General features: G+C 53.4%; 48 protein-coding genes, 2 tRNA genes, 1 other RNA gene and 2 pseudogenes (1 of these 53 running past the window's edge). 45 read left to right on the plus strand and 8 right to left on the minus strand.

Annotated elements, in window-relative coordinates:
• Window positions 1–181 precede the first annotated feature (181 nt).
• From ACTQ1N_RS05240 to ACTQ1N_RS05265, 6 genes are all read left to right on the plus strand, one after another.
• Window positions 182–538: an Asp23/Gls24 family envelope stress response protein gene (locus ACTQ1N_RS05240; RefSeq protein ID WP_154525827.1), complete on the plus strand. Its 357-nt coding sequence runs from the start codon at window positions 182–184 to the stop codon at window positions 536–538.
• Window positions 510–2,279 (plus strand): DAK2 domain-containing protein, encoded by a 1,770-nt coding sequence (locus tag ACTQ1N_RS05245; RefSeq protein ID WP_441955323.1) that lies wholly within the window; start codon window positions 510–512, stop codon window positions 2,277–2,279. Before ACTQ1N_RS05240 ends, ACTQ1N_RS05245 begins: the two co-directional genes overlap by 29 nt.
• Window positions 2,280–2,389: 110 nt before the next feature.
• Window positions 2,390–4,483, plus strand: a complete 2,094-nt coding sequence (gene recG / locus ACTQ1N_RS05250; RefSeq protein ID WP_441955325.1) for an ATP-dependent DNA helicase RecG — start codon at window positions 2,390–2,392, stop codon at window positions 4,481–4,483.
• Between the two features lie 162 nt (window positions 4,484–4,645).
• Window positions 4,646–5,188 carry a DUF6465 family protein gene (locus ACTQ1N_RS05255; protein ID WP_441955327.1) on the plus strand — a complete coding sequence of 181 codons (543 nt, stop codon included), beginning with the start codon at window positions 4,646–4,648 and terminating at the stop codon, window positions 5,186–5,188.
• Window positions 5,189–5,305: 117 nt separating this feature from the next.
• Window positions 5,306–6,292, plus strand: a complete 987-nt coding sequence (locus tag ACTQ1N_RS05260) for a DMT family transporter (protein WP_441955329.1) — start codon at window positions 5,306–5,308, stop codon at window positions 6,290–6,292.
• 15 nt (window positions 6,293–6,307) lie between these two features.
• Complete coding sequence (locus ACTQ1N_RS05265) at window positions 6,308–6,817, plus strand: GNAT family N-acetyltransferase (RefSeq protein WP_441955331.1); 510 nt, start codon at window positions 6,308–6,310, stop codon at window positions 6,815–6,817.
• Between the two features lie 108 nt (window positions 6,818–6,925).
• Here the strand turns inward: ACTQ1N_RS05265 and ACTQ1N_RS05270 are convergent.
• Window positions 6,926–6,999 (minus strand) — tRNA-Arg (locus ACTQ1N_RS05270).
• 60 nt (window positions 7,000–7,059) lie between these two features.
• The gene (locus ACTQ1N_RS05275; protein WP_441955333.1) at window positions 7,060–7,305 is read right to left on the minus strand and encodes an HPr family phosphocarrier protein; all 246 of its coding nucleotides are present in this window, start codon (window positions 7,303–7,305) and stop codon (window positions 7,060–7,062) included.
• Window positions 7,306–7,681: 376 nt separating this feature from the next.
• Between ACTQ1N_RS05275 and ACTQ1N_RS05280 the strand changes: the two genes are divergently transcribed.
• The 4 genes from ACTQ1N_RS05280 (at window position 7,682) to hemZ (ending at window position 13,156) form a co-directional block, all read left to right on the plus strand.
• Window positions 7,682–8,209 (plus strand): adenine phosphoribosyltransferase, encoded by a 528-nt coding sequence (locus tag ACTQ1N_RS05280; protein ID WP_277067223.1) that lies wholly within the window; start codon window positions 7,682–7,684, stop codon window positions 8,207–8,209.
• Window positions 8,210–8,435: 226 nt separating this feature from the next.
• The gene (locus ACTQ1N_RS05285) at window positions 8,436–10,700 is read left to right on the plus strand and encodes a RelA/SpoT family protein (RefSeq protein ID WP_441955533.1); all 2,265 of its coding nucleotides are present in this window, start codon (window positions 8,436–8,438) and stop codon (window positions 10,698–10,700) included.
• Between the two features lie 102 nt (window positions 10,701–10,802).
• Window positions 10,803–11,435, plus strand: a complete 633-nt coding sequence (locus ACTQ1N_RS05290; RefSeq protein ID WP_441955336.1) for an MBL fold metallo-hydrolase — start codon at window positions 10,803–10,805, stop codon at window positions 11,433–11,435.
• Window positions 11,436–11,557: 122 nt separating this feature from the next.
• A complete protein-coding gene (gene hemZ, locus ACTQ1N_RS05295) occupies window positions 11,558–13,156 on the plus strand; it encodes a coproporphyrinogen dehydrogenase HemZ (protein ID WP_441955338.1) in 1,599 nt (532 codons plus the stop codon).
• Between the two features lie 72 nt (window positions 13,157–13,228).
• Here hemZ and ACTQ1N_RS05300 read toward each other — a convergent pair whose 3' ends face one another.
• Window positions 13,229–14,218, minus strand: a complete 990-nt coding sequence (locus ACTQ1N_RS05300; RefSeq protein ID WP_441955340.1) for a hypothetical protein — start codon at window positions 14,216–14,218, stop codon at window positions 13,229–13,231.
• 290 nt (window positions 14,219–14,508) lie between these two features.
• Between ACTQ1N_RS05300 and ACTQ1N_RS05305 the strand changes: the two genes are divergently transcribed.
• The 6 genes and pseudogenes from ACTQ1N_RS05305 to tsf all read left to right on the plus strand — a co-directional run bounded on the left by ACTQ1N_RS05305 (window position 14,509) and on the right by tsf (window position 22,362).
• Entirely contained in the window at window positions 14,509–16,047 is a 1,539-nt protein-coding gene (locus ACTQ1N_RS05305) for an efflux RND transporter periplasmic adaptor subunit (RefSeq protein WP_441955342.1), read from the plus strand.
• Between the two features lie 14 nt (window positions 16,048–16,061).
• Window positions 16,062–16,733: pseudogene (locus ACTQ1N_RS05310) on the plus strand (ABC transporter ATP-binding protein); the annotation flags it as partial.
• A 125-nt stretch (window positions 16,734–16,858) separates the two neighbouring features.
• Window positions 16,859–19,072 carry a hypothetical protein gene (locus tag ACTQ1N_RS05315; protein WP_441955344.1) on the plus strand — a complete coding sequence of 738 codons (2,214 nt, stop codon included), beginning with the start codon at window positions 16,859–16,861 and terminating at the stop codon, window positions 19,070–19,072.
• A 15-nt stretch (window positions 19,073–19,087) separates the two neighbouring features.
• Window positions 19,088–20,350, plus strand: a complete 1,263-nt coding sequence (locus ACTQ1N_RS05320) for an ABC transporter permease (protein ID WP_441955346.1) — start codon at window positions 19,088–19,090, stop codon at window positions 20,348–20,350.
• 233 nt (window positions 20,351–20,583) lie between these two features.
• On the plus strand, window positions 20,584–21,339 hold the full coding sequence (rpsB, locus tag ACTQ1N_RS05325; RefSeq protein ID WP_441955348.1) for a 30S ribosomal protein S2: 756 nt from the start codon (window positions 20,584–20,586) through the stop codon (window positions 21,337–21,339).
• 84 nt (window positions 21,340–21,423) lie between these two features.
• Window positions 21,424–22,362, plus strand: coding sequence for a translation elongation factor Ts (gene tsf, locus ACTQ1N_RS05330; protein ID WP_441955350.1), 939 nt, complete (start codon window positions 21,424–21,426; stop codon window positions 22,360–22,362).
• Between the two features lie 81 nt (window positions 22,363–22,443).
• Here the strand turns inward: tsf and ACTQ1N_RS05335 are convergent, their stop codons facing one another.
• Window positions 22,444–22,719: a DUF1294 domain-containing protein gene (locus ACTQ1N_RS05335; RefSeq protein WP_441955352.1), complete on the minus strand. Its 276-nt coding sequence runs from the start codon at window positions 22,717–22,719 to the stop codon at window positions 22,444–22,446.
• Window positions 22,720–22,893: 174 nt separating this feature from the next.
• Between ACTQ1N_RS05335 and ACTQ1N_RS05340 the strand changes: the two genes are divergently transcribed.
• The 12 genes from ACTQ1N_RS05340 (at window position 22,894) to ACTQ1N_RS05395 (ending at window position 36,291) form a co-directional block, all read left to right on the plus strand.
• Window positions 22,894–23,262 (plus strand): RidA family protein, encoded by a 369-nt coding sequence (locus tag ACTQ1N_RS05340; protein ID WP_441955535.1) that lies wholly within the window; start codon window positions 22,894–22,896, stop codon window positions 23,260–23,262.
• Between the two features lie 168 nt (window positions 23,263–23,430).
• Entirely contained in the window at window positions 23,431–24,876 is a 1,446-nt protein-coding gene (glgA, locus tag ACTQ1N_RS05345) for a glycogen synthase GlgA (RefSeq protein ID WP_154523886.1), read from the plus strand.
• Between the two features lie 151 nt (window positions 24,877–25,027).
• Window positions 25,028–25,513 (plus strand): RrF2 family transcriptional regulator, encoded by a 486-nt coding sequence (locus ACTQ1N_RS05350; protein ID WP_441955355.1) that lies wholly within the window; start codon window positions 25,028–25,030, stop codon window positions 25,511–25,513.
• Window positions 25,510–26,709 (plus strand): cysteine desulfurase family protein, encoded by a 1,200-nt coding sequence (locus ACTQ1N_RS05355; protein WP_441955357.1) that lies wholly within the window; start codon window positions 25,510–25,512, stop codon window positions 26,707–26,709. Before ACTQ1N_RS05350 ends, ACTQ1N_RS05355 begins: the two co-directional genes overlap by 4 nt.
• A gap of 117 nt (window positions 26,710–26,826) precedes the next feature.
• A complete protein-coding gene (gene gap / locus ACTQ1N_RS05360; RefSeq protein WP_441955359.1) occupies window positions 26,827–27,834 on the plus strand; it encodes a type I glyceraldehyde-3-phosphate dehydrogenase in 1,008 nt (335 codons plus the stop codon).
• Window positions 27,835–28,022: 188 nt separating this feature from the next.
• Entirely contained in the window at window positions 28,023–29,234 is a 1,212-nt protein-coding gene (locus ACTQ1N_RS05365) for a phosphoglycerate kinase (protein WP_441955361.1), read from the plus strand.
• Window positions 29,235–29,294: 60 nt separating this feature from the next.
• A complete protein-coding gene (gene tpiA, locus ACTQ1N_RS05370) occupies window positions 29,295–30,047 on the plus strand; it encodes a triose-phosphate isomerase (protein WP_320808974.1) in 753 nt (250 codons plus the stop codon).
• Between the two features lie 307 nt (window positions 30,048–30,354).
• Complete coding sequence (locus ACTQ1N_RS05375) at window positions 30,355–31,668, plus strand: homoserine dehydrogenase (RefSeq protein WP_441955364.1); 1,314 nt, start codon at window positions 30,355–30,357, stop codon at window positions 31,666–31,668.
• Complete coding sequence (gpmI, locus tag ACTQ1N_RS05380) at window positions 31,665–33,209, plus strand: 2,3-bisphosphoglycerate-independent phosphoglycerate mutase (protein ID WP_441955366.1); 1,545 nt, start codon at window positions 31,665–31,667, stop codon at window positions 33,207–33,209. The genes ACTQ1N_RS05375 and gpmI overlap by 4 nt, the downstream gene beginning before the upstream one ends.
• Window positions 33,210–33,361: 152 nt before the next feature.
• On the plus strand, window positions 33,362–34,963 hold the full coding sequence (locus ACTQ1N_RS05385; protein WP_441955368.1) for a S1C family serine protease: 1,602 nt from the start codon (window positions 33,362–33,364) through the stop codon (window positions 34,961–34,963).
• Between the two features lie 251 nt (window positions 34,964–35,214).
• The gene (smpB, locus tag ACTQ1N_RS05390; RefSeq protein WP_441955370.1) at window positions 35,215–35,679 is read left to right on the plus strand and encodes an SsrA-binding protein SmpB; all 465 of its coding nucleotides are present in this window, start codon (window positions 35,215–35,217) and stop codon (window positions 35,677–35,679) included.
• 75 nt (window positions 35,680–35,754) lie between these two features.
• Complete coding sequence (locus tag ACTQ1N_RS05395) at window positions 35,755–36,291, plus strand: 3'-5' exonuclease (RefSeq protein ID WP_441955372.1); 537 nt, start codon at window positions 35,755–35,757, stop codon at window positions 36,289–36,291.
• A 73-nt stretch (window positions 36,292–36,364) separates the two neighbouring features.
• Here the strand turns inward: ACTQ1N_RS05395 and ssrA are convergent.
• Window positions 36,365–36,709: a transfer-messenger RNA gene (ssrA, locus tag ACTQ1N_RS05400) on the minus strand.
• 151 nt (window positions 36,710–36,860) lie between these two features.
• On the opposite strand from ssrA, the gene ACTQ1N_RS05405 reads away from it, so the two are divergent.
• The 10 genes and pseudogenes from ACTQ1N_RS05405 to ACTQ1N_RS05450 all read left to right on the plus strand — a co-directional run bounded on the left by ACTQ1N_RS05405 (window position 36,861) and on the right by ACTQ1N_RS05450 (window position 47,818).
• The gene (locus ACTQ1N_RS05405; RefSeq protein ID WP_441955374.1) at window positions 36,861–37,559 is read left to right on the plus strand and encodes a GTP pyrophosphokinase; all 699 of its coding nucleotides are present in this window, start codon (window positions 36,861–36,863) and stop codon (window positions 37,557–37,559) included.
• 3 nt (window positions 37,560–37,562) lie between these two features.
• On the plus strand, window positions 37,563–38,264 hold the full coding sequence (locus tag ACTQ1N_RS05410; protein ID WP_321048440.1) for a response regulator transcription factor: 702 nt from the start codon (window positions 37,563–37,565) through the stop codon (window positions 38,262–38,264).
• Complete coding sequence (locus ACTQ1N_RS05415; protein ID WP_441955377.1) at window positions 38,239–40,179, plus strand: ATP-binding protein; 1,941 nt, start codon at window positions 38,239–38,241, stop codon at window positions 40,177–40,179. Before ACTQ1N_RS05410 ends, ACTQ1N_RS05415 begins: the two co-directional genes overlap by 26 nt.
• A complete protein-coding gene (locus ACTQ1N_RS05420; protein WP_441955379.1) occupies window positions 40,127–41,599 on the plus strand; it encodes an NAD(P)/FAD-dependent oxidoreductase in 1,473 nt (490 codons plus the stop codon). The genes ACTQ1N_RS05415 and ACTQ1N_RS05420 overlap by 53 nt, the downstream gene beginning before the upstream one ends.
• Window positions 41,600–41,637: 38 nt before the next feature.
• Window positions 41,638–42,279 (plus strand): annotated as a pseudogene (gene cmk, locus ACTQ1N_RS05425) ((d)CMP kinase); the annotation flags it as partial.
• 132 nt (window positions 42,280–42,411) lie between these two features.
• On the plus strand, window positions 42,412–43,308 hold the full coding sequence (gene ispH, locus ACTQ1N_RS05430) for a 4-hydroxy-3-methylbut-2-enyl diphosphate reductase (RefSeq protein ID WP_441955537.1): 897 nt from the start codon (window positions 42,412–42,414) through the stop codon (window positions 43,306–43,308).
• Entirely contained in the window at window positions 43,275–44,363 is a 1,089-nt protein-coding gene (gene rpsA, locus ACTQ1N_RS05435) for a 30S ribosomal protein S1 (protein ID WP_154523838.1), read from the plus strand. Before ispH ends, rpsA begins: the two co-directional genes overlap by 34 nt.
• An 89-nt stretch (window positions 44,364–44,452) precedes the next feature.
• Window positions 44,453–45,886, plus strand: a complete 1,434-nt coding sequence (locus tag ACTQ1N_RS05440) for a ribonuclease H-like domain-containing protein (RefSeq protein ID WP_441955381.1) — start codon at window positions 44,453–44,455, stop codon at window positions 45,884–45,886.
• Window positions 45,887–46,028: 142 nt separating this feature from the next.
• Window positions 46,029–46,772 (plus strand): iron-sulfur cluster assembly scaffold protein, encoded by a 744-nt coding sequence (locus tag ACTQ1N_RS05445; protein WP_441955383.1) that lies wholly within the window; start codon window positions 46,029–46,031, stop codon window positions 46,770–46,772.
• Window positions 46,773–46,807: 35 nt separating this feature from the next.
• Entirely contained in the window at window positions 46,808–47,818 is a 1,011-nt protein-coding gene (locus ACTQ1N_RS05450; RefSeq protein ID WP_441955385.1) for a GGGtGRT protein, read from the plus strand.
• Window positions 47,819–48,042: 224 nt separating this feature from the next.
• Here the strand turns inward: ACTQ1N_RS05450 and ACTQ1N_RS05455 are convergent, their stop codons facing one another.
• The gene (locus ACTQ1N_RS05455) at window positions 48,043–49,641 is read right to left on the minus strand and encodes an NAD(P)H-hydrate dehydratase (protein ID WP_441955387.1); all 1,599 of its coding nucleotides are present in this window, start codon (window positions 49,639–49,641) and stop codon (window positions 48,043–48,045) included.
• Window positions 49,642–49,833: 192 nt separating this feature from the next.
• Between ACTQ1N_RS05455 and ACTQ1N_RS05460 the strand changes: the two genes are divergently transcribed.
• The 3 genes from ACTQ1N_RS05460 to ACTQ1N_RS05470 all read left to right on the plus strand — a co-directional run bounded on the left by ACTQ1N_RS05460 (window position 49,834) and on the right by ACTQ1N_RS05470 (window position 51,737).
• Complete coding sequence (locus tag ACTQ1N_RS05460) at window positions 49,834–51,126, plus strand: diaminopimelate decarboxylase (protein WP_441955389.1); 1,293 nt, start codon at window positions 49,834–49,836, stop codon at window positions 51,124–51,126.
• A gap of 16 nt (window positions 51,127–51,142) precedes the next feature.
• On the plus strand, window positions 51,143–51,457 hold the full coding sequence (locus tag ACTQ1N_RS05465; protein WP_441955391.1) for a type II toxin-antitoxin system HicB family antitoxin: 315 nt from the start codon (window positions 51,143–51,145) through the stop codon (window positions 51,455–51,457).
• Window positions 51,458–51,654: 197 nt separating this feature from the next.
• Window positions 51,655–51,737 (plus strand) — tRNA-Leu (locus ACTQ1N_RS05470).
• A gap of 70 nt (window positions 51,738–51,807) precedes the next feature.
• Here ACTQ1N_RS05470 and ACTQ1N_RS05475 read toward each other — a convergent pair.
• Window positions 51,808–52,215, minus strand: a complete 408-nt coding sequence (locus ACTQ1N_RS05475) for a type II toxin-antitoxin system HicB family antitoxin (RefSeq protein WP_441955393.1) — start codon at window positions 52,213–52,215, stop codon at window positions 51,808–51,810.
• Window positions 52,216–52,332: 117 nt separating this feature from the next.
• On the opposite strand from ACTQ1N_RS05475, the gene ACTQ1N_RS05480 reads away from it, so the two are divergent.
• Entirely contained in the window at window positions 52,333–53,001 is a 669-nt protein-coding gene (locus ACTQ1N_RS05480; protein WP_441955395.1) for a trimeric intracellular cation channel family protein, read from the plus strand.
• Between the two features lie 78 nt (window positions 53,002–53,079).
• On the opposite strand, the gene ACTQ1N_RS05485 is transcribed toward ACTQ1N_RS05480, so the two are convergent.
• Window positions 53,080–54,495 (minus strand): tRNA(Met) cytidine acetate ligase, encoded by a 1,416-nt coding sequence (locus ACTQ1N_RS05485; protein WP_441955397.1) that lies wholly within the window; start codon window positions 54,493–54,495, stop codon window positions 53,080–53,082.
• Window positions 54,496–54,803: 308 nt separating this feature from the next.
• Between ACTQ1N_RS05485 and ACTQ1N_RS05490 the strand changes: the two genes are divergently transcribed.
• The 3 genes from ACTQ1N_RS05490 to ACTQ1N_RS05500 form a co-directional block, all read left to right on the plus strand.
• On the plus strand, window positions 54,804–56,321 hold the full coding sequence (locus ACTQ1N_RS05490) for a 4Fe-4S dicluster domain-containing protein (RefSeq protein ID WP_441955399.1): 1,518 nt from the start codon (window positions 54,804–54,806) through the stop codon (window positions 56,319–56,321).
• Window positions 56,322–56,503: 182 nt separating this feature from the next.
• On the plus strand, window positions 56,504–57,508 hold the full coding sequence (gene pta, locus ACTQ1N_RS05495; RefSeq protein WP_441955401.1) for a phosphate acetyltransferase: 1,005 nt from the start codon (window positions 56,504–56,506) through the stop codon (window positions 57,506–57,508).
• Between the two features lie 15 nt (window positions 57,509–57,523).
• Window positions 57,524–57,671 carry the beginning of an acetate/propionate family kinase gene (locus tag ACTQ1N_RS05500; RefSeq protein ID WP_441955403.1) on the plus strand. The gene runs 1,052 nt beyond the window's last position, so only the first 148 of its 1,200 coding nucleotides appear in the window; its start codon is at window positions 57,524–57,526; its stop codon lies off the right edge, out of view.

The following is a 57,671-nucleotide window of genomic DNA, read 5'->3' on the forward strand; positions in this document are numbered from 1 at the left end:
CTAATTATATGCATCTCAGAACGGAATTGCATCTGAAATATTAAAAAAAGAAAGCTTTTTAAGTTGCAGTAGAATTTACTTCTGCACTGGAATTTACTTTTTCAATTCACGGAAATTAGATGTTTTCATTTATTGCTGATTCTGGTAGAATGACTGTGATTATAGAGTCTGGAGGTATCCTATGAGCGTTCGAATGGAAAACAAACTAGGATCGATCGTCATCGATACAAACGTCATCGCGACATATGCCGGCTCCGTTGCTGTGGAGTGCTTCGGAATCGTCGGTATGGCGAGCGTGAATATGAAGGATGGCCTGGTCAAGCTCCTCAACCGTGACAGCCTCGGGCATGGGATCAGCGTTCACGTGAACGAGAAAAAGATCACGCTCGATTTTCATGTGATCATTTCCTATGGGGTAGGAATCCACGCGGTTGCGGATAACCTTATCAGCAATGTCAAGTACAAGCTGGAGTCGTTCACAGGCATGGAGGTTGAGCGGATCAACATCTATGTGGAAGGAGTCAGAGTCATCGACTGATAAGGAGCAGGGCATTCTGCCCTTCGGAGGGTATTTCACATTGAGTACGAATTCAATAGATGCGCAGCTGATGGCGAAGATGTTTCTTGCCGGAGCCAGAAATCTTGAATCAAAAAAAGAATGGATCAATGAACTGAACGTGTTTCCTGTCCCGGATGGAGATACCGGAACGAATATGTCCCTGACCATCAAGTCGGCGGCGGATGAAGTGAGAGGCCTGGAGAGCGTCACGCTGGAGACAGTCTCCAAGGCCATTTCCTCGGGTTCCCTGAGGGGGGCGAGAGGCAACTCGGGTGTCATTCTGTCCCAGCTGTTCCGCGGATGCAGCAAGGTATGGCGGAACGAGGAGGCGATCACGCCGAGAAACACGGCGGCTGCGTTCCAGAAGGCGGTTGAGACGGCGTACAAGGCTGTCATGAAACCGAAGGAGGGGACCATCCTCACGGTTGCGCGGGGCGGTGCGACCAGGGCCTGCGAGCTGGTTGAGGAGAATCCGGACATCGAGATCGGCGATCTTCTCAGTCAGACCATTTGTTATATGGATGAAGTTCTGAATCAGACGCCGGAGATGCTGCCGGTTCTGAAGGAAGCGGGGGTTGTGGACTCCGGCGGACAGGGACTTGTCCAGATTCTGAAGGGCTGCCTGAACGGCTTCCTCGGAATCGAGGAGGAAGAGGAGAAGGAAGAGGTCCGCAGGTTCAATTACAGGGTAGAGTATATCCTGAACTGCTCGAAGCATATCTCAAAGGAAGAACGGCTGAAGTTTGTCGGTTTCCTGGAATCCATCGGTGCAGATGTTGCCGCGGAGCGCTGTGATCAGGGACTGAAGGTCTATCTGAATACAGATGATCCCGGGGCCGCGCTGACGAAGGCAACAGAGTACGGCACGATGTCGCGGATCCATGTCATCAACAATATTGACCGGCCGGTTTATCCGCTCCATCTGTTTGATGAAAAGGAGCTGGAGGAGGCACTGAAGAATCCGGAGGAGGATTCAGAGCCGGAGACAGCATCGCAGCCAGACGAAAAAGGAAGTTCTCCTGAGAAAGCCGCTGCGGGTGAGGCGGCGCCTGCTCCACATAAGGATGTCGGTTTTGTTGCCGTCTCCATCGGAGAAGGGCTTGGCGGCATTTTCCGTGATCTCGGAGTGGACTGCCTGATCGAAGGCGGGCAGACGATGAATCCGTCCACGGAGGATGTGATGAATGCTGTGGCAAAGGTAAACGCTGACACGGTTTTTATCCTGCCGAACAACAAGAACATCATTCTGGCGGCACAGCAGGCTCAGAATCTGATCCATGACAAGAAGATCATCGTGATTCCGACAAAGACCATCCCGCAGGGAATCACGGCGATGATTGATTACATGCCGGACAAGACACCTGCGGAAAACGAGACCGCGATGAGAGAAGAGATTCTTGCGGTCAAGACGGTTGAACTGACCTATGCAGTCCGGGATACCCGGATTGGCGACAATGTCATCCACAGCGGAGATATTATGGGCGTGGGGGATCATGGCATCATCGCAGTCGGGAAGGAAGTCGATGATACGGCGGTCGAGTCCCTGAAGAAGATGGTCGACAGCGACTCTGAGCTTATTTCCGTTTACTATGGAAAAGAGATGTCGGAGGAGAAGGCGCAGGCGCTGGGGGAGAAGCTCAGTGAGGCGTTTCCGGACTGTGACGTCGAGGTCAATGCAGGCGGTCAGCCGATCTACTACTACATTATTTCTGTGGAGTAAAGACTTAGAGAGCGTGCCCGGAGGCACCAGAAGATCGTTTTTCCAGGGAAGACACAGGCGAAAGGCCTGTGTCTTCTTTTTGAAGGGGACGAAGACAGGAGCGTGAGCATATGCAGGAGACATCGCCCATCACAAGGATCAAAGGAATCGGACCGAAGAGTGCCGCTGTTTATGAGAAGGCAGGCATCCGTACGGTCGGCGATCTCATCCGGTACTATCCCAGGGCATATGATGAAATGAAGAACCCGGTGGAGCTTTCCGCTCTCTCTGCCGGAGACGACGGGACAGTTGTAGCTGTAGAAGGACACGTGGAGGCGGCCTTGTCCGTCCGCTATCTCCGGAACTTCAGGATTGTGACAGGAAAAATCCGTTCGCACGGAGATACGCTGGACGTCACCTGGTTCAACATGCCGTTCATGAGAAGCCAGGTGCATCCCGGGACAACCTATATCTTCCGGGGACAGATCAAAGCGAAAGGGCGCAGCTTTTATCTTCTTCAGCCGAAGGTCTATGATTTGTGCGATTATGCGCTGCTGCAGAAGAGTCTGCAGCCGGTCTATCCGCTGACGGCCGGTCTGTCGGAACATTCACTTCGCAAGGCACTTCGACAGGTGCTTCTTGGAGAAGATCCGCTTGATTTTTCAATGGATCCGCTTCCGGAGTGGATCAGGGAAAGGTACAGTCTGCCTCCTGTTCGGGAAACCATCCGGGCCATTCATTTTCCGCAGAGTAAGGATCAGCTTCAGGACGCCAGACATCGTCTGGTTTTTGAGGAATTCTTCAATTTCATTCTGCTGCTGAAACAGCTGCGGGAGCGAAGGACGGCGCAGACACACAGTTATATGCTTCCGAAAACTCAGAAGACGGATACGGTGATCCGGTCGCTTCCCTATCAGCTCACAGCATCCCAGAAGAAGGTCTGGGAGGTCATTTCGGAGGAGCTTTCTCAAAAGAAGGTGATGGCCAGACTTGTCCAGGGGGATGTGGGCTGCGGAAAGACCATCATCGCATTCCTGGCGCTGGTCCAGACAGCGGCTGCGGGGATGCAGGGGGCCATGATGGCTCCGACAGAGGTTCTTGCGCGGCAGCATTATGACGGCTTTGTGAAGCTGGTGCAGCAGGCCGGGCTGCCGATCAGGGCGGTTCTGCTGACTGGCTCCCTGAAGGCGAGGGAAAAACGGGAAGCCTGCGGGCTGATTGAGAGCGGAGAAGCGCAGGTTGTTGTCGGAACGCATGCCCTGATCCAGGAGAACGTCCAGTTCCGGAATCTGGCGCTTGTTGTGACGGACGAGCAGCATCGGTTTGGTGTCGGTCAGAGGGAGGCATTGTCCGGAAAAGCGGAAGAGATGCCGCATGCCATCGTCATGAGCGCAACTCCGATCCCGCGGACGCTCGCGGTGATTCTGTATGGGGACCTCGATATTTCGGTCATCAGCGAGCGTCCTTCCGAGCGGCTTCCGGTGAAAAATGCGGTTGTCGACCCGTCTTACCGGCCGAAGGCATATGCCTTCATTGCGTCACAGGTGAAGGAGGGCCACCAGGCGTATGTGATCTGCCCGATGGTGGAGGAATCCGGGAGTGGAGAGATAGAGGCGGAGAATGTCATTGATTATACAGACACGCTCCGGGCGGCACTTTCACGATACCTGCCTGATATCCGGGTAGAGTATCTGCATGGAAGAATGAAGAATGAGGAGAAAAATGCTGTCATGCAGCGGTTCCTCGACGGAGAGATCCAGGTCCTTGTCTCAACCACCGTTGTGGAGGTCGGCGTGAATGTACCGAATGCGACCGTCATGATGATCGAAAACTGTGAACGGTTCGGGCTGGCGCAGCTGCATCAGCTCCGGGGACGGGTCGGCAGAGGAAAAGATCAGTCTTACTGTATCCTGATGCATCACAGTGAAAGCGATGCTGTGAGGAAGAGGCTGCAGATTCTCAAGGATTCCAATGATGGATTTGAAATTGCCAGGAAGGACCTGGAACTCAGGGGACCCGGGGAACTATTCGGCCTGAAACAGAGCGGGGAGCTTTCGTTTCTTCTTGCAGATGTGTATCAGGATGCCGGGATCATGCAGGAGGCCTCTGAGGCAGCGGGAGAAATTCTGACGCAGGATCCGGCGCTGGAGCGCGAGGAAAACCGCCTGATCCGCAGAGAGCTGCAGAAGCAGGCGGAAGCGGGAAAGGCCCACATGACGCTCTGAGGGGACTCGTTTATACCAGAAATTGCTGTAAAATGGGCGATTCCAGGCTTATTTTGTAGGAAGCAGGCTTGAACTTGCTTCAGTTTCGTTGTATGATGCCGATTGTGAACGCATGACAATGAACAGCTTCATTGTATTTTATGTTTCAGGAGGAGTACAGTTATGAGAAATGTTCAGAAAAAGTCATCCGCTTCCAAGGCTGTAAAAGCAGCAGAGAGCAGGACTGCTGCAGAGAAGACAGCCAGGGCATCAGAGGTACAGACAGCAGAGGTGAAGGAAGCGGCGGGCGATAAGACTGCAGCGAAGGTTGTTGAAAAGCCGGCACTTGCAAAGGCTGAGAAGGCAGCAGAGAATGTGAAAAAGGCAGCTGAGGAGACGAAGACAGCTGTTGCTTCTGCTGTGAAGAAGGCAGCTGAGGAGACAAAGGCTGCAGCAGAGACTGCGGTTAAGAAGGCAGAGAAGAAGACAGCTGCAGTGAAAAAGGCGGCAGAGAAGGCGGCAGCTCCGGAGGAGTCCGTTTCCGTACAGTATGCCGGAAAGGACATCCTGGTCAGTGACCTGATGGATCAGGCAAAGAAGGACTGGACGGAGAAGTTCGGGAGAAAGGCAGCCGAGCTGAAGAAGGTCAGCCTGTACGTCAACACAGATGACAATACAGCCTACTATGTGTTGAACGATGATGTGAAGGGACAGATTGCACTTTAATCTGCAGCCGATGGATGTCGCAGAGAAGGGCCGCGGGAAATCCCGCGGCTTTTTTTGTGAAGGCGGCCGCTCATCATCGAGTACGGAACACAAGATGACCGCGGAGACTGGATATTTATGGAACGGGCAAGATTGCAAAAGGCAGAATACAAGGCAGCAGGGGATCAGAGAAAGAGAGCAGAGAAAGGGCTTGCGGGCGCGGTTCTTGCCACAGGCGGCGGAATCTGCTGGGGACTGAGCGGTTCGATGGGGCAGTATCTCTTTCGCTATCAGGGAATGGACAGCCGCTGGCTGGTTCCATACAGACTGGGGCTTGCCGGCATCATTCTGTTTGTGTACTGCCTGATCCGGCACCGGGACAAGCTGTTTGAGGTCTTTGCGGCTGCTCAGGATGTGTGGCAGATCCTGACTTACGCGGCAGGGGTCTGTATCTGCCAGTATCTGTATTTCCAGACGATTCAGTGGTCAAGTGCCGCGGCAGCCACGATTCTTCAGGATCTTTCGCCGATCTTCATCCTTGCCTGGGCCTGCCTCACAGCCAGACGAAAACCGAAACCGCGGGAAACGGTGGCCATTGTCCTGGCACTGGCCGGCGTCCTTCTCATCACGACACATGGCCGGCTGGACTCAGTACCGGTATCGCCGAGGGCTGTCATGACCGGCGTCGGCTGTGCACTGATGGTCACCCTTTATAATGAAGTGCCGAAGTCCTTTATGGACAGGTATCCGATTGCGGTACTCCAGACGTGGGCATTTCTGATTGGAGGAGCATCCTTTTTTGTCCTTTTCCGCCCATGGACCTTCCATTATACACCTGCTCCGGCAGGCGTTTTTGGAATTGCATTTGTCGTTTTGGTCGGCAATGTTCTCGCATTTACCTTTTACATGACGGGAGTGTCCATGATCGGGCCGGACAAAGCGATCCTGTACGGCTTCTCGGAACCGGTTACGGCGGCTGTCATTACCTATACCATCTTCGGAGGCCGGTTTACCATATACGATGCAGTCGGATTCGCGGCAGTATTTGCGATGCTGATTCTCATATCGACAGGCGGCAGAAAGAAATCTGACTTCAGAAACGAAACAGCTGCGGAGAGTGCGTAACGAAAGGCAGACTTTATGACTCACATTACAATCAGGACAGCGATGGAGGAGGACGCTGCCTCCATTGTGGACATTATGGAGACGGTCGCGGAGAATCTCGAGGACCCGGAAACCTATGTGACAGATGACGAGGAGTTTGTCCGCCGGCATATCAAAGATCAGGGCTTTACGGAGCTTGCAGACTGTGACGGCGGAACGGTTGGCTTTCTGATTGTACATATCCCGGGGGATGGACCGGAGAACCTTGGAAGAGATGCAGGTCTTCCGGACAGAGAACTTCCGTTCACGGCACATATGGAATCAGCTGCCGTCCTGCCAGCGTACAGAGGACATGGCATCCAGCGGATGCTGATGATGGAAGCGGAGAAGGAACTGAGGAGAAGAGGATTCCACTATGCGGTCGGAACGGTCTCCCCGAAAAATCCGTACAGCATGGAGAACTGCCTGAAGCTCGGATATCTTACGGCAGCCGTGAGAAACAAATACGGCTCTCTGCTGAGAAACATTGTGGTAAAGAGACTGTAGGCAGAAAAGATTCCCCGGAGCAGGCTGTCAATGGGTGCTGCTCCGGGGAATAAAAAAACATACAACAAAAAAAGAGACATCTGTGTGATAACAGACGTCTCTTTACAACGTGCGCGACAGGATTCGAACCCGCGACCTTCTGGTCCGTAGCCAGACGCTCTATCCAGCTGAGCTACGCACACATTTCGTGACAACAGAATGTATACTACTGCTGGAAGCGCTGATTGTCAAGCACTTTTTTGTCAGCTGATCAGTTCGACAATTGCATGTACAGCTTCCGCCTCATCTTCACCATCGGCCGTGACCTGAAGCTGCGGTGCATTCTGGCTCGCGAGAGCCATAACACCCATAATACTCTTTGCATTCACATGCTTGTCATTCACTTCGAATGTGATCACGCTCTTAAACGCACATGCCGTCTGAACAATCTGCGGAATGATTTCCCCGATCCCGTCTTCACGAGTTTTGCTGATTTTCTGACTAACCATGTAACACACCCCTTTGCCTGTTCTTGCCTCTGCCGGATACCCGGCAATGTTTTTGATGAAGCCTTTCAAAATACTAACATAAGAAATTAGGAGCGTCAATTATAGAACTGCTCAAATAAAAAGGCGCTGTTTAAACATTTATGGAAAGTTTGTATAAACAGATGTGCATTCTGAAAACGAAAGCTAATTAAAGATTAAATTAAGAATGCGTTTGAAAAGACAGGAAATCAGAGCGTTGGACCATCCTTGCAAGGAAGATATTCGAATGATATACTGAACTCCGTGTTTATCTGTCTGATGGCTGTGAGGAGAAATCGGCCTTCGGGCGGCAGACATTACTGGAAAAACTATGGCAGGCAGTGGAGGGGCTGTTCTCATGAAGAAAGTCGAAGATTACGTAAGAACCATACCGGATTTCCCGAAAAAGGGAATCATGTTTCGTGATATCACATCCGTTCTGCAGGACGCAGACGGTCTTCATCTGGCGATTGACGAGATGCAGAAGCTGTGCGGCGATCCTGATGAGTACGATGTCGTGGTCGGGCTGGAATCGAGAGGGTTTCTCTTCGGGATGCCGATTGCCTATAACCAGCACAAGCCATTTGTTCTGGTCCGCAAGAAAGGGAAGCTGCCATGCGAGACGATCGAGCAGACATACGATCTGGAGTACGGTGAGGCAACCATCGAGATCCATAAGGATGCAATCAAGCCGGGACAGCGCGTTGTGATCGTGGATGACCTGATTGCGACAGGCGGCACCGTGGCCGCTGCGATCAAGCTGATCGAGCGGCTTGGCGGAAAGGTCGACCGGTGTGTATTTTTGATGGAGCTTGCCGGCCTGAACGGCAGAAAGAATCTTGAGGGATACGATGTAGAGTCCGTGATCCGCTATGCAGGTGCCTGAGGTGCCTGACAGGTTTCAGGACGCGGAGAGCAGGGAATACAGACATCGGTGATGGCGGGTGAAGAAGCCTGAGGTGTATATGGCGGAAGAAAAGATGAAAGTTGCAGTTCCGGGAAAGATGCCGGAAGGACAGAAAGAGAAGGTCGTGGTCCCGCTGGGGCTTGGTGACCGGAAGATGACACAGCCTTCGGGCATTTCTGCGCCTTCAGAGAACGACAATGACCGGATGCTGATCCGCCAGGCGGATGCCAGACCGAAGACGATGGAGGACTTTACCAGTCCGGACGATCTGTACAGAGAACTGATCGCAAGCATCCGCAAATACCATCCCTCTGATGATATCACACTGGTGGAAAAGGCGTTCCGCGTGGCGGATGAGGCGCACAGAAACCAGAAGCGGAAGTCGGGGGAGCCGTATATCATTCATCCGCTCTGCGTGGCCATCATCCTCGCTGATCTGGAACTGGACAAGGAGACGATCGCGGCCGGACTTCTGCATGACGTTGTGGAAGACACGATCATGACGCTCGACGAGCTCCGCAAGGAGTTTGGAGAGGAAGTCGCGCTTCTGGTCGATGGCGTCACAAAGCTGGGACAGCTGTCCTACTCGGCTGACAAACTGGAGATGCAGGCTGAGAACCTTCGGAAGATGTTTCTGGCAATGGCCAAGGATATCCGGGTCATCCTGATCAAACTGGCGGACCGCCTTCACAATATGCGGACGCTTCAGTACATGAAGCCCGAGAAGCAGAAGGAAAAAGCCAGGGAAACGCTGGATATCTACTCCCCGATTGCACAGCGCCTTGGTATCAGCAAGGTAAAGGTCGAGTTGGATGACCTGTCTCTGAAGTATCTGGAGCCGGATGTCTACTACGACCTGGTGGAGAAGGTGGCGCTGAAGCGTTCTGAGCGGCAGGCCTTCGTCAACGGAATCGTGAAGGATGTCTCGGCGAAGATGAAGGAAGCCGGCATCAAGGCGGAGGTGTACGGCCGCGCGAAGCATTTCTTTTCCATCTATAAGAAGATGGTGAATCAGAATAAAACCATCGACCAGATATATGACCTGTTTGCAGTCCGCATCATTGTGGACACTGTCCCGGACTGCTATGCGGCGCTCGGAATCATCCATGAGATGTACAAGCCGGTTCCTGGCCGGTTCAAGGACTACATCGCGATGCCGAAAGAGAATATGTACCAGTCGCTGCACACGACGCTGATCGCCCCGAACGGTTCTCCGTTTGAGATTCAGATTCGGACGGTTGAAATGCATCGTGTCGCTGAATATGGTATCGCGGCACACTGGAAATACAAGGAAGCCTCCGACGGCAGGAAGACCTCTCCGCAGCAGGAAGAGGAGAAGATGAACTGGCTGCGCCAGATTCTTGAATGGCAGCAGGAGTCGGACAACAAGGAATTTTTATCGCTGCTCAAGAGTGATCTGAATCTCTTCAATGAGAATGTCTACTGCTTCACACCCGCGGGGGACGTCAAGACGCTTCCAAATGGATCTACGCCCATCGATTTTGCCTACAGCATTCACTCTGCGGTTGGAAACCGGATGGTTGGTGCGAGAGTCAATGGCAAGCTGGTGACGATCGATTATGTGATTCAGAATGGAGACCGGATCGAGATCATCACGTCTGCCAACTCGAAGGGGCCGAGCCGCGACTGGCTTTCGATTGTAAAGAGCACGCAGGCAAAGAACAAGATCAATCAGTGGTTCAAGCAGGAACGCAAGGAAGACAATATCCAGCGCGGGAAAGAGGCACTCCAGAACTATTGCAGAGCGAAGGGGCTGAACTACTCCGAACTGACCAGGCCTGATTACACGGAGGCAGCGACTTCCAAGTACGGGTTCCGCGACTGGGATTCCGTCCTGGCGGCTGTCGGTCATGGCGGACTGAAGGAAGGACAGATTGTCAACAAGCTTCAGGAATGCTATTCAAAGGATCACAGCAATCAGGTGACAGATGCCGACATTCTGAGTGGCAGCAGCCAGAGGGAAGCCGGGAAGGTGACGCGGTCCAAAAGCGGGATCATTGTTCACGGGATTGACGATGTGTCAGTCAGGCTGTCAAAGTGCTGCAGCCCGGTTCCGGGAGACGAGATTGTCGGGTTCATCACGCGCGGGCGCGGTATTACAGTTCACCGTACAGACTGCGTCAATGTTGTCAACCTGCCGCAGTCTGAGCGGTCCAGGCTGATCAATGTCGAGTGGGCGGATGATGCAAGAACTGGAGACGGAAACAAACTGTATATGGCGGAAATCCGAATCTTCGCGCACAACCGGACAGGACTTCTGGTCGACATCACAAAGATTCTGACGGAGCGGAAGATCGACGTTCAGGGGGTTACCTCCCGGACAAACAGGCAGGGGCTTGCAACGATCACCTTTGAGTTTCAGGTTCCCGGAAAGGCAGCGCTCCGTGAACTCATTGAGAAGATCAGACAGGTGGATTCGGTGATTGACATCGAGCGCTCAACCGGCTGAGACAAGAGATCGAATGATGGCAGGAAAGAAGGGAAGGGGCGCCCGCAGATGCGGACGCTCTTTTTGCTGTTTCATGAGGCTGTGACAGGAGGAAGTGAACGGATGGCAGGATTGACTGTAGATTGTCTGGAGCTGGGGCAGCTTCCGACCAATACCTATCTGGTGATGAATACAGAGACAAAGGAATGTCTGATCATTGATCCGTCAGACGGCGTGGAGAACATCATTTCATGGCTTGACGATCATCAGGCAAAACCGGTTTCAATCTGGCTGACACATGGGCATGACGACCATATAGGGTCAGTAAGCGACCTCAAGCGGAAATACGGACTGTTCTGCTATGTGTCGAAGGAGGAAGAAGAGTTCTGCGAGTCCATCTATTACAATCTTTCTTCCATGTTCGGGCATCCGCGAACCATTGAGCCTGATCTGTTCTTCCTGGACGGACAGAAGATAAAGATTCTGGGGACAGAAGCGACCGTTCTGCTGACGCCGGGACACACGGTGGGAAGCGCCTGCTATTATTTTCCGCAGGAGAAGCTGCTGTTTTCAGGGGATACGCTGTTTGAAGAGTCTGTGGGACGGTCGGATTTTCCTGGAGGAAGCACGCTCTCACTGATCGCCTCCGTCAAGAGACTGATGACACTTCCGGACGATGTGACAGTTCTGCCCGGCCATGGAGGCAGAACCAGCATCGGACATGAGCGGAAGTACAACCCATACGTGAACAGGTAGAAAATGGATTGCGGGCAGATAAAGGCGGGATAAGGTTCCGCAGTGCAGGGCGTCGGGAGTATGAAGGCGGAGAAGCCCGATGGCAGGACAATGGAACCGGGGACTGGACAGGCAGGAATCAGATGACAGAAGAAAAGAAGGTCAGGATCATCCTGAACGACAGAAGCTATGAATACGATGTCTATACGCTGGTAATCGCGTTCTTTCAGGGGATCCCTGTCAGCGTCTCCGATCCGGCATCTCAGAAGGACAGAGATTATGACGATGTGTCAGGGCTCTGCCAGGGGGAACGGGTGCCAGGTCGGACAGGAGAAACAATTACACAGGGGCAGCTGACAATCGAGGTCACAATTTCAGGCAGGAACATCACGGTTGAAGCCAGGAGGGCGGACCATCTGCTGGTCAGGCGGACAGCAGAAGCCGGAGAGAAACTGCAGACCGGGCAGCTGATGGAAGGCCTGACGCGGACACAGCTGCCGGAGGCACAGAAGAGGCTGTCTGTCAAGAATGCCCTCAAGCGCTGCCTGTACGACTGCCTGTCTTCGCTGACGGGCAGGACGCTTCCATGGGGAGATCTGACAGGAATCAGACCGGTGAAGCTGGCATCTGCCTTTCTTGAGAATGATCAGGATGAGGCATCCGCAGAAGCGGACCTTCAGGCTGAGTATCTTGTGAGTACCCGGAAGGCCAGGCTTGCGGTTTCCATCGCCTCGAGAGAACAGAGGATTTTAAGAAACATCCATCCGGAGAGGGGATATTCCCTGTATATCGGAATCCCATTCTGCCCGAGCATCTGCCTGTACTGTTCATTTTCGTCCGGAACGATCGGAGTCTGGCAGAAGGAATCGGACCATTATGTCGATGCGCTGATCCATGAGATGGCGGCCTGCGGAAGGCATGCAGAGCGGCCGTGTTTCCCAGGGAGAGAGCTGCAGACGGTTTACATCGGCGGAGGCACTCCGACAACGCTGACCGCGCAGCAGCTGGAAAGGGTCTGCAGTGCGCTGGAGGAACATTTTGACATGGATCGGGTGCTGGAGTTCACGGTGGAAGCGGGAAGACCGGACACGATCACGGAGGAAAAGCTTGCGGTGCTGAAAAAGCACCGTGTCAGCCGGATTTCCATCAATCCGCAGACGATGAACCAGAAAACCCTGGATCTGATCGGCAGGAAACACACGGTGGAGCAGACAGAGGAGGCTTTCAGGCTTGCCAGATCGATGGGGTTCGACAACATCAACATGGATCTGATTGTCGGACTTCCGGGAGAGGGGCCTGAGGAGGTTGACCGGACAATGTGCGCGCTGGAACGGCTGGATCCGGATGACATCACGGTTCATGCGCTCGCACTGAAGCGGGCAGCGCGTCTGGCGCTCCATATGGATGAGTACGAATCCATTTCCTTCCGGGCGTCAGATGAGATTATGGAGCGTGCGCATCAGACCTGCCGGAGACTGGGGATGACGCCGTACTACCTGTACAGGCAGAAGAATATGGCCGGCAATTTTGAGAATGTCGGTTATGCAAAACCCGGACATGCGGGGATCTACAATATTCTGATTATGGAGGAGGTTCAGAGCATTCTGGCACTCGGCGCTTCGGGGTCAACCAAGGTGATCTATCCCGGCGGAAGGATCGAGCGGATTGAGAATGTCAAGGATGTGAGAAGCTACCTTGACAGGATCGATGAGATGATTCGGAGAAAGGATGTCCTGCGCTGACGGTCAGAAAAGGCCAGGCAATCAGACTGTTGCAGAGCTGTTTCTTGTGCAGACGGCCGGACCGGCGTATGATCAGCTTTCATGGAAGAGATCAGCGGCTGCGGTCATATCGCCGAGGAGGGCATTCGTCAGACCGGAGGTATCCACAATCTGCCAGCCGCTCTTACGATTTTCCAGACGAATGCTGACAGGAACGGTTTTCGGGTCAGCGTTCTCCTCAAGGGCTTCTCTCAAAAGCAAGACGCTCTTACCGGAGAGAGCTGAATCATCGGCCGTGATGGAGTCCGTTGTCTTCGCATAGTCAATAAGCTTCTGGTGGTATGAGGAGAGAACGGAAGACATGTCGACAACCGTAACCTGAATGGAAGCCTGTGCGACGCTGCCTTCTGTCCGCACCTCTTCGATCGTGTATTTGAATACATCTGCAGCCTTCTGATAATAAAGATCATTCAGTTTTTCGCTGTCCTGTGAGGAGATCTGAAAGAGGTCCGGAGAGTTCAGTTCTTCTGCCCATTCCTGAGGAGACAGGGTCTTGTAGCGGTCAAGGTAAACGGAGAGAACGTCGTTCGGACTCAGAAGGTCCGGATCATTCAGCTTTTCAATCAGTCCTCCTGTCAGAAGTGTGCGGAGTGCACTGTCAGAGACGATGGTCCAGTCTCCCTTGTTTTTTGTAAGATGGATCGTTTCTCTGGTCGCTGTTTTCTGAAAGCTTCCGGAAGAGAGGACGTTTTTCATCAAGGTGTAGATTTGATCTTCCTGTCCGTCACTGGAAAGAGTGCTTTCGTCATCGGAAAGCTTTTCGTTGTATTCCTGGCGAAGCTGTGTTTTCCGGATTGAGCTGGCAAGTGCGTCCGCGTCAAAGCCGGTCGCTTCCACGTCGACCGCTGCGGTTTCACCATCGATGTGACTGTCCAGGATGCGGAAAGAAAACCCGGAGAAATAGGCGCGAAGCGCTTCCCTGCCGGTGTCAGACAGATCGGAGAAAGAGGCGCTCTGGGCACCAGAGGCAGAAGGGGCAAAAAGGTCAGCGGCGTCCTTGCTGCCTTGCTGTTCAATCAGCATGAGACTGTCCCGGACAGCCTTCTCGGGCGCGTTCAGCCGATGGGCATGCCGGGCAATCCCGACGCAGACAAGCACAGCCGCGGCGCAGGTACACAACACTGCAGGTATGAATTTGGTTTTTTTCAGTATTTTCATGAAAACATTGTACTGAATGCGTTTTGGAAAGTCAATATCGATAAAAGTAGATATAACAGTATGTTGTTCACGTTTCTGTCACAGATCAGCCGTAAGATGGAAACGGATCAGGCTCGTTTACACGAAGCCGAAGACAGGAGATTAAAGGCAGGTTCATGTCGATGAAGAAGGCAATTGTCACACTGGTTATCGTAGCTGCTGTCGCGGGAACCGGATACGGGCTCTACAGAACAGGAAAGCTTCAGACATTTACAAACGAATATCTTGGAAAGGTGATTCCGGCCCTCAGCAGGGAAGATGAGACGGAAAATGCGGGAGGCAGGGTGTCCTCCACGGATCCGAACGCCGTCTACCTTGACAGCGTGCGGACACTTGCGAATCTGGGAAGCGGGGACGGACTGATTGAGAAGTTCTCCGGGAAGGTTGAACCGCAGGAAACCAAAAAATACAGCATCGCCAGCGGACGGAAGGTAGCGGAGACTTATGTTCAGGAAGGCGATGAGGTCAAAAAGGGGGACAGGCTCTTTCGTTATGATACCGAATCAATGAAGGACAAACTTGAACAGGCGAAGATTGACCTCGAGCGGCTTCAGAATTCGGTCGACGTGTCGGAAGCGAAGGCAAAGGAGCTGGAGAAGCAGCTTGCATCTGCCAATACACCGGAAAAAAAGCTGCAGGCACTGGAGGAAGAGAACAACCTCAAGCAGCAGAAACTTGAGCTCAAGTCCAAGCAGGCCAAGATCGACAGTATCAATGAACAGATTGAGAACTCGACGGTGACCTCGGATATCGACGGGGTTGTCAAGACGATCAACGAAAGCGCAGCTTCCGGGGACTCGGATTCGCAGGTCGATTCCACGGATTCCGGAAACTCCTCCGCTTACATTACGCTTCTCAAGGTCGGAACGTACCGGATCAAGGCGTCATGCAATGAGCAGAATATTGGTTCGATCTACGTTGGAGAACAGGTCCTGGTGCATTCCAGGGTGGATGCATCCACCATCTGGAAGGGGGCAATTATGCAGATCAAGGCCGATCAGGGCAGCGACAGCAGCGCCGACAGCAATTCCGGATATTCGGACCAGGACAGCAGCGGTAACAGCTCCACCAACTATCCGTTCTATGTGGAACTGAAATCCTCCGACGGCCTGATGCTCGGACAACATGTCTATATTGAGCAGGATCTTGGGCAGGCTGACCAGAAACCGGGGATCTGGCTTGATGATTACTATTTTGCAAAGGATGCCGATGGCAATGCCTATGTCTGGGCGGCATCAGACGATAACACGCTTGAAAAGCGGAAGGTAGAGCTGGGTGAGGAAGACAAGGACCAGCAGAAAACCGAGGTGAAGAGCGGCCTTGATGCGGATGACTATATCTGTCAGCCGTCGGACAGCCTGAAGGAAGGCATGCCGGTCGCCTACAATGATGATACCGCCACGGGCGATGTGAATCTGGACGAGGAAGGCAGCCTGGAGACGGAGACGCTGCCGGAAGGCATCATGGGCGGAGCCGGAAGCCCGTTTATCGGGGACGGCGCGAATCTTGATCTTTCCGGGACAGAGTCCTGGACGGAGGGAACAGAGGTGTACGATGCCGACAGCGAGGAGACGGAGGTGCCCATGGTTCCGATTGATCAGTCGTCGGAGGCTCCGATTGCGGATGATTCGGCGGACAGCGATGGGATAAACTGAGCGGAGGCATTCAATTGATCCTGAAGTTAGAACATATCAATAAAGCCTACCATACAGGCAAGCTGGATGTCCCTGTGCTCCACGATGTATCGCTCCATGTAGAAAAAGGAGAGTACGTCGCCATCATGGGACCTTCCGGCAGCGGAAAATCAACCCTCATGAATATCATCGGCTGCCTGGATCGACCCGATTCAGGGACATATGAACTCAATGGGGAAGATGTGCTTGGAAAGGACGACAATTCGCTCGCGAAGATCAGACTCATGAACCTGGGGTTCGTTTTCCAGAATTTCCAGCTTCTTGCGAGGGAGACAGCGCTTGAGAATGTTGCTCTGCCGCTTGTCTATGCAAAGGTGCCGAAAAAGGAGCGCAGGGAAAGAGCACGCGAGGCGCTGGAGAAGGTCGGGCTGGGCGACAGGGTTTTATTTACCCCGGGACAGCTTTCAGGCGGCCAGAAGCAGAGGGTTGCAATTGCCCGGGCGATGGTGAACCGCCCGGGGGTTCTCCTGGCGGACGAGCCGACCGGTGCCCTGGATTCTCATTCCAGTCTCCAGATCATGGAGCTGTTCCAGCAGCTGAATGAGGAGGGGGTCACCGTGATTATGATCACGCATTCGCCTGACATTGCAGCCTATGCAAGAAGAGTCTGCGACATTTTTGATGGTGTGATCTCAGAGCGGAACGGACAGGTCAATGCAGCGCAGCAGGCGGAGCGGAAAGCGGAGGCAGAAGCAGAGGAGGCGCTTGCCAGAATGAGACAGCGCTCGGCGGATCGGCTCAGACACGGCTCTTTGACAAAGGAGGAGCCATCATGAAGGTAAAGGGATTGATCATTTCCATCGCGGCTGGAACGGCACTGATTGTCGGAACGGCTTATGGAATCGGGATGGGGATGAAGAAAAAGGCTCAGCCGGTCGAGGTTGTATCGGTTCCGAGTGTCAATGAGGCTTCAATGGGGGGCATGGGGGCTGCCAGTACCCTCTACGGAACCATTATCTCAAAGGATACACAGTCCGTGGAGCTTGATACATCGCATACAGTCAGGAAGGTTTATGTAAAGCAGGGAGACAAGGTCAAGAAGGGCGACAAGCTGATGACCTATGACATGGATCTTGACAAGCTCAAGCGTGAAGCACAGGACCTGACAAGGCAGGGACTTGAGCTGACGCTGACCAGCATGCAGAAGGACCTGGCAACGATGCAGAGCGGCAGACTCCCGGCAAACTACGGGAGCGGGGATGAATACCAGTTTTTCAACGGGGCCGATTCGTCGAATGCAGATTCGGATGATGACAGTGCCGATGTGGAGGACGAAGACAGTACACTGACACAGGCTGCGGACACAGTCGTTTCCGGTCAGGGGACGTCTGCAGGGGATTCTTCTGCAGAGGGCAGTCAGAACCAGGATGCTGCCGGCAGTGTACAGGCACAGAATCCGGCGTCAGAGAAGCCCGAAGCAGTGTCCGGAGACGATGGAGCGGTTGTCTCCGGGAATGGTGACGACACCGGTAACCAGGTCATCATAGACCCGGGGAACGAAGGCAGTGATGATTTGCCGGGGGATGGGCAGACCGTCATCCAGGATGACAGCGACAGCACACAGGAGGCAGATCCGGATACGCTGACAGCGGTTAATACCTTCCTGTCCGATGTGAACCGCCTGACGGGCCTGGCGAATGAAGGCTTTGACAACCTTTCATCCGACGCGGCCGCCGCAGTCTTTCAGGAGGCGTTTGAGCTGTTCCGCTCAAAGCTGGCCGACAGCGGCGAAACAACTGTGACAGACTTTTTCGGAGCATCAAGGACGGTAACAACCTATGCTGTGAAAAGCCGGGTCGCGGCGATGACGGGCAATGCAACCGCAACGGTTCTCCAGCAGGCCTATGACAGACTTTGCGTGTATCAGTTCATCAATGCGGTCCGGCAGATTTTCCCGGGGCAGATGAACCCGTCCGGTGCCTACGATTCGGCAGCCGTCAGTGCGGTTTCTGACAAAATCCATGCGGCGGCGGATGCCTATTATCAGCTGCAGAGCAGCGCGTGTACGGTTGATGAAAACGGAAACATCGTTTTTTCAACAGAATTCTCCGCGCTCAATGATCCCTCGTTTGGCGACCAGAGTTACGGAGCCTATTTCACCGGGCTGATTCAGACATTGAACCTGAATGGGCAGACTTTGTTCCCGGAGAACCCGATCCCGCAGACAGAGATGGAAATGTCAGAACCGGGCTTCCCGGGTGATGACGGCGGCGATGGCGGCGGAACGACTGCGCAGGAGCTTCAGCAGGCGATCGAGCAGCAGAAAAAGGACATTGTCGAGTGCCAGCTTCAGATCCGGGAGGCAAACCTGGCGATCAAGGAATATGACGCAGACCTCCAAAACGAGACGGTCACGGCCACGATGGATGGAATTGTGAAGCAGGCAGGAACAACGACGGAGCAGCCGTCCTCTGGCGGGTTCATTGTCATCACCGGAAAGGCTGGTATGTATGTCCAGGGAACGCTGAGTGAGCGGTCACTCGACAGCCTGAAGGTCGGGGATATGATTTCAGGAACCTCGTGGGATACCGGAAGCACGTTTTCAGCGAAAATCACGGAGATCTCCAAATACCCGTCCGACTCCGAAAGCAATATGTACTACTATGATTCGACGAATGACCAGAATTCCTCCCAGTATCCGTTCCTGGCGTATATTGACGATGCAGAAGGGCTGACAGCGGGATCGACTGTCGAGCTGAGCGTGACATCCCAGGATACAGAATCGGGCCTGATGCTTCCACCTTATCTGATCCGGACGGACTCTGCCGGTAAGAGTTTCTGCTATGTGCGCGGGAAGGATGACAGGCTTGCGAGAAAATATGTGAAGACCAAGGATACAGGATATGGGCTCACAATGATTCTGTCCGGACTCAATTCGGATGACTACATCGCTTTTCCATATGGAGACGATGTGAAGGACGGCGCGCCGACGAAGAAAGTCGAGACGCTGAGTGCAGTCAGCGGAAGCTACTACGGCGTCGGCTGAAGGGGTGTGAAATACATGCTTGAGAATATCAGACTTGCATTCCGTGGAATCGCTTCGCACAAGATGCGTTCGTTTCTGACCATGCTCGGGATTATCATCGGAATTGCGTCCATCATGTCAATTGTATCCACGATCAAGGGGACAAATGACGCGCTGCGCGACAAGCTGGTGGGCTCGGGAAACAACACGGTGAAGGTCAGTCTTTCTTCAGGGGGACAGGAGCTGAGCATCTACGACGCATCCTCTGTGCCGCAGAATATACAGCCGATTGCGGACGAGACCAGACAGAAGATCGCGGATCTGAAGACGGTGAAACAGGTCACCCTCTACAATAAACGGTTTGTGACGGACAGCTCCGTCTTCTATGGAGATAATTCTGTCAGCCAGTTCAATATGTACGGTGTGGACGATGTCTACTTTGACACCGTCGGGTACCGCCTGAAAACCGGGAGAGCATTTCTGGAGAGCGACTACACTTTGTTCAGGAAGGTGATGATCCTCGATCAGGTCGCTTCACAGAAACTGTTCCCGGATACGGATCCGCTCGGTAAAACGGTCGAGTTCATGGGACAGCCATTTACGGTGATCGGCGTCATGTATGAGCCGGACGACTACGAACCCGATATCCAGACAGTGGAGGATTACTACAACAACCAGGATAACTCGAACGGACTGTTTTTTATTCCGAAGGCGGACTGGCCGATTGTGTTCAATTACGACGAACCGGAAAATGTGATTGTAAGGGCAACCTCTACGGACGATATGACGACTGCCGGCGGGGCAGCAGCCAAGATCCTGAACCAGACGATCACCAGCACTTCCGATGACACACCAAAGTACCAGGCGGAGGATCTGCTCGGGATTGTCAAGAGTCAGCAGAAGCTTACAGCTGCAGCCAATATGCAGCTGATCTGGATCGCAGGAATATCGCTCCTGGTCGGGGCAATCGGTGTCATGAATATCATGCTCGTCTCTGTTACGGAGCGGACGGCGGAGATCGGCCTGAAGAAAGCCATCGGTGCGAGGCAGAGTGCCATCCTTGGACAGTTTCTGACGGAGGCAGCTGTCCTGACAACGATGGGCGGTCTGATCGGTGTCGGAGTCGGTGTCCTGCTTTCTTACCTGATCAATCGCTTTTCCGGTATTCCGGTCGCGATCTCTATCCCGTGGTCGGCAGGCGCTGTTCTGATATCCATGCTGATCGGTGTCATATCCGGCCTTCTGCCGGCACAGAAAGCAGCCAGGATGGATCCGATCAATGCACTGAGACGGGAATGAAAATCTTATGTGGCAATTGTGCAGGATATTTGCAGGGGACGCCGGGGACGACAGTGGAAACTGTGCGCAGAAACTGCGCAGAAACTGTGTAAGAAACAGGTTGCACAGCAAAGAAAACAATGATAAACTGAAAAAGTTGCGAAAAAGCACGCATGCGGATTCTGCGAAGGGTGCCCATCCGGGCTTTCACAGACCTGAAACGTGCGGAAGAACAAAACCAAAGGAGATATGACATGAGTGTACTTTCTATGAAGCAGCTGCTGGAAGCAGGCGTTCACTTCGGACATCAGACAAGAAGATGGAACCCCAAGATGGCTCCGTATATCTATACAGAGCGCAACGGCATCTATATCATTGACCTTCAGAAGACGGTCGGTATGATCGATGACGCTTATAATGCTGTCGGAGACATCGTTGCAAACGGGGGAAGCATCCTCTTTGTCGGAACCAAGAAGCAGGCGCAGGACTCCATCAAGGCAGAGGCTGAGAGATGCGGAGAGTTCTATGTCAATGAGAGATGGCTCGGCGGTATGCTGACCAACTTCAAGACCATTCAGAGCCGCATCAAGCGCATGAAGGACATCAAGAAGATGGAAGAGGACGGGACATTTGATGTTCTGCCGAAGAAGGAAGTCATCAAGCTGAAGAAGGAGCTTGACAAGCTGGAGAAGAACCTCGGCGGCATCGAGGAGATGAAGAAGCTTCCGGATGCGATCTTCGTTGTCGACCTGAAGAAGGAGAAAATCTGCGTGGAGGAGGCTCACGCGCTGGGAATCCCGCTGATCGGCATCTGCGATACCAACTGTGATCCGGAGGATCTTGATTATGTCATCCCGGGCAATGACGATGCAATCCGCGCCGTCAAGCTGATTGTCTCCAAGATGGCGGATGCAGTCATCGAGGCACGCCAGGGTATGGAGCAGGCTGAGGGCGAGACGGCCGAGGCTGAGGAAGAGGCAGCGCCGGTTGATGCAGTAGCAGCCGAGTAAGGGATGCCTTTGATCATTCATTTCAAAACGAACAGGCGCGGAAGACCTGCGTACTTCCGCATCTCATACTGAAGGAGGATATATATGGCTATCACAGCTGCTCTGGTTAGAGAACTGAGAGAAGAGACCGGTTCCGGTATGATGGACTGCAAGAAGGCGCTTGTCGCAACAAACGGCGACAAGGAAGCCGCAGTCGAGTGGCTCCGGAAGAAGGGACTTGCAACGGCAGAAAAGAAGTCCGGAAGAATTGCTTCCGAAGGCCTTTCCATGATCGTTGTCTCCGATGACGCCAAGAAGGGTGTTGCGGTTGAGGTTAACTCCGAGACCGACTTCGTTGCTCAGAACGAGAAATTCAGAAACTATGTCAAGACCATTGCAGATCAGGCACTTGGCACAAAGGCCGCAGATATCGACGCATTCCTTGCTGAGACCAGCAAGGCTGATCCGACAAAGACGGTTGCAGAGTACAATGCAAGCATGATCGCCGTCATCGGTGAGAACCTGAAGATCCGCCGCTTCCAGCAGCTGGAAGAGCAGAACGGTTTTGTTACCGGCTACACGCACATGAATGGTAAGATTGTCGTTCTGGTCGATGTTGAGTCTGATGTGGACAACGAGGCTGTCCGGGAGATGGGCAAGAACATTGCGATGCAGATCGCAGCTCTGAATCCGAAATATACCAGCGATGCAGAGGTTCCGCAGGATTACAAGGATCATGAGATTGCTATCCTGACGGAGCAGACAAAGAATGACCCGAAGATGGCAGGAAAGCCGGAGAAGGTCATCAGCGGTGCGGTGATGGGCCGTCTGAAGAAAGAGCTCAAGGAGATCTGCCTGCTTGATCAGGAGTATGTCAAGGCTGAGGACGGAAAGCAGTCTGTTGCTCAGTATGTCGCTTCTGTAGCGAAGGCTCAGAACGCAAAGATCAACATCAAGGGCTTTGTCCGTTTTGAGACCGGCGAAGGGCTGGAGAAGAAGAACGAGGACTTTGCGGCAGAGGTTGCTGCTCAGCTTCAGAAGTAAGAACTGTATGATCAGGGCTTGAAGCCAGAGAAGGGGATGCTGCATGGTACATGGATACCATGCAGCATCCCTTTTTTCAGTTCATTCCATGATACGGGCCTGCAGCAGACGGAACAGGATGACCTGAATCACCAGGATCGATGGGACACCGATGGAGAACTTCAGTTTCCTCGTTTTATGATGAAAGAGGTACATGCCTGCCAGCGCCCCGATGCTGCCGCCGGCGGCTGCCAGGATGAGCAGTGTTTTCTCCGGAATCCGCCACTGATTGTGAACGGCCCTGTACTTGTCGGTGCCGTAGGCAATCAACGTGATGATATTCAGCACAACCAGATACAGAACTGCAGCAGAATCCATATAGAAAACCCTCCCGTTTTGAAAGATGCAGCCCGCCGATATGATGATTCCTGGCCGCCATTCAGACATGATGATACAGCGTCTGTCTGTCAGTGAAAAGAGGGAGCTTGATTTTCTGCTGTGGAGGCGGGTATAATTGCTGCAGGGTTCTATAAAGAAAAAGGAGGCAGAATGATGAAGGTTGTATCGACAGAGAAGGCACCGGCGGCAATCGGCCCTTATTCCCAGGGGATCGTGACCGGAGGACTCGTATTTGTGTCCGGACAGACACCGATTGATCCGCAGACAGGAAAGTTCGCGGAGGATATCGCAGCGCAGGCTGAGCAGAGCTGCAGGAATGTCGGGGAGATTCTGAAGGCAGCCGGAAGCGGTTTTGAGAGGGTTGTCAAGACAACCTGCTTCCTTGCAGATATTAAAGATTTCAAGGCATTCAACGAAGTCTATGCGAAGTATTTTGTTTCGAAGCCTGCACGCAGCTGCGTGGCGGTGAAGGATCTTCCGCTTGGCGTAGGGTGCGAGATCGAGGCTATTGCAGAAGTTTGATACCGTGATCAGGAAGAAGGACAGAGGTGTCCCCGGAGAAGAGATTTTCCGGGGACTTTTTTCGGATTTCTTCTGGAAGTAAGATCAAGTGTGGATATATTTGTTCAGATGAGTTATGATATGGGAAATAGAACATGAAAATCCCGGAAAGGATTGGAGGATATCAGCATGAAAAAGATACTGTTTGTGGCATCGGAGGGCGTGCCGTTTATCAAGACCGGGGGCCTTGCCGATGTGGTTGGATCGCTGCCGAAGTGCTTCGACAAGGAGAAGTATGACTGCCGCGTGATCCTTCCGAAGTATATGTGTATGAGACAGGAGTGGAAGGATAAGATGCAGTATCTGACCCACTTCTATATGGATCTGTCCTGGAGAAGTCAGTATGTCGGTATCCTGGAGATGGAATACCAGGGTGTACATTTCTATTTCATTGACAACGAGTACTATTTTGCAGGCCCGAAGCCCTATGGAAATATCTATCAGGATGTGGAGAAGTTTGCGTTTTTCTCGAGGGCGGCGCTCTCTGCGCTTCCGGTCATCGGATTTCAGCCGGATATTGTCCACTGCCACGACTGGCAGACTGGACTTGTGCCGGTATACTTGAAGGACAGCTTCCATCAGGGAGATTTCTACCGGAACATGAAGTCAATCATGACCATTCACAACCTGAAGTTCCAGGGCGTCTGGGATGTGAAGACCATTCAGGACATTACAGGACTGGACAAGTCTTATTTTACACCGGATAAGCTGGAGGCATACGGGGATGCCAATTACCTGAAGGGCGGTATTGTCTACGCAGACTGGATCACGACGGTGTCCAGAACTTACGCGGAGGAGATTAAGACGCCGTTCTATGGGGAACGTCTGGATGGCCTGATGCGTGCGCGCTCCAACTGCCTGAGCGGAATTGTGAACGGAATTGACTATGATGAGTACAATCCGGAGACCGATCAGTTTATCGAGCAGCCTTACAATGCAAGAAATTTCCGTAAGGAGAAGATCAAGAACAAGAGGGCGCTGCAGCGGGAACTTGGGCTTGAGCAGGACGACCGGAAGTTCATGATCGGCATTGTTTCGAGGCTGACAGATCAGAAGGGCTTTGACCTGATTGCGTACATGATGGACGAGATTTGCCAGCAGGATCTGCAGATTGTCGTGCTTGGAACAGGTGAGGAACGATATGAGAATATGTTCCGCCATTTCGCGTGGAAGTATCAGGGAAAGGTCTCGGCGAACATATATTATTCTGAAGCGATGAGCCACAAGATCTATGCATCCTGTGATGCATTCCTGATGCCGTCCCTGTTTGAACCGTGCGGGCTGAGCCAGCTGATGAGCCTCCGCTACGGGACCATCCCGATTGTCAGGGAGACGGGCGGACTGAAAGATACGGTGGAGCCTTACAATGAATATGAGTCGACCGGAACCGGATTCTCATTTGCAAACTATAACGCTCATGAGATGCTTGGCACGATCAAGTACGCGATGGACGTCTTCTATAACCGCAGAAGAGAGTGGAACAAGATGATCGACCGCGCAATGGCGAAGGATTTCTCGTGGAAGACTTCCGCAAAACAGTATGAGGAGCTGTACGATCACCTGCTGGGCTGGTAAGCAGGGGTAAGAAGAAGGATTAGTAAAAAAGAGGGGCAGCGGGGGAAACCTCGATGCCCCTCTTCTTCCTTGACGCTGCGGATGTCCTGTGATATATTTTTTTAATTCCAAGTAAATTACTAGGATTAAAATATCGGAGGAAAGAACGAGCATGAAATTATCCACGAAGGGCAGATATGGCCTTCGGGCTATGATTGATCTTGCATCTCATATGGATGAGGAGACGGTCTCCCTGAGCAGCATTGCCCGCAGGGAGAGTATTTCGGAGTCCTACCTGGAACAGCTGGCATCCTCGTTGAAGAAGGCCGGCCTTGTCACATCAAGCAGAGGAGCGCAGGGAGGTTACAGACTTGGACGGGATGCTTCTGAAATCTCGGTCGGAGATGTGCTGAGAGCCTGCGAGGGCAGTACAGATGCGGTTTCCTGCCCGGGCCTGAAGTCGGAATCGGCCGGGAAGGAGACCGGCTGTGCCGGGGCAGAGATGTGCGTGTCAAAGTATGTCTGGGAGAAAATCAATACGGCGATCACGGATACAGTCGATGGCATCTATTTGTCTGAGCTTGTCAAAGAATCGAGAAAGGCACGAACCGGTCATCCGGATGAGCTGCCTGGCTGTGCTGCAGGAGGAAAGAGATGAGCGGGGATAAACCGGAATTCATCTATCTGGACAATGCAGCAACAACAAGGACACTTCCGGAAGCAGTCTCGGTTATGCTGCCGTTTTTTACAGAAACTTATGGCAATGCTTCGGCGGTGTATGAAGCCGGGCAACTCTGCCGCAGTGCGGTCATGCGGTCCAGAAAGACGATTGCAGATCTGATCGGGGCGGACAGGGACAAGATCTATTTTACCTCCGGGGGAAGCGAGGCGGACAACTGGGCCCTCAAAGGTGTGTTTGAACTGGCGCTGGACAAAGGCAGAGAAAAACCGCCTCATATCATCACCACGGCAATTGAGCATCATGCTGTTCTGCACACCTGTGAGTGGCTGCAGAAAATGGGGGCGGATGTCACGTTCATTCAGCCGGACAAGGAAGGGTTTATCAATCCGGAGGATGTAGAGCGGGCGATCCGGAAAGAGACGGTGCTGATCTCTGTGATGCTTGCAAACAATGAAATCGGCACAATTGAGCCGATTGCCAGAATCGGACAAATCGCACACGATCACGGCATCCTGTTTCACACAGACGCTGTCCAAGCATATGGACAGATTCCGGTGAGTGTGCGGGACATGTACATTGACCTGCTTTCCGCCAGCAGCCATAAGCTCTATGGCCCCAAGGGCGTGGGATTTCTGTATATCAGGAGAGGCATTCAGCTGCCGGCCCTGATTCACGGGGGCGGTCAGGAGCGCGGAAAGCGGGCAGGAACCGAGAATGTTCCGGGAATCGTCGGATTCGCGAAGGCAGCGGAGGCTGCAGGCGGGCAGATGGAAGACCGGATGAAGCAGGAGAGACGTCTCCGCAGCCAGCTGATCAGGCAGGTCATGGACAGGATTCCGGGGACGCTTCTGAACGGACCGGCTGCAGCTGAGAATGAGCGTTTCCCGGAATTAAGAAGGCTGCCCGGCAACGCGAATTTCTGCTTTGAGGGAGTGGACGGAGAGGCACTGCTGGCGCTGCTTGACATGCAGGGAATTTGTGCTTCTTCCGGGAGTGCCTGCTCCGCCGGTTCGCTGGATCCCTCTCATGTACTGCTTGCGATCGGAAGAAATCATGCACAGGCAAGAAGCAGTGTGCGGTTTAGCATCGGCGCGTTTAATACGGAAGAGGAGATCACGCAGACCGTGAGAATCCTTGAGCAGGACGTCCGGAAACTTCGGGCATATACTTGATTTTTCGGAAAAGTGAATGTAGAATATTTAACAGGTTGAGCGCCGTGGACTGCTTGCGGTTATGATGGCGGCTCGACAGAAAACTTATAGTTTTTCTTTATCCAGGAGGATTAAATTATGGCAGTAAGAGTTGCAATCAATGGCTTTGGCCGTATTGGACGCCTTGCATTCCGTCAGATGTTCCAGGCACCGGGTTATGATGTTGTCGCAATCAACGATCTGACCAGCCCGGAGATGCTTGCTTACCTTCTTAAGTATGATACAACTCATGGTCATTATGAGGGCACTGTTGAGTCTACCGATCATTCCATTATTGTCAACGGCAAGGAGATCGAGATCTACAAGGAGAAGGATGCAAAGGATCTTCCTTGGGGCGAGCTGAAGATCGATGTCGTTCTGGAGTGCACCGGCTTCTACACCAGCAAGGCAAAGGCTCAGGCTCATATCGATGCAGGCGCCCGCAAGGTTGTCATCTCTGCTCCGGCAGGCAATGACCTTCCGACCATTGTCTACAATGTCAACCACAAGACTCTGAAGGCTTCCGATACCATCATCTCCGCAGCTTCCTGCACAACGAACTGCCTTGCACCGATGGCAAAGGCTCTGAACGATCTGGCACCGGTTGAGTCCGGATTCATGACCACCGTTCATGCTTACACCGGTGATCAGATGGTTCTTGACGGACCGCAGAGAAAGGGTAACCTTCGCCGCAGCCGTGCAGCAGCTCAGAACATCGTTCCGGCTTCTTCCGGCGCAGCTAAGGCAATCGGCCTGGTTATCCCGGAGCTGAACGGAAAGCTGAACGGCGCAGCTCAGCGTGTACCGGTCGCTACAGGATCTACCACCATCCTTGACGCTGTTGTCGACGGAGTGGTTTCTGCAGATGATGTCAACGCTCAGATGAAGAAGGAGTCCACCGAGTCCTTCGAGTACAACACCGATGAGATCGTTTCCTCCGATATCATCAACAGCAGGGCTGGTTCCATCTTCGATGCAACCCAGACAAAGGTTCTTGATATGGGCAACGGCAAGACGCTTGTTCAGGTTGTTTCCTGGTATGACAACGAGAATTCTTACACCAGCCAGATGGTTCGTACCATCAAGTACTTCTCTGAGCTTCAGTAATTGAATCTCAACTGAATTACGATAAGACCTGAGGAGGTCCGGTCTGAAAGGACCGGACCTTTTCTTCGGTTTCAGGAAGAACATGACAGGACACCAGCCCTGCACCTGTTTTCATCAGGAGAATGACGCTCAGGGGAGAAGGCAGAAAGGGGCTGCTGGTCTGGTATTCAAAAAGGAGGCATACTGACATGCTGAAAAAAAAGACCGTTGATGACATCAACGTAAAAGGAAAGAGAGTTCTGGTCCGCTGCGACTTCAACGTTCCGCTGAAGGATGGCAAGATTACGGATGAGAATCGTCTGGTAGCAGCACTTCCGACGATCAAGAAGCTGATTGCAGATGGCGGAAAGGTCATTCTCTGCTCTCATCTCGGGAAACCGAAGGGAGTTGCGGATCCGAAGCTTTCCCTGGCTCCGGTTGCTGCACGCCTGAGCGAGCTGCTCGGACAGGAAGTAAAGTTTGCAGCGGACGATAATGTTGTCGGCCCGAACGCAAAGGCAGCTGTCGAAGCCATGAAGGACGGGGATGTGATTCTGCTTCAGAACACCCGTTACAGAGCCGAAGAGACGAAGAACGGCGAGGAATTCTCCAAGGAGCTTGCTTCTCTGGCAGATGTTTTTGTCAATGACGCTTTCGGTACTGCTCACAGAGCACACTGCTCCAATGTCGGTGTCACAAAGTATATCAAGGGCGACTGCGTCGTCGGCTATCTGATGCAGAAGGAGATCAAGTATCTCAGCAATGCGGTCGACGATCCGAAGCGCCCGTTTGTCGCGATTCTTGGCGGCGCAAAGGTTGCTGATAAGCTGAACGTTATCTCCAATCTGCTTGAGAAGTGCGATACGCTGATTATCGGCGGCGGAATGGCGTACACCTTCCTGAAGGCAAAGGGATACGAGGTCGGAACCTCTCTGCTTGATGAGACGAAGGTTGATTACTGCAAGGAGATGATTGAGAAGGCGCAGAAGCTTGGCAAGAAACTTCTTCTCCCGGTCGATGCGGTTGTGACCGATCATTTCCCGGAACCGATCGATGCGGAGATTGAGACAGCGGTTGTCGATGCAGACAAGATTCCGGCTGACAAGATGGGGATGGATATCGGACCGAAGACGGTAGCTCTTTACACGGATGCAGTGAAGACTGCAAAGACGGTCGTCTGGAACGGACCGATGGGTGTGTTCGAGAACCCGATTCTTGCAAAGGGAACAAAGGCAGTTGCTGCGGCACTTGCAGAGACAGATGCAGTCACCATCATCGGCGGCGGCGACTCTGCGGCAGCAGTCAACCAGCTTGGCTATGGCAGCAAGATGACGCATATCTCTACCGGCGGCGGAGCTTCTCTTGAATTCCTGGAGGGGAAGGATCTTCCGGGCGTTGTCGCTGCTGACGATGCAGAGTAATCAATAGAGATTATTCGAAGTGAAAGACATTTGATTGTAGTAAAAGGAGATTATAAAGCCATGGCTAGAAAGAAGATTATTGCCGGCAACTGGAAGATGAACATGACTCCGACCGAGGCGAAGGCTCTGGTTGAAACCCTGAAGCCGCTTGTTGCCGGGGCTGATACCGATGTTGTTTACTGCGTACCGGCAGTTGATATTGTCCCGGTCGTCGAGGCTGTGAAGGGAACAAATGTCACGGTTGGCGCTGAGAATATGTATATCGAGGAGAAGGGAGCCTTCACTGGTGAGATTTCCCCGAACATGCTTGTCGATGCAGGCTGCAAGTGGGTCATCATCGGACACTCCGAGAGACGTCAGTACTTCAATGAGACAGATGAGTTCCTGAACAAGAAGGTTCTGAAGGCGTTTGAGCATGGCCTGACACCGATCCTCTGCTGCGGCGAGACGCTTGAGCAGAGAGAAGCAGGTGTGACCCTCGACTGGATCCGCCTTCAGATCAAGTCTGATCTCCAGGGAGTGACAAAGGAGCAGGCGGCTTCCATGGTCATCGCATACGAGCCGATCTGGGCAATCGGAACCGGCAAGACGGCAACGGCTGACCAGGCTGAGGAGGTCTGCAAGGCAATCCGTGATACCATCGCAGAGATCTATGACACCGATACGGCTGAGAAAATCCGTATCCAGTATGGCGGATCGATGAAGCCGTCTAACTGCAAGGAGCTGCTTGCAAAGCCGGATATCGACGGTGGTCTGATCGGCGGCGCATCCCTCAAGGCGGACTTTGCGGCGATCGTCAACTACAATAAGTAATACAGACATCTGACCATGAAGGGCAGGCCATGCGGCCTGCCTTTTCATTTGCAGGCGGGGTGTTGATCCGTGAGCCGGCGATCCCGTATGCGGAGGAATCCGGCTGGCGGAATCGTGCGAATCACGCTCGGCTATTATGCAGAAGGACCGCGCATGCAAAATGAATGACCGGTGCATTTACAAGGAGCTTGGCGGTATGGTAAGATGACTGCGCTGGCCTGATCGCCAGAACTGATTGCAGATGAGTGACAACTGACTGGCAGAAGCCGGAACGGGTCAAACCGGCATCGGCAGGATGGAAAGAGACATGGGAAAAGACGGAATGAATGTGGCACTTCTCGGCCTTGGAACGGTCGGAAAGGGCGTCTACAAGGTAATGAAAACGCAGCGGCCTGAGATGCCTCAGAAGCTGAACACGGTCCTGAATCTGAAGAAGATTCTGGTGCGGCATCCGGAGGCGCATGTGAAGGATGTGGATGACCCTTCCATATTGACCAGCGACTATTCACAGATTGTGGATGATCCGGATATCGACATCGTCATCGAGCTGATCGGCGGCATTGAACCGGCCTGCACTTATATCCGGGACGCTCTTGAGGCGGGGAAAAGCGTTGTTACCGCGAACAAGGATCTGATCGCGGAACGGGGCGGAGAGCTGATGGAGATCGCCGAGGAAAACCATGCGGAGCTGAGGTTTGAGGCTTCCGTAGCCGGCGGTATCCCGATTATATCTCCTCTGAAGAACAGCTTGTCTGCCAACGAGATCAGCGAGGTCATGGGAATCGTCAACGGGACGACAAACTTCATCCTGTCCAAGATGACGGATGAGGGGATGGACTATGAGCAGGCGCTGAGAGAGGCGACCGCGCTGGGCTATGCGGAGGCGGATCCGACCGCTGATGTCGAGGGTTATGACGCAGCCAGAAAGATGGCCATCATGGCTTCCATCGCTTTTCATTCCAGAGTCACATTCCGGGATGTCTACACGGAGGGGATCACGAAAATCACGGCGCAGGACATCGCTTACGCGAAGACGCTTGGTTGGGTTATCAAGCTGATCGGCCTTGCGACAAACGGGAAGGAAGGGATCGAGGTTCGGGTGCATCCGATGCTGATCCCGCAGGCTCATCCGATCGCGACTGTGAACGGATCCTACAATGCCGTCTATGTACGCGGCGATGCCGTTGGGGATGTCATGTTCTATGGCAGAGGAGCCGGTGAGATGCCGACAGCCAGTGCTGTGATGGGGGATGTCTTCTCCGTCGCACGCCACACTGTTTATCACTCCCAGGGAACGACAAGAGACAATGTATACCGGAAGATTCCGATCCGCAGGATTGAGAACACGGTCTCCAGCTATTTCCTGAGAATGGAGGTGGAGGACAAGCCGGGTGTCCTGGCCACGATTGCCAGCATCTTCGGCAACAATTCCGTTTCGATTGAGCAGGTGATCCAGAAGGACAAGATCGGGACAAATGCCGAGCTTGTCATCATTACAAGCCCTGTTCGGGAACGCCATATCAGGGACGCGCTGCTGATCATCAATTCAAGCAGCGTTGTGAAACGGGTTGCAAGCATGATCAGGGTGTATATCGATCAGAGAGAAGGAGAAATATCATGAGCAAGAGACCAACAGTACTGATGATTCTGGACGGGTACGGACTGAATCCGCGGAAGGATCACAATGCAATCGCAGAGGCGAATACGCCTGTCATGGACAGACTGATGAAGGAATATCCATTTGTACAGGGACAGGCGTCCGGGGAGTATGTCGGACTTCCGGACGGGCAGATGGGCAATTCAGAGGTCGGGCACCTGAATATGGGGGCAGGCCGTATTGTATATCAGGATTTGACGAAGATTACGAAAGCGATCCGCGATGGGTCTTTCTTTGAGAATCCGGCGCTGAAGGGTGCTATGGAGAATGCAAAGAAGAATGATTCCTCCCTGCATCTGTACGGACTCGTTTCGGATGGGGGCGTTCACAGTCACATTTCCCATATCTTTGCGCTTCTGGAGATGGCAAAGAGGGAGGGACTGAAGAAGGTCTTTGTACACTGCTTCCTCGATGGACGTGACACGCCGCCGGATTCCGGAGCAGGATTTGTACAGCAGGTCCAGGATAAGATGGACGAGCTTGGCATCGGCAAAATCGGCGTTGTCTCCGGCCGCTACTATGCGATGGACCGTGACAACAGATGGGACAGAGTCGAGAAGGCATACAGAGCCCTGACGCTGGGAGAGGGCGTGCCGGCTTCAAGCGGCGTGCAGGCAGTGAAGGATTCCTATGCAAATGGGGTGACCGATGAGTTCGTCGTTCCGGCAGTTGTGATGGAGGATGGCAAGCCGGTCACCACGATCAAGGATGGTGATTCAATCATCTTCTTCAATTTCCGTCCGGACCGTGCGAGAGAGCTGACCAGATGTTTCTGCATGGATGATTTCAATCAGTTTGACAGAGGACCGCGCAAGAAGGTTTACTATACCTGCTTCACCGACTATGATGTGACGATTCCGAACAAGCATGTCGCCTTCCCGAAGACCGAGATCAAGGAGACGTTCGGAGAATTCCTCGCACAGCATCATATGACCCAGGCCAGGATTGCCGAGACGGAGAAGTATGCACATGTGACCTTCTTCTTCAATGGCGGCGTGGAGGCTCCGAATCCGGGCGAGGACCGCATCCTGGTCAAGAGTCCGAAGGTTGCGACGTATGATCTTCAGCCGGAGATGAGCGCGCCGGAGGTCTGTGACAAGTTTGTTGACGCGATCAAGTCCGGAAAATATGATGTGATTATTACCAATTTCGCAAATCCCGATATGGTCGGACACACCGGGGTGGAGCCGGCCTGCATCAAGGCCATCGAGACGGTCGACAAGTGCGTCGGACGGGTTGTCGATGCGCTGCTCGAAGTGGACGGACAGATGTTCATCACGGCGGATCACGGCAATGCGGAACAGCTTGTGGATTATGAGACGGGTGAACCGCTCACATCCCATACGACAAACCCTGTTCCGTTCATCCTGGTCAACTATGACCCGGCTTACACCCTCAGAGAGGGCGGCGCGCTGTGTGACATCATCCCGACGCTGATAGAGATGATGGGTATGAAGCAGCCGAAGGAGATGACGGGAAAGAGTCTTCTGGTGAAGAAAAACTAAGTGATACCGTTGAATAGGCGCTGAAGGGCAGACTCCTGCGGGAGCTGCCCTTTTTCAGATTGACACACAGAATCAGCTGAATTTTCACACCTTTGACACAGAAGCTTCTTAAGATAGGAGTTATCATTTGAATGCATGAAAGGAGCTCTCCAATGTACGATAAGAAGCTGAGAAACAGAAGAATCTCTGCAAGGGTGCTGGCGGCGATTCTGACCGCAGCGATGAGCGTGAGCGCAGCCCCATATACATTTGCCGGAACGATCCTCCAGACCGGGAAAGAGGCTGCCAGTCAGACGGAAACGGAGGAGCAGACAGAAGCTGACACGCAGGATGTATCTGCTGATAAGAAGGATTCGGAAAAGAGCAGCTACCCGCAGCTTGAGACGACGGGGACACAGGACGCAAAGGTCACAGCGATTGATGTTTCAGATGTCGTGGATGCATGTATGCCGTCCATTGTCACCATTTCTGAGAAGAGTGTTCAGGAAGTCGAGGATTACTTTGGCGGGAAGCATAGTGTTGAGGAAGAGGGTGCAGCATCGGGATTTATCATTGCGCAGACCGCTGACGAGCTGCTGATCGCGACGAATAATCACGTTGTGGACAATGCGACGGACGTCACAGTTGCCTTTTCAGTTGACACAGACAATGAAGAGGACAAGGTCGTTGCAGCCAAGGTGAAGGGAGCAGATCCGTCGACAGATGTGGCTGTTGTCGCAGTTCAGTTGAAGGATATCAAGGAGGATGTGCTGAAGCAGCTGAAGGTTGCTGTGCTCGGGGATTCTGACAAGCTCAAGGTCGGTCAGACTGCGATTACAATCGGAAACACACTTGGACAGGGACTGACTGTGACATCCGGCATTATCGCGGCGCTGAACTGCAAGGTTGAGACGGACGAGGGAACCTGGACAGAGTTCCAGACCGATGGCGCCGCTAATCAGGGACAGAGCGGCGGAGCTGTCCTGAATGCAAAGGGCGAAGTCATCGGAATTTTCAACGCAGGCTATCTGGAAGGAGATAATGTCGGGTATGCAGTCCCGATCAATACCGCGATTCCGGTTCTGCAGGACCTGATCAACCGCAAGACGAGGGATGCGCTGGACGATTACGGGTATCTTGGCATTACAGTGGCACCGGTGACAGATGAAGCCAGCCAGATGTATAATATCCCGAAGGGCGCATATGTTTACTCGGTTGAGAAGGGATCCGCCGCTGAGAAGGCAGGTCTTCAGAAGGGCGACGTCATCACAAAGTTTGACGGCCTGTCGATTGATTCCAGGGATACGCTTTTAAAGAAGATTCAGTATTATGCTCCGGGTGAAAAGGTGAAGATTGCCTATGAAAGGGCTTCCGGAAACAGTTATGAGGAAAAGACAGCGGAGGTTACGCTTGGCGAGGCAACCGATGAGGTGAAAGCAGCCAGGAAGGAGCAGAACGCATCTGACAGTTCTGACAAAAAGAACTCAGACGGAGACAAGGCTGACGGACAGGACAAGAACAGTGATGACAACGACGGATCCTCAGGCGACACAGACGACGGGTCCCAGACGCTTCCGCCGTCAGATGGCAGTGACGGAGACGGGAGCATCACGATTCCATGGGGCAGCTTTTTCGGCGGACAGGACGGAAGCGGCAGTGGAAATGAGTTCGGTTATCCATTCGGCGGAGGTTCCGGAAACGGCTCTGGCATTCCGTACAGCGGACAGGATGGGAATGCTTCAGGGACCAATGGAAGTGGAAGTGCAGAATTCTGAATGTGAGTTCCGGACCTGATTGCAGAAATCGCCGGGCAGCGGTAATATAAGAATCGTGCGGGGCAAGGTATCCATCGCCCCGCACTTTTTCTGATCACAGAAACAGCTGCCGGAGGCTGAAGAATAAAACCGCGAGGGAAGCGGACAGACTGGCGGTGGAGCAGGCATGCGATGCAGAGAACAGCAATCGGAAGAAATCGCAGCGGCCGGGCAGAAGAGTTGTTGGAGACCGGAAGTTCAGGAGAAGAAGAATGGGAAAGGAATCAGTCAGACTGATCGCAAACAATAAAAAGGCTTATCATGACTACTTCATCGATGAGACATACGAGGCAGGAATCGCGCTTGTAGGAACAGAAGTCAAGTCGCTTCGGATGGGGAAGTGCAGCATCAAGGAAGCTTACATCAGCATGGTCAACGGAGAAGCGCTGATCTACGGCATGAATATCAGCCCGTATGAGAAGGGAAACATTTTCAACAAGGATCCGCTCCGGCCAAGGAAGCTTCTTCTTCACAGGCAGGAGCTTAACAAACTTTGGGGAGCCATCCAGCAGAAGGGTTTTACCATTGTTCCGCTCAAGGTTTACCTGAAGGGATCGCTTGTGAAGGTCGAAATCGGAGTAGCAAGAGGAAAGAAGCAGTACGATAAGCGGGCAGATATTGCGAAGAAGGATGCAAAGCGATCAATGGAGCGGGCATTCAAGGAATACAACCGCTGAACATTGAGCGCGCCGGCAGGACAGAATGTGCGGATGCGGGAAGCATTCAGACTGGATCCGGCAGAGGAGATGGCTATGTCGCAGTTTACGGTATTCGATGTAGAGACGCCAAACAGAATGAACAACCGGATGAGTGCGATCGGCATCACGATCATTGAGAATGAACAGATCGAAAAGGAATTCTACACACTTGTCAATCCGGAGACTCATTTTGATTCGTTTAATACGATGCTGACCGGGATCAGCGAAGAATCCGTCCGGAACGCACCTTCCTTTCCGGAGGTCTGGGAGAAAATTGAGCCATACATGTCAGGCGGCCTTCTGGTGGCGCATAATGCTCAGTTTGATATGGGGGTTCTGAAGAAATGTCTGCTTGCCTATGAAATTGAATGGAAGCCTTATGCGTACTATATCTGCACGGTCCAGATGGGAAGACGTCTCCTTCCGGGAATCAGCCACAAGCTGAACGATCTGTGTGACTACTATGGAATTGCACTCGATCATCACAAGGCGGACAGCGACAGCAGAGCCTGTGCTCAGATCCTCCTTCGGTATCTTCAGAGTGGGGCGAACATCAGACCGTTCATTCGAACCTGTTCGCTGAACCGGTGAAGGGGGGAAGAGCGCACATGGAATGCGGCTGCGAAAAAAATCCGAACTCATGAGAGTTCGGATTTTGCATGATAAGTGGAGTAGACGAGAGTCGAACTCGTGTCCGAAAGCCAATCCCCTGTCCTTCTACTATCGTAGTCTGTCTATTGACATTCCCTCCGCCGCACGGGAACAGACACCCTTGCGGTTTCAGTAGCTTCATGATACGCCCATATGCTCAAAGCTTTGCATAAGTCGTTTCCTGCAAGTTCGATACCTGAGTCTGCAGTGCAGGTGCTTCAGATCAGGCAGTTGCAGCCGTCAGGCTGCAGCGAGTTCAACGTTGTTATCAGCGTTTATATTTAGGTTGGGATTTAACGCATCACCCTGCGGATAGCTTCTCCAGCTTCACAGCCCCCGTCGAAACCTTTACTACCCCGGAGGTGAATCTGTACATCCAGTATACCGTCTGCAGGACAAACCGTCAAGGAAGGATCAATTATCTAAAAACAGGCCGAAAGTTTTTCACAGTTCCAACACTGCTGCGTGGTATCATAGTAAAAATGTGTAAAATAACCAGGAGTGAAGAGATGATGAACCAGGAGATCCGGAGCCAGGCCGAGGAGCGGGGCAGGCAGAAGAATGGGGACGGCCTGTTTGAGGAGACGAAACAGTTTGAAGAACTGATGATGATGTATGACTGCGCGATCCGGCAGGTTCAGACGAAGCTGGAGATTCTGGATGAGGAGTTTTCTGTCAGATACAGGCGTAACCCGATCTCCTCGATCGAGAGCAGGGTCAAGACGCCGATGAGTATCTACAGAAAACTGAAAAAACGGGGGCAGGAAATTTCAGTCAAGAGCATCGTCCGGAATCTGAACGATGTGGCAGGAGTCCGTGTCATCTGCAATTTCATTGACGACATCTATGACATCGCGCGGATGCTCGGAAGGCAGGACGATCTGAAGGTCATATCCATCAAGGATTACATCAGAAACCCGAAGGAGAACGGGTACCGCAGCTATCACATGATTGTCGAGATCCCCGTTTACTTTTCGCGGACAACCCGGTACCTGCGCGTGGAGATCCAGATCCGGACAATTGCGATGAATTTCTGGGCGAGCCTTGAGCATCAGATCCGGTACAAAAAGACACTGCCGGGGGATGTCGATCTGAATGCAATCTCTGCGGAACTGCGTGAGTGCGCGGATACGATTGCGGAGACAGACAGGCGGATGCTTGATATCAAAAACCGCCTGGCAAAATATGAAGACATGGAGGAGGAATGAGCGATGGAGACATTGAAGGTGATGGTCGTCGATGATGAGGAACGGATGAGGAAGCTTGTCCGGGACTTTCTGGTCAAGAAGAATTTTGAAGTCATCGAAGCCGGGGACGGCGCCGAGGCAGTTGACAAGTTTTTCTCGACACGGGACATTGCGCTGATCATTCTGGATGTCATGATGCCGAAAATGGACGGCTGGGAGGTTGTCCGCGAGATACGGAAGGAGTCGAAGGTGCCGATCATCATGCTGACGGCCAAATCGGATGAGCGGGACGAAGCGCTGGGCTTTGAGCTCGGAGTTGACGACTATGTGTCGAAGCCGTTCAGCCCGAAGATTCTGGTTGCGCGTGTGGAAGCCCTCCTGCGCAGGAGCGGCGCATTTGGATCGGATGATATTCTGAAGGCAGGGGCGATTGAGATTGACAAGGCCGCGCATCAGGTTCAGATCGACGGACAGCCGGTGGAACTTTCGTTCAAGGAATTTGAGCTCCTGACCTATTTTGTGGAGAACCAGGGAATCGCGCTGTCGCGTGAGAAGATTCTCAACAGCGTCTGGAATTATGACTACTTCGGGGATGCCCGGACGATTGATACACATGTCAAGAAACTGAGAGCAAAGATGGGACAGCGCGGCAACTATATCAAGACCATCTGGGGGATGGGCTACAAGTTCGAGGCGGACGATGAGCAGAAAGAAACAAAAGAATAAGCGTACGTCCATATCCAGACAGCTGACGGTTACCTTCCTGTCGATCATCGGCATCATCATGCTGCTGATGTTTCTGGCCAACACCTTTCTGCTGGAAAAGTTCTATGAAAGGCGGCTGGAGAACACCCTTGTCTCTATGTTCGAGATGGCGGACGAACATGTGACAGCGGATGGGCTGAATCAAACATTTTTTAATAAAAACTTCCTGGAGACGACGCAGAAGAACAGTGTGATCGCTGCGATCACGGATGCGGACTATGTTCCGGTTCTCGTATACGGAACGGGAAACGACAGCCTTGAGATCCTGTCCGCAAGACTGAATGGATATATATGGGGGATCGACCAGGGCAGCCAGGTTGTAAAGAAGGAGAGCAATTACACAATTCAGAAGAAGAAGGATGACCATCTGGGCAATGCCGTCTATCTGGAGCTGTATGGAACCTTCACGAAAAACGGCTACCACATCCTGCTCCGGGTCCCGGTGGAGAGCATCCGGACATCTGCAAAGATTTCCAATGAGTTTGTCATGTACATGATCCTGCTGGCCATTTTCCTCAGTGTAATCATGATCGGCTGGATGTCGAAACGGCTCACAAAACCGCTGACAGAGCTGACAGAGCTGTCCGAGCGCATGGCAAACCTGGACTTTAATGCCAGGTATACGTCGGGCGGCACGAATGAAATCGGGCGGCTGGGCGAGCATTTCAATCAGATGAGTCAGACCCTGGAAAAGACGATCTCTGAGCTGAAGACAGCCAACAATGAATTACAGGCGAATCTGGATGCGAAAATCAAGGCGGAGGATGAGCGCCGCGAGTTTCTGTCGAATGTCTCGCATGAGCTGAAGACGCCGCTGGCGCTGATCCAGGGATACGCAGAGGGACTGCAGGATTGCGTCAATGATGATCCGGAGTCCAGAGATTATTATTGCAGTGTCATCATTGACGAGGCCGGGAAGATGAACCAGCTGGTCCGTAAGCTGATGGCGCTCAATCAGCTGGAATCCGGCTATGACAAGGTGGAGATGACACGGTTTGATCTGGCAGAACTCATCCGTGGAAAAACCGCCTCCACAAAGATCCTGGCGGACCAGAAGGGTGCTTTGATCGAGGTGCAGTGTCCGACCTGTGTCCATGTCTGGGGGGATGAGTTCAAGGTAGAAGAGGTTCTGACCAACTACCTCAGCAACGCCATCAACCATGTGGAAGGGGCGCTGAAGATCCAGATCCGGGTAGAGGAGGACATTGAGCGAGGTGTCGTCCGCACAACAGTCTTCAACACAGGAAAGCCGATTCCGGAGGAGGATCTGGAGCATGTCTGGGACAAATTTTTCAAAGTCGACAAGGCCCGGACCCGCGCTTACGGGGGGTCCGGCGTCGGCCTGGCGATTGTGAAGGCAATCATGGAGTCCTTCCACCAGCGTTATGGCGTCCGCAACGTGGAGGATGGCGTGGAATTCTGGTTTGAGCTGGAAGACGGAGACGGCGAGCTGGTGGATGAAGAGATGGAGGATGAAAAAAATCTTCTGACAAGGCAGGGCGGCGAAGCCGGCGGGCAGGCCAGGACTCCGATCTTCAGGCGGACCGAGGGCTCCAGGGAGGAGGATCTGGAATACAGAAGACAGCTTCAGCGGCAGCAGGAGGCTGCTGCGAGGAAAGAGCAGGCCCGCAGAGAACGTGAAGAGGAAAACCGTGCAGTAGATGCTGTCTGGGTGCCGGTCGGAAAAAAGGCGGGCCGAAAAGAGGATCCAAAGGATCAGAAGACGGCCGAAGGCCGGCAGGATGCAGAAGAAAGAATGGAAGACGGGATCAGAAAAGATGAGGCAGGAAGCAAAAAGCCGGAGAACGAGGGAGCAGAGAGTTGTGAGGGGGAAAGCAGGAAGCCAGTCGACAGCTCTCCAGAGGGCAGCCTGTAAGAAGGTTTCCGGAGGGAAACCGGCCGGGAAGACAAGTCTCCTAAGCAAGCCGGGAAAAGGGACGCCCGGCGCGGACGTATTAGTCGTCGGCGGAGGAGCGGCAGGCATGATGGCAGCCTGTGCGGCGGCGGAAGCCGGCGCTCGTGTGATCCTGCTCGAAAAAAATGAAAAGGCAGGGAAGAAGATTTATATTACCGGAAAGGGCAGATGTAATTTCACCAATGCCTGTGATCCGGAAGATTTCCTGAGCCAGGTTTCCTGTCATGCCTCCTTTTTATACTCGTCCGTCTACGGGTTCGACCCGGCGGCAGTGATTGCGTGGTTTGAGGAGCATGGCTGCCGGACAAAGGTGGAGCGCGGAAACCGGGCTTTTCCTCAGAGCGATCACGCCTCGGATATCACTAAAGCGCTTGAACGGGCGATGCGGGAGAGCGGGGTACAGATCAGGCTCCATTCAGAGGCTGCCAGGATTATATTTTCGGGACAGCAGGATGAAGCCGGGCAGGAAGATGCGCTCATGCCGGACGGCTCCGAACATCGCAGGGAGAAGACGGCAGACAGGGCGGATGAGCAGCGGACGGTCAAGGGCGTCTGTCTGTCCGATGGGACCGTTGTTTCGGCGAAAGCAGTTGTGATCGCGACAGGGGGCCTTTCCTACCCGACAACGGGCTCTACCGGTGACGGGTACCGGATTGCAGAAAAGGCAGGCCATACGGTGGAACCCTGCAGTCCTTCGCTTGTTCCGCTCTGCTGCGCGGAGGAAGACCTGTTTGAGATGCAGGGTTTGTCCCTGAAGAATGTAACGCTCCAAATCTTCAATGGGAAGCGGAAAGTCTGGGACGGATTTGGTGAGATGATGTTCACGCATTTCGGCGTGACGGGACCGCTGGTTCTGACAGCAAGTGCTGACCTTGCCGACTGCCTGAGGAAGGGACAGATGAAGGCGGAAATCGACCTGAAACCAGCGCTGTCTGAAGAAAAGCTGGATGAGCGGATTCTGAGAGCCTTCGAACAGAACCCGAACAAGGAGATCCGCAATGTGGCGCCTGAGGTGTATCCTCAGAAGATGGTTCCTGTCCTGCTCAGACGGTGCCGGATTGATCCGCAGAAGGCGGTCAACAGTATCACAAAAGCTGAGCGCGCCAGCCTTGTCCGTGAAACGAAGCATTTTTCCTTTACGATTACACATCCTGGAACTTTCCGGGAGGCAGTTGTGACGCACGGAGGCGTCCGGGTTCGGGAAGTCGATCCGGGGACGATGGAGTCCAGAAAAACGGCCGGGCTGTTCTTTGCAGGCGAGGTGCTTGATGTTGACGCGCATACCGGCGGGTATAACCTGCAGATTGCCTGGTCAACAGGCCGCGCAGCAGGCCTTGGGGCAGCGGCATACGCAAAGGCCTGCAGCAAGGAAGCCGAATGAGAGATGAGAGACAGAATAACCTGAGTGAGGGAGGGGTCATGAGTTTTTCTATTGCAATTGACGGGCCTGCGGGAGCGGGAAAGAGCACAGTTGCGAGGCGTGCGGCGCAGAAACTGGGATTTGTGTATGTTGACACAGGAGCAATGTACCGCACCATCGCCCTTTATATGCTGGAGCACAAGGTGGATGTAGAGAACCAGAATGCGCTGAAGGAGGCACTGAGCCAGATCGAGATTGGGGTTCGATATCAGGACGGTATGCAGCAGATGCTCCTGAATGGAGTGGATGTCAGCGGACGAATCCGGACGCAGGAGGTGTCGGATCAGGCTTCTGTGACGGCAGCGAAGCCGGCGGTGAGGCAGAAGCTTCTGAATCTTCAGAGAGAACTCGCAGGTCATGAAAATGTGATCATGGACGGACGGGATATCGGCACACGCATCCTTCCGGATGCGCCGCTGAAAATTTTTCTGACAGCCAGCAGCAGGGAGCGGGCCAGACGCCGGTATGCGGAGCTTCAGCAGAAGGGGGAAGCCTGCAGTCTTGAAGAGATTCAGAGAGAGATCGAGGAACGCGACGACCGGGACAGTCACAGAGCGGAAGCACCGCTCAGGCAGGCGGATGACGCCATTCTGCTGGACACCTCAGATCTCAGCGCAGAGGAGGCGGTGGACAGAATTGTGAAGCTGGCAGAGACGGCGATGCGCGATGCGAAAAAAAAGGAGGGTGCCAGGCGAGATATCCATTCACCTGAGGCGAGGATTCAGGAACTGAAAGTCCTGATGCAGAGGGCGGACAGTCCGCTGAAGGGCCAGCTGTGGGTATCGGATGACGGAAAGGCGGCTGTCTATCTGGCTGCCAGCGCCGGCTTCTGCTTTGGAGTCCATCGGGCAGTGGATACAGTCTACGATCAGATTAAGGAAGGAAAGCCACCCATCTGTACCTACGGACCCATCATTCACAACGAGATGGTGGTTGCGGATCTGAAACGGCATGGTGTCGTGGAGATCGATGACGAGGCGCAGCTGTCCGGGATCAGGGAGGGGACGGTTGTGATCCGGTCACATGGCGTTCCGGAGCGCATATACGAGCAGATCAGAGGGCAGGGGCTGAAACTGGTTGATGCAACCTGTCCGTATGTGAAGAAGATTCATCAGATCGTAAAGGAGAAGAGCGCGGAGGGCTTCCAGATCGTCATCATCGGCAACGCGCATCATCCGGAGGTGGAAGGCATCATGGGATGGTGCAGTTCCCCGGCGATTGTAATCGGTACGGAGGAGGAGGCGCAGAAGCTTGTGGAGAGTGGCATTCAGAAGCCCCTTTGTGTCGTCAGCCAGACAACCTTTAATCTGAAGAAATTTCACAAACTGGTTGAAATCATTACGCAATTGCGGTATCATGAAAGCGCTATATTGAATACTATATGTAATGCAACGGAAGAGCGGCAGACGGAAGCTGATGCGATTGCACAGATTGCAGATGCGATGATCGTAATCGGCGGCAGAAACAGTTCAAACACACAGAAGTTGGTTGATATCTGCAGAAAAGAGTGCGAAAGCACCTTTTTTGTGCAAACTTTCGATGATTTGAATCTTCGGCTAGTGCCATCCAGGGGCATCGTTGGTATTTCAGCGGGGGCATCTACCCCAAACAATATTATCGAGGAGGTTTCAAAACAATGTCGGAAGACAATACTTTTGAACAGATGCTGAATGAAACATTTAAGCCGATTCATGTCGGGGAAGTCGTTGAGGGAGAGGTCATCGATGTAAAGCCGGATGAAGCGATCCTGAATATCAACGGCAAGTCAGACGGAATTCTCACAAGAAACGAGTATTCCAATGAACCGTGCGACCTCACTGAAAAGATTCATGTTGGCGACAAGATGGAAGTCAAGATCATGAAGGTCAACGATGGCGAGGGTCAGACCGTTCTGACGTACAAGAGACTGGCTGCAGAGAAGGGCAACAAGAGACTGGAGGAGGCCTTCAACAACCATGAGGTACTCAAGGCACCGGTTGTCCAGGTCCTTTCTGGCGGGCTTTCCGTTGTGGTCGAAGGCGCCCGCGTCTTCATCCCGGCATCTCTTGTGTCTGATACATATGAGAAGAATCTCGACAAGTACAAGGATCAGGAGATCGAGTTCGTTGTCACTGAGTTCAACCCGCGCAGACGCCGCATCATCGGCGACCGCAAGCAGCTTCTTGTTGAGCGCAAGAAAGAGCTGCAGAAGGAGCTGTTCGAGCGGATTCATGTCGGCGACCGCGTCGAGGGTGTTGTCAAGAACGTGACAGACTTTGGCGCATTCATCGATCTGGGCGGCGCAGATGGACTCCTTCATATCTCCGAGATGTCCTGGGGCCATGTTGAAAACCCGAAGAAGGTCTTCAAGGTTGGCGAAAAGGTCGAGGTCATGATCAAGAACATCAACAGCGAGAGCGGAAAGATCGCGCTGACCCGTAAGTTCCCGGATGCAAATCCGTGGAATGATGCGTCTGAGAAGTACGCAGTCGGAACCGTGATCACCGGCAAGGTTGCCCGCATGACAGACTTCGGTGCATTTGTCGAGCTGGAGCCGGGTGTTGATGCTCTGCTTCATGTTTCACAGATCTCTCATGAGCATGTGGACAAGCCGTCCGATGTTCTGAAGGTCGGTCAGGAGATCGAGGCGAAGATTGTCGACTTCAATGGCGAGGATCACAAGATTTCCCTGAGCATGAAGGCCCTTGAGACTTCCGCTCCGAAGAGCGATGCTGAGGAAGAGTAATCTGTTTCATTGAATTTTGAAAGAGCTGCGGCGTTTGCTGCAGCTCTTTTTTTGAAGGCGGCCGTACACCATCAGGTGCGGAGCATGGGATGAAGGCGGAAGACGTGTGCCGGAAGAGGCTGTCTTCACGGCCGGAACTGATGAAGAGACGCATCTACAAATACAGACAGGTTTGGCTGGCAGAGCGGGGAGCAGCAGGGGGAGACCGGATGATTCAGACAACACATCGTACAGTGGCTGATGAGCGCTACATCGCGGCAATGGAACTCAACCCGGAGACATGCATCTATTTTGATATTGAGACGACGGGGCTGAAGGCGGAGACCTCCCATCTGTATCTGATTGGCTATGCCGTGCAAAAACAACCGGGAAGCTGGGAGATCACGCAGCTTTTTGCAGAACAGACAGAGGATGAGCGGCGCCTTCTGAAGGCCTTCTCTGACATCTGCATGCGGTACCGGACGGTCATTCATTTTAATGGAGACCGGTTTGATATCCCGTATCTGGAAACTAAATACCGGGAGTATTCGATGCCGTCCCCATTTTGCCGGATGGATACAGCGGATATCTACAGAATGGTCAGGCCTTATAAGGAACTTCTTGGGCTGGAAAGGCTGAATCAGAAAACAATCGAGCAGTTCCTCGGACTCAGACGAAAGGACCGGTACGATGGAGGACAGCTGATCTGGATATACAGGGCGTACAGAGATGGACGTTCGGAAGACCCGAAGGGGGATCTTGAAAAGCTTCTGCTCCACAATTACGAAGATGTGCTTGGAATGCTGTCGCTGACAATGCTGACGGCCTACCCGGCTTTCTTTCAGATGGTGAAGGACAGCGAGATAAACAGTGAGAAAAATGGAGAGATGGATGGCGGCAGTGAAGAACAGGAGATTCGGAGGGATCTGCCGGCTGTAGACGTACGGCGCTGCAGCTGCTCGGTGGGACTGAGCACCGCGAATCTGTCAGACGGTGCAGGGGAAGATGACGTGGAACAGGCAGAGGGAGAAATGTGCGCCGAGGAGCTCAGGCTGAGTCTTCGGATGCCAGTCCCGGTGCCTGTCCCGGTTTCCGGCGAGGCAGCCGGCTACTCACTGGAGCTTTACGGAACGAAGGCGGAAATTCATATTCCACTGAGGGAGCGGACATTGTTTCATTTTTTTCCGGACTATAAAAACTATTATTATCTTCCTGCTGAGGACAGGGCTGTTCATAAGTCTGTCGGACAGTTTGTGGACAGCCGGTTCCGGGAACAGGCAAAGGCAGAGAACTGCTATATCAGGGTGCGCGGAGTCTTTCTCCCATGTGCGTCTTCGCCTGCAGACAGGCAGGGGGAGGGAGCGGGCCGGACGTTTGAAGACGCTCTGGTATTTTTGGAGAGCCGAAAGGATAAAGCCGGGTGGATTCAGCTGACCGACGGGGTTATGGAAAGGCTCCGGTCGGACAAGGAAATGGCTCTTTCCTATGTCTGCAGTCTGCTTGCAGGCGTTTGCAGAAAACGGAAAAAACAGACGGACAGATGAGACAGAACCAGGCCTTGAAGGCCCAGGACTGCATCGGAAATGGGCATCGGAAATGCCGCTTCCGGGTCTGTACTTTTTAATCAAAATATGCGAAAATACACACGAACTGTGAACTTCTACATTGTTGAAAGGAGTTTTTGACATGATTTATTCACGAGAAGTAGAAGAGATGTGCCCGGTTGCACAGGGTGTGCATCATGGCGCTGCTCCGATCCCGGAGGAAGCGAAGTGGGTACAGGCGAAGGAAGTCAAAGATATTTCCGGATTCACCCATGGTGTAGGCTGGTGCGCACCGCAGCAGGGTGCCTGCAAGCTGTCCCTGAATATCAAGGAGGGTGTCATTCAGGAGTGTCTTGTTGAGACCATCGGATGTTCCGGTATGACGCACTCCGCAGCAATGGCTTCTGAGATCCTTCCGGGTCTGACGGTTCTTGAGGCTCTGAATACGGACCTCGTCTGCGATGCAATCAATACAGCCATGAGAGAGCTGTTCCTTCAGATCGCCTATGGCCGCAGCCAGTCTGCTTTCTCTGAGAATGGTCTTCCGGTCGGCGCCGGCCTTGAGGATCTCGGCAAGGGAATGCGTTCCCAGGTCGGAACCATGTACGGCACACTGAAGAAGGGCCCGCGTTATCTGGAGATGACAGAGGGCTATGTCACCGGCATCGCGCTGGATGAAGACAGCGAGATCATCGGCTATACCTTCGTATCTCTTGGAAAGTTCACCGACTTCGTGAAGGGTGGAATGGCTCCGAACGATGCATGGGAGAAGGCAAAGGGACGCTATGGCCGTGTGCAGGATGCAGTGAAGATTCTGGATCCTCGTACCGACAAGGAAGTCGCCCTCAAGGATGTCCTGAAGAAGGACGATGCGCTTCTGAAATAAGGCTGATGGGCTTTTGAGATAAGGAGGATACGATAATGGCTTTATTTGAATCATATGAGAGACGTATTGACAAGATCAACAGCGTCCTCAATTCATATGGCATCTCTTCCCTCGAGGAAGCACAGCAGATCACAAAGGATGCCGGACTGGATGTCTACAACCTGATCAAGAGCATTCAGCCGATCTGCTTCGAGAACGCATGCTGGGCATACATCACCGGCGCTGCAATCGCAATCAAGAAGGGCTGCCGCAAGGCGTCTGACGCGGCTGAGGCGATCGGCGAGGGCCTTCAGGCATTCTGCATCCCGGGTTCTGTCGCAGACACCCGTAAGGTTGGTCTTGGACATGGAAGACTGGGCGCAAGACTGCTGGATGAGGAGACAGAGTGCTTCTGCTTCCTTGCAGGTCATGAGTCCTTCGCGGCTGCTGAGGGTGCAATCGGAATTGCAACCAACGCAAACAAGGTTCGTAAGAAGCCGCTGCGCGTCATCCTGAACGGACTTGGAAAAGACGCAGCGCAGATCATTTCCCGTATCAACGGCTTCACCTATGTTGAGACAGAGTATGATCCGTACACCAATACCGTCAAGGAAGTTTTCCGCAAGAGCTATTCCAACGGAGTTCGTGCTTCTGTCAACTGCTATGGAGCAAACTCTGTACCGGAGGGCGTTGCAATCATGTGGAAGGAGAACGTGGATGTCTCCATCACCGGTAACTCCACCAACCCGACCAGATTCCAGCACCCGGTAGCAGGCACCTACAAGAAGGAGCGCCTTGAGGCTGGCAAGAAGTACTTCTCTGTTGCATCCGGCGGCGGCACAGGCCGTACTCTGCATCCGGATAACATGGCAGCAGGTCCGGCTTCCTATGGCTTCACGGATACCCTTGGACGCATGCATTCCGATGCACAGTTCGCTGGTTCTTCCTCCGTCCCGGCTCATGTCGAGATGATGGGTCTGATCGGCGCCGGCAACAACCCGATGGTCGGCATGACGGTTTCTACCGCTGTCGCAATCGAGGAAGCTGCAAAGGCTGGAAAGTTCTGATCTGTGTGATCAAAGATCAAAAAAGCGGTTCGCATCAATTTGGTGCGGACCGCTTTTTTTCAGAATAGTGCCATATCAACAGACATGTCTGAAGCTGAAAGGGGAAACCTGAACGGGGCTGCCGATTCTTCGACGGCAAGGCGTCTGGACGTGAAGGGCAGGTCTGTCTTAGAAACGAATACCTTTCAGCGACACAGGATCTGGAGATGAAGGGCAGGCATGTCCTAGAAGCGAATCCCCTTCAGCACCTCCGGGAGAAAGTCCGCCAGGTCTCCGGCTTTCATGCTCCTTGTGCCGAGGGCTTCTGCAGCCTTGTCTCCGGCCATTGCATGAAGAAGGACGCCGGCCTGTGCTGCATCAAAGGGCTCCAGTCCCTGCGCCAGCAGAGAACCGATGATACCGGTCAGAGAATCGCCGGAGCCGGCAGTTGCCATGCCTTCATTGCCGAGTGTGTTGAGCATCGTATCAGCACCGTCTGTGACGACGGTCCGTGCACCCTTCAGGACGACCGTCATTCCCGTCTTCCGGGAATAGGATCGCGCAACATGAACAGGGTCGGTCAGAATTTCATTCATCGGCGAATGAGTAAGCCGGCTCATTTCTCCCGGATGTGGGGTGATGACAGCCGAAACGTCACAAAAATCTGTCCCGGGGGCTGTGTCAGATACAGAATCGGACAGTCTTTCGGGCGAAAGAAGCTTCTGATGCTCTGCCAGAAGGTTCAGGGCATCCGCATCGAGGACGGCAGAACCTCTGTAGTTCCGAAGGAAGGCCGTCAGTATCGAGAGACTGGAGGCGTCTGTTCCAAGCCCCGGACCGACTGCAGCTGCATCACACCATAAGAGCCATCGGGCAAGCAGTTTCCTGCCGTCCGAATCCGGAGAGAGATCGGCCGGCCACGGGGCAAAGAGCGCTTCCGGGACAGCGGTCTGGACCGCAAGCCGGTTGTCAGGATGAGACAGCACGCACACCATTCCGACGCCGCTCCGCAGTGCAGACCTGGCAGCCAGGATTGCAGCGCCGGCCATACCGGTATTTCCGGAGATGATGAGCAGCTTTCCGCAGTCACCCTTGTGGTCATCGGCATGCCGCCTGGGTAGAAGGGCGGACAGATCGTTTTCCTCCAGCGTATAAGCCGGGGCGTTTTCCCTGTCCGGATTGCTGCAGCCAGAGACTGCCTGAAAGCCGGCGTGGAAGGGAACAGAATTCCGAATTCCGACATCGCAGGTGATCAGCTTTCCGCAGCGTTCAGCACCGGGGAACAGCTTCTGCCCGAGCTTTTCAAACTGGAAGGTGACCGTCAGGTCTGCATGGATGGCCGTGCCGAGAATCTGTCCGTTGTCGGCGGACACGCCCGATGGCATATCCACTGAAAGCACCGGTGTATCCGACCGGTTTACAGCGTTAATGAGATCAGCATACCTTCCCAGAATTTCCCGTGAAAGGCCGATTCCGAACAAGGCGTCGATGATCAAATCGTAGCCGGAGAGACTGGCATCATCTGGGAGAACCTGTCCGCCGCAGCGCTGGAAGATGTCCTCCTCCAGCTGGCATTGTTTGGTCATGCGGGCATGTGTCCCGAGAAAGAGGACATCCGCCCGGATCCCCAGATCCATCAGAAGCCTTGCAGCGGCAAAGCCGTCCCCACCATTGTTGCCGCTCCCGCACAGCACAAGCACATTCTCTGGATGAAAATGTTTCACCGCCGCGTCTCTGACAGCGAGCGCGGCACGCTCCATCAGGACTTCGGACGGGATCCCGTATTGCATCATCGTGGAAACGTCACACGATTTCATTTCCGAACTGTTTAAGAGAACTTTCATGCCATCACCTCCCAGTCGGCTGTCAGAAATATTTTAGCAGACAATTCACCCGATGAGAAGAAAAAAACAGAATAATGACGGCAGGAGACGGTTCGGCACTGGTCATCTGGAGTTACACTTTACAGTTTGCCGTCATTTGTGTTAAATAAGATGGAATGCGATTGTTTGACTCAATTGATCAGGAGGCGCCAGGTGGTTAAAAATCCGTTCGTGACATTCGAGCAGGTACAGGAGATTGCGAAGGAGTATCCGACTCCGTTCTATCTGTATGACGAGAAGGGGATTCGGGAGAACGCAAAGAAGGTTCAGAGAGCCTTTGCGTGGAATCCGGGCTTCAAGGAATATTTTGCCGTAAAGGCAACGCCCAACCCGTTTCTGATGAAAATTCTGCATGAATACGGCTGCGGGAGCGACTGCTCCTCACCGGCAGAGCTGATGCTGGCGGAGGCATCCGGGATTACCGGACAGGAGATTATGTACTCCTCCAACGATACAGAGCCGGAGGAGTTCCGCTACGCCAATGAGCTCGGCGCAATCATCAATCTTGATGATATTACCCATATCCCGGTTGTGGAGAAGGTGCTGGGCAGACTGCCGGAGACGATGAGCTGCCGCTTTAATCCGGGCGGAGTTTACAGACTGTCGAATGGTATCATGGACAATCCGGGAGACTCCAAATACGGGATGACGGAAGAGCAGATTTTTGAAGCGTACCGGATCCTGAAGCAGAAGGGCGTGAAACATTTCGGCCTTCATGCATTTCTTGTATCCAATACCGTGACCAATGACTACTACCCGGCGCTGGCGCGGACTCTGTTCGAACTTGCCGTCAGGCTCCGGAATGAGACCGGCTGCAGCATCGAGTTCATCAACCTTTCTGGCGGCGTCGGTATTCCATATCGCCCGGACCAGGAGCCGAATGATATCCAGAAGATCGGAGAAGGCGTGCACAAGGTCTATGATGAGATCCTGGCGAGGAACGGCATGGGCCATGTGAAGATCTTCACAGAGATGGGACGCTTCATGATGGGACCGTACGGGGCGCTTATTACCAGAGCCATCAACGAGAAGCATATCTACAAGGAGTATATCGGCGTGGACGCCTGCGCGGCAAACCTGATGAGGCCGGCCATGTACGGCGCGTACCATCACATCACAGTGCTCGGCAAGGAACAGCTTCCGCATGACCACAGATACGATGTGACGGGTTCTCTGTGTGAGAACAATGATAAGTTTGCAGTTGACCGCGATCTTCCGGAGATCAACAAGGGAGACTACCTGTTCATTCACGATGCCGGGGCGCACGGCTTCTCGATGGGCTATAACTACAACGGCCGCCTCTGGTCATCGGAGCTGCTTCTGAAGGAAGATGGAAGCGTGCAGCTGATCCGGAGAAGGGAGACGCCGAGGGACTACTTTGCAACCTTTGACTGCTTCCCGGTCGGGAAAAAACTGGATGAGATTGAGGACAGGGAGAAGTTCTGAAACGGTGAAGTGACTTATGAGAGCAAAGTATCCAGCAATTTTAACGCAAGATGGAGAATGTGTGCTTGTTGAAGTACCTGACCTGGGAATTCTCACAGAAGGGAAAAACATGCGAGACGCAATCGATATGGCGAGAGATGCAATAGGACAAAAGGGCATCACCATGCATGATCACCAGCAGAAGGTTCCGGAACCTTCTGCAATCGAAGAGATTGATGTGCATGCAGGAACGTTTGCAGATGCAGGTCCTGGAACACTGGTTGCGGTGGATGTCGATTTTGATGATTTTCGAAGAGAATACGACACCAGAAGCGCGGTGAATCATGAATAAGATGCAGGGGCATCTGTACCTATTAAGTGAAGATCGTTGCCGAGGGATGCGTCTGCTGAAAAGCGGACGCATCATGATTGCAAACTTACCTTCACAACTTAACAGCCGCTGTTTGAATGATCAAAAAAGATTGTCACATCCGTCTGTCTGTGATAGAATCCAACCTGTGTGGCTTCAATTTATTTAAGAAAAGTTCAGCCGGTGTGTCGGAATGGCAGACGAAGCAGACTCAAAATCTGCGGCAGGAAACTGCGTGTGGGTTCAAGTCCCACCACCGGCATTATGAAAAAGTCCCAGGATGCTTGTTGATAACAGCATTTCCGGGACTTTTTCTTATCTTGAAGTATTTGTCAATCTATGGACTTCTGCGTCAGCCCGAGCAGCGCATCCTGAAGAAGACGGGAGAAGTTGACATTCCGCGCTTCTCCGTAGGCATTCAGCCATGCGGGAATCGTGATGTTTTTGCGGACAGCCTTCTCAGCATGCGCATCGGAGTAAGCACCCATATCAATCAGGATCAGGCTGACAAAGGCCCCCCTGCCCGGCGCTTTGATCGCTTCATAGGGCGATGCTTTCCGAATCTGCCTTCCGGATTCCATGTGGATGAGGATGTAGCGGGCGGCCTCATCGCAGATATTCTCCATCGCTTCTTCCAGTGTATCGCCGCCGGAAGAGCAGCCTTCAAGATCCGGGACCTCCACATCATAGCCGCTGTTATCGTCGTAAGGCGTAAAGATTGCCGGATAGATGAGCTTCATGTCAATTCCCCCTGCATGCTGTAATTATGATATAGTTGACGGAGTGAATGAATCATCCTCATCATACACACAATACGTATAAATTGTCAAAACAGACTTTACATACAGGGACTCTCAATGGAACAGACGGCTTTTTTTATTCCTCTGATGGATCTGATCGGGACGATTGCCTTTGCGCTGTCAGGAGCAGTGCTGGCGATCGGACGGGACATGGATATCTTCGGTGTCAATATTCTGGCGATTGTAACCGCAACAGGCGGCGGAATGATTCGCGATACGCTGATCGGCAAGTTTCCGCCGGTCATGTTCCGGAATCCGTTTTATGTCCTGATCTCTTCCATTACCGCAAACTGCTGCTTCATTTTCTTTTTCATCAAGGCGCGCAGGAAAGTAGCGATTCCGGACAACATGGTCAAGGTCTATGCGCAGGTATTTTTCTGGTTTGACACGCTGGGGCTGGCAGCATTCTCTGTCGACGGTGTATATGCGGGACTCTCCGTCGGACAGCACAGGAGCGTGTTTTTGCTGACATTTCTGGGGGTCATGACCGGTGTCGGGGGAGGCGTTCTGCGAGATCTGCTTGCAAATCAGATGCCCGTCATTCTGACGCGGAATATCTATGCCTGCGCGTCCATCGCAGGTGCACTTGTGATGGCGCTATGCCTGGAGGGCGGAGTAGAGCGGAACACGGCAATCCTTGCGGGGTTCTTTACGGTGATTCTCATCAGGTGTATGGCACACCGGTTTAAATGGAACCTGCCGAAGGTTACTTCCGGCCGCAGATAACGCAGGCATGCGCCTTTTAGGGGGCCCGGGCGCAATTTGAACCAGGGCGTATCGACAAAGCTGCAGCTGCAAGACGTTTTACAGGATTACAGGCTGTCTCCGGTATTCCGAAACCGGCAGACGGCCTGTTTGATTCTGCACAGCGAGGCTGCGGATGCGGGATGCATAGACGGTCTGAAGAAGCATCGCGCGGCGTACAGCTGCGTCATTTCCGTCTGCAGGATCGGGAGATCCGGATGGGACATGGAAGGCAGGAAGGCGCAGAGCGGCGGGAAGGTCAGAGATAACAGGAACATCGGCTTCATGCCGGATCTTCCGGATCAGCGGTTGTGCGCTCTTTCGGAAACCAAGGATACGGGCATATAATACCGGCTTCTCTGCGCGTACATGCACTGCATCCGATGTCCGGATATCCAGCAGGATGTGCAGCAGGGCGCGGCGGATCCGGGCTTCTGTCATCTGCCTGGTCTTCATGAGTGTGACGAACTGTTCAAATGACCTGTATTCATCCAGGTGATTCCGGATCCGGTTCGCCAGGTCTGGCGTGACATCCAGCCAGTCTGTGAGCGGGGTGCTTCCGTATCGTTCCTGGCAGGCCAGTTCAACCAGCCGGAGCTGAAGCATCTGTCCAAGGGCATCATCGAAGAGCAGGGCGTCATGTTCAGACGCTTTCTGAAGGAGCGCGCAGGAACTGTCTGGAAGGAGACCTTGAAGCTTGTCTGTGTCCCCATCCCGAATCAGACGGCGGACTGTCGCGGCTGAGACAAACGAGCGGCTGCTTTCCGAACCGACAAAGCCTGATGAAGAAGAATCAGGCGCATCGGAATCAGATACAGCAGTTTTGCCATGATAGCCTTCTCCAATTCGCTGAACCGGAACCGGCCTGAGCGGGCTGTGCAGCCGCTCAATGGCTTTCAGATATTCAACCGCCAGGATGTTGTTTGGCTGAGAAAGCTGCGCCGCAAGGCGGGCTGTGTCCCTGCCGGACGCATCGGAAACGCACGAACAGGAGCATGATGCCTTTGTGCCGTTGAAATCTGCATATGCTTCCATGCGTGCCTGAGGATAGGAATGCCCCATTTTCAGCCGCTTTTGAAGAAAGTTTCTGTACAATGCGGGTTCTTTTTCACGTGGGACGGCAAAGAAGTGCGCCGCACTGCTTAAAAGCGCAAGGTCCCCCGCTTCACAGCCAAATGAAAGTCCGTCGACGACGTTCAGCGCGTTCAGGAGGGCAACGCCGCCTTCCGCGAAATATTCTGCGCTCGCGCAGGCATAGCAGACGGGCAGTTCCAGCACAAGATCTGCGCCGCCGAGAAGCGCCATGCGGGTGCGCGTCCATTTGTCGGCAAGGGCGACACTTCCACGCTGTACAAAATCTGGACTCATGACTGCAATGACATAGTCCGCGCCGGACAGCTCTCTTGCCCTTTGTATCTGATAGGCATGCCCTTTGTGGAAAGGGTTGTATTCTGCAATGATTCCAACTGTCTTCATGTTTGATTCCCTGATGATGTCTTCATCCTGCGCTGACGCAGGCGGCTTTTTTTGTGAAGGCGGCCGCTTATCATCGGGTGCGGAGCACGAGATGAAGGCGGCTCGACTTTCAGAAGCCATCTTATCATGCGTACAGGAGCGGGGCAAATGAAACGGATGGACGCCTCACAGTCATAAAAACGAGATGAGGTGCAAATCTTGTATATATGATTGCCTGCAGTGGGAAAACCGATTAAAATAAATTCGTCTATACAAGGCTGTGTATCGGCACGGCCGATGTCCGTGATGCAGACGGAAAGGAGCCGTTGATGAAAGGAACCTATACATCACTAAACAATCTGAGGAGGCAGGTATTTGAAGAGGTCGCCAGGCTTGCCTATGAGCAGGCGCCCTATGAGGCATTCAATGACGTGCCCTACCATATCATTTCCGGGGAGTACGGGACATACCGTGACAGTGTCTTCCTGGAGCGGGCAGTCGTCCGCCAGCGGATCCGGCTGGCGGTTGGTCTCAGCCCGCACCGGGCGAATGAAAACCAGCCTGTGTCAAAGGGAGTGGAGGCTGCAGACAGACCGGAATGCTACTATGAACCGCCGCTGATCAATGTGATCAAGTTTGCCTGCAACGCCTGCCCGGACAACGTCATCCATGTCACGGATGTCTGCCAGGGATGTCTTGGACATCCGTGCCAGGAGGTCTGCCCGAAGGGCGCCATCAGGGTTTTCGACCACAAATCGCATATCGATCAGAGCCTCTGCATCAAGTGCGGCAGATGCATCCGGGAGTGCCCCTATGGCGCGATCACCCGTCAGGAAAGACCGTGCAGAAAGGCCTGCGGGGTTGACGCGATCCGCTCTGATGAACATGGACTGGCTGATATTGACTACGATAAGTGTGTGTCCTGCGGGATGTGTCTGGTAAACTGCCCGTTTGGTGCAATTGCGGACAAGTCCCAGATCTATCAGTGTATTCAGGCGATTCATTCGGAGGAGCCGGTCTATGCGATTGTGGCACCGGCGATTGCAGGTCAGTTCGGACCGAAATGTACGCCTGACAAACTCCGACCGCTTTTCAGGGCTCTGGGCTTTAACGGAGTCTGGCAGGTATCGGCCGGCGCAGACATCTGCACACTCCAGGAGGCGGAAGAGTTTTTAAAGCTCGTTCCGGAAAAGCAGCCGTTCATGGGGACAAGCTGCTGCCCGGCATGGTCCGCGATGGCGAAGAAGCTGGTTCCGGAGCACCCGGAGATGATTTCCATGGCGCTGACGCCGATGGTCTTCACGGGGCGTATGGTCAAGAATAAGTTCGGCAGGGACTGCAAGGTATGTTTCGTGGGCCCCTGCGCCGCAAAGAAGCTGGAAGCGCAGCGAAAGACGATCCGGTCCGATGTTGATTTTGTCCTGACCTTTGAGGAGCTGGCCGGAATGATCGCAGCCAGGGGAATCGAGTTCGATCAGCTGGAGAGTGAGCCGTGGGATTCGATTGCGTCCGGTGACGGAGAAGGCTTTGCACAGTCCGGCGGCGTTGCACAGGCGGTTGTGAATCGGGCCAGGGAGCTTGAACCGGACAAGGACGTCAAGACAATGGCGGCGGAGGGTCTGGAAAACTGTAAAAAGATGGTCATGATGGCAAAAACCGGCAAGCTGAACGGGTATCTGCTGGAGGGGATGGCCTGTCCGGGCGGCTGCATTGCCGGAGCAGGAACCATCCAGCCGGTTGCAAAGTCAAAGGCATCGCTGGCGAAGGCTGTGAAGGAAGCACCATTTGCCCGCTGCTCAGGCACATCACTCAAGGAAGCCGGGAAAGCTGCCGCACTGGACAACTGAAGGGCGGACGGATGCCGGAGGGATGTCTGCCGGGGTTTTGAACTGAATATCGTACTTGTGCCGTCAGTTGCAGAAGCCTATAATAAAAAAAGGTGTGCGCATCGCAGATTCACTGCGGCCACAATGTGCGTGAAATCGCGGACATCCAGTAAAACTGTGTATACAGGAAAGGAGCTTTTGTTATGGGATTCATGGATGAAATCAAGGCGAAGGCGAGAGCGGACAGAAAGAGAATTGTTCTGCCGGAGACCGAGGATGAGAGGACATACCGTGCCGCTGCCAAGGCGATCGAGGAGGATATCGCGGATATCATCCTGATCGGGAAGGCAGATGTCGTTGCGGCGAAGGAGAAGGAGTACGGTGTCGACCTCTCCAAGGCAACCGTGATTGACCCGGAGAAGAGTGATAAGCTTCAGAGCTACATCGACAAGCTGGTCGAGCTCAGAAAGAAGAAGGGAATGACTCCTGAGCAGGCAAAGGACACGCTCCTGAACCAGTATATCTACTTTGGCGTCATGATGGTAAAGATGGGCGATGCAGACGGTCTTGTCTCCGGTGCATGCCATTCCACAGCCAACACGCTCCGGCCGTCTCTTCAGATCCTGAAGACTGCTCCGGGTACAAAGCTTGTCTCCGCATTCTTCCTGATGAATGTTCCGAATTGCGAGTACGGTGATAACGGAACGTTTGCGTTTGCAGACTGCGGGCTGAACCAGGATCCGACAGCAGAGGAGCTGGCAGCGATCGCAGGCTCTACGGCAAAGTCCTTCAAGGCACTGACAGGCCATGAGCCGCGCGTCGCGATGCTGTCCTACTCGACGATGGGTTCCGCAAAGCATGATGATGTCACAAAGGTCCAGGAAGCGACAAGAATCGCGAAGGAAGAGTATCCGGACATCGCGCTTGACGGGGAGATGCAGCTGGATGCGGCCATTGTTCCGTCTGTCGGAGAGTTCAAGGCACCGGGCAGCAAGGTAGCCGGTCATGCGAATGTCCTGATCTTCCCGAATCTGGATGCCGGGAACATTGGCTACAAGCTTGTCCAGAGACTGGCGAAGGCAGAGGCATACGGTCCGATGACACAGGGAATCGCGGCACCGGTCAACGATCTGTCCAGAGGCTGCAGCTGGGAGGATATCGTCGGCGTCATTGCGATCACCGCTGTTCAGGCACAGATGCAGGGCTGAGAGAGGAGAAGACCGATGAAAGTACTGATTATCAACTGCGGAAGCTCTTCTCTGAAGTATCAGATTATTGATTCTGAGAGCGAGCAGGTAGAAGCAAAGGGAATCTGCGAGAGAATCGGACTGGACGGAAGACTGACTTATCAGCCGGCCGGCGGCGAGAAGG

Source organism: Porcincola sp. LCP21S3_C12 (genome assembly GCF_052118625.1).
Lineage (GTDB): Bacteria > Bacillota > Clostridia > Lachnospirales > Lachnospiraceae > Porcincola.

Excerpts from the sequence above, each read along its gene's own strand:
- ACTQ1N_RS05240 (WP_154525827.1), top strand. The coding sequence starts at position 182 with ATGAGCGTTCGAATGGAAAACAAACTAGGATCGATCGTCATCGATACA.
- ACTQ1N_RS05245 (WP_441955323.1), top strand. The coding sequence starts at position 510 with ATGTGGAAGGAGTCAGAGTCATCGACTGATAAGGAGCAGGGCATTCTG.
- recG (WP_441955325.1), top strand. The coding sequence starts at position 2,390 with ATGCAGGAGACATCGCCCATCACAAGGATCAAAGGAATCGGACCGAAG.
- ACTQ1N_RS05255 (WP_441955327.1), top strand. The coding sequence starts at position 4,646 with ATGAGAAATGTTCAGAAAAAGTCATCCGCTTCCAAGGCTGTAAAAGCA.
- ACTQ1N_RS05260 (WP_441955329.1), top strand. The coding sequence starts at position 5,306 with ATGGAACGGGCAAGATTGCAAAAGGCAGAATACAAGGCAGCAGGGGAT.
- ACTQ1N_RS05265 (WP_441955331.1), top strand. The coding sequence starts at position 6,308 with ATGACTCACATTACAATCAGGACAGCGATGGAGGAGGACGCTGCCTCC.
- ACTQ1N_RS05275 (WP_441955333.1), bottom strand. The coding sequence starts at position 7,305 with ATGGTTAGTCAGAAAATCAGCAAAACTCGTGAAGACGGGATCGGGGAA.
- ACTQ1N_RS05280 (WP_277067223.1), top strand. The coding sequence starts at position 7,682 with ATGAAGAAAGTCGAAGATTACGTAAGAACCATACCGGATTTCCCGAAA.
- ACTQ1N_RS05285 (WP_441955533.1), top strand. The coding sequence starts at position 8,436 with ATGCTGATCCGCCAGGCGGATGCCAGACCGAAGACGATGGAGGACTTT.
- ACTQ1N_RS05290 (WP_441955336.1), top strand. The coding sequence starts at position 10,803 with ATGGCAGGATTGACTGTAGATTGTCTGGAGCTGGGGCAGCTTCCGACC.
- hemZ (WP_441955338.1), top strand. The coding sequence starts at position 11,558 with ATGACAGAAGAAAAGAAGGTCAGGATCATCCTGAACGACAGAAGCTAT.
- ACTQ1N_RS05300 (WP_441955340.1), bottom strand. The coding sequence starts at position 14,218 with ATGCTGATTGAACAGCAAGGCAGCAAGGACGCCGCTGACCTTTTTGCC.
- ACTQ1N_RS05305 (WP_441955342.1), top strand. The coding sequence starts at position 14,509 with ATGTCGATGAAGAAGGCAATTGTCACACTGGTTATCGTAGCTGCTGTC.
- ACTQ1N_RS05315 (WP_441955344.1), top strand. The coding sequence starts at position 16,859 with ATGAAGGTAAAGGGATTGATCATTTCCATCGCGGCTGGAACGGCACTG.
- ACTQ1N_RS05320 (WP_441955346.1), top strand. The coding sequence starts at position 19,088 with ATGCTTGAGAATATCAGACTTGCATTCCGTGGAATCGCTTCGCACAAG.
- rpsB (WP_441955348.1), top strand. The coding sequence starts at position 20,584 with ATGAGTGTACTTTCTATGAAGCAGCTGCTGGAAGCAGGCGTTCACTTC.
- tsf (WP_441955350.1), top strand. The coding sequence starts at position 21,424 with ATGGCTATCACAGCTGCTCTGGTTAGAGAACTGAGAGAAGAGACCGGT.
- ACTQ1N_RS05335 (WP_441955352.1), bottom strand. The coding sequence starts at position 22,719 with ATGGATTCTGCTGCAGTTCTGTATCTGGTTGTGCTGAATATCATCACG.
- ACTQ1N_RS05340 (WP_441955535.1), top strand. The coding sequence starts at position 22,894 with ATGAAGGTTGTATCGACAGAGAAGGCACCGGCGGCAATCGGCCCTTAT.
- glgA (WP_154523886.1), top strand. The coding sequence starts at position 23,431 with ATGAAAAAGATACTGTTTGTGGCATCGGAGGGCGTGCCGTTTATCAAG.
- ACTQ1N_RS05350 (WP_441955355.1), top strand. The coding sequence starts at position 25,028 with ATGAAATTATCCACGAAGGGCAGATATGGCCTTCGGGCTATGATTGAT.
- ACTQ1N_RS05355 (WP_441955357.1), top strand. The coding sequence starts at position 25,510 with ATGAGCGGGGATAAACCGGAATTCATCTATCTGGACAATGCAGCAACA.
- gap (WP_441955359.1), top strand. The coding sequence starts at position 26,827 with ATGGCAGTAAGAGTTGCAATCAATGGCTTTGGCCGTATTGGACGCCTT.
- ACTQ1N_RS05365 (WP_441955361.1), top strand. The coding sequence starts at position 28,023 with ATGCTGAAAAAAAAGACCGTTGATGACATCAACGTAAAAGGAAAGAGA.
- tpiA (WP_320808974.1), top strand. The coding sequence starts at position 29,295 with ATGGCTAGAAAGAAGATTATTGCCGGCAACTGGAAGATGAACATGACT.
- ACTQ1N_RS05375 (WP_441955364.1), top strand. The coding sequence starts at position 30,355 with ATGGGAAAAGACGGAATGAATGTGGCACTTCTCGGCCTTGGAACGGTC.
- gpmI (WP_441955366.1), top strand. The coding sequence starts at position 31,665 with ATGAGCAAGAGACCAACAGTACTGATGATTCTGGACGGGTACGGACTG.
- ACTQ1N_RS05385 (WP_441955368.1), top strand. The coding sequence starts at position 33,362 with ATGTACGATAAGAAGCTGAGAAACAGAAGAATCTCTGCAAGGGTGCTG.
- smpB (WP_441955370.1), top strand. The coding sequence starts at position 35,215 with ATGGGAAAGGAATCAGTCAGACTGATCGCAAACAATAAAAAGGCTTAT.
- ACTQ1N_RS05395 (WP_441955372.1), top strand. The coding sequence starts at position 35,755 with ATGTCGCAGTTTACGGTATTCGATGTAGAGACGCCAAACAGAATGAAC.
- ACTQ1N_RS05405 (WP_441955374.1), top strand. The coding sequence starts at position 36,861 with ATGATGAACCAGGAGATCCGGAGCCAGGCCGAGGAGCGGGGCAGGCAG.
- ACTQ1N_RS05410 (WP_321048440.1), top strand. The coding sequence starts at position 37,563 with ATGGAGACATTGAAGGTGATGGTCGTCGATGATGAGGAACGGATGAGG.
- ACTQ1N_RS05415 (WP_441955377.1), top strand. The coding sequence starts at position 38,239 with ATGAGCAGAAAGAAACAAAAGAATAAGCGTACGTCCATATCCAGACAG.
- rpsA (WP_154523838.1), top strand. The coding sequence starts at position 43,275 with ATGTCGGAAGACAATACTTTTGAACAGATGCTGAATGAAACATTTAAG.
- ACTQ1N_RS05440 (WP_441955381.1), top strand. The coding sequence starts at position 44,453 with ATGAAGGCGGAAGACGTGTGCCGGAAGAGGCTGTCTTCACGGCCGGAA.
- ACTQ1N_RS05445 (WP_441955383.1), top strand. The coding sequence starts at position 46,029 with ATGATTTATTCACGAGAAGTAGAAGAGATGTGCCCGGTTGCACAGGGT.
- ACTQ1N_RS05450 (WP_441955385.1), top strand. The coding sequence starts at position 46,808 with ATGGCTTTATTTGAATCATATGAGAGACGTATTGACAAGATCAACAGC.
- ACTQ1N_RS05455 (WP_441955387.1), bottom strand. The coding sequence starts at position 49,641 with ATGAAAGTTCTCTTAAACAGTTCGGAAATGAAATCGTGTGACGTTTCC.
- ACTQ1N_RS05465 (WP_441955391.1), top strand. The coding sequence starts at position 51,143 with ATGAGAGCAAAGTATCCAGCAATTTTAACGCAAGATGGAGAATGTGTG.
- ACTQ1N_RS05475 (WP_441955393.1), bottom strand. The coding sequence starts at position 52,215 with ATGAAGCTCATCTATCCGGCAATCTTTACGCCTTACGACGATAACAGC.
- ACTQ1N_RS05480 (WP_441955395.1), top strand. The coding sequence starts at position 52,333 with ATGGAACAGACGGCTTTTTTTATTCCTCTGATGGATCTGATCGGGACG.
- ACTQ1N_RS05485 (WP_441955397.1), bottom strand. The coding sequence starts at position 54,495 with ATGAAGACAGTTGGAATCATTGCAGAATACAACCCTTTCCACAAAGGG.
- ACTQ1N_RS05490 (WP_441955399.1), top strand. The coding sequence starts at position 54,804 with ATGAAAGGAACCTATACATCACTAAACAATCTGAGGAGGCAGGTATTT.
- pta (WP_441955401.1), top strand. The coding sequence starts at position 56,504 with ATGGGATTCATGGATGAAATCAAGGCGAAGGCGAGAGCGGACAGAAAG.